53 protein-coding genes, 1 tRNA gene and 1 riboswitch (1 of these 55 only partly in view) are annotated in these 56256 nt (G+C 67.9%); of the genes, 27 read left to right on the top strand and 27 right to left on the bottom strand.

Annotation, left to right across the window (positions count from 1 at the left end; translation table 11 throughout):
- Together H536_RS0112255 and H536_RS0112250 are read right to left on the bottom strand one after the other, a co-directional pair.
- On the bottom strand, positions 1-93 hold the 5' end (the start) of the coding sequence (locus tag H536_RS0112255; RefSeq protein ID WP_029703179.1) for a sulfite exporter TauE/SafE family protein. It extends 657 nt beyond the left edge of the window; the window shows 93 of its 750 coding nt (coding positions 1-93); it begins with the start codon at positions 91-93; its stop codon lies beyond the left edge, outside the window.
- Positions 94-149: 56 nt separating this feature from the next.
- Positions 150-1154 carry a complex I NDUFA9 subunit family protein gene (locus H536_RS0112250; RefSeq protein ID WP_035694954.1) on the bottom strand — a complete coding sequence of 335 codons (1005 nt, stop codon included), beginning with the start codon at positions 1152-1154 and terminating at the stop codon, positions 150-152.
- Between the two features lie 526 nt (positions 1155-1680).
- Here H536_RS0112250 and H536_RS0112245 point away from each other — a divergent pair.
- The 6 genes from H536_RS0112245 to H536_RS0112215 all read left to right on the top strand — a co-directional run bounded on the left by H536_RS0112245 (position 1681) and on the right by H536_RS0112215 (position 5288).
- A tRNA-Leu gene (locus H536_RS0112245) sits at positions 1681-1765 on the top strand.
- A 331-nt stretch (positions 1766-2096) separates the two neighbouring features.
- Complete coding sequence (locus H536_RS0112240) at positions 2097-2375, top strand: hypothetical protein (protein WP_155898472.1); 279 nt, start codon at positions 2097-2099, stop codon at positions 2373-2375.
- A gap of 118 nt (positions 2376-2493) precedes the next feature.
- Positions 2494-2784, top strand: coding sequence for a YARHG domain-containing protein (locus H536_RS0112235; protein ID WP_050767741.1), 291 nt, complete (start codon positions 2494-2496; stop codon positions 2782-2784).
- 87 nt (positions 2785-2871) lie between these two features.
- On the top strand, positions 2872-3909 hold the full coding sequence (locus tag H536_RS0112230; RefSeq protein ID WP_024350739.1) for an MBL fold metallo-hydrolase: 1038 nt from the start codon (positions 2872-2874) through the stop codon (positions 3907-3909).
- Positions 3906-4802 carry a YiiX/YebB-like N1pC/P60 family cysteine hydrolase gene (locus H536_RS0112225; RefSeq protein WP_081651910.1) on the top strand — a complete coding sequence of 299 codons (897 nt, stop codon included), beginning with the start codon at positions 3906-3908 and terminating at the stop codon, positions 4800-4802. Before H536_RS0112230 ends, H536_RS0112225 begins: the two co-directional genes overlap by 4 nt.
- A gap of 129 nt (positions 4803-4931) precedes the next feature.
- Positions 4932-5288 (top strand): SH3 domain-containing protein, encoded by a 357-nt coding sequence (locus tag H536_RS0112215; protein WP_024350737.1) that lies wholly within the window; start codon positions 4932-4934, stop codon positions 5286-5288.
- Positions 5289-5336: 48 nt separating this feature from the next.
- On the opposite strand, the gene H536_RS0112210 is transcribed toward H536_RS0112215, so the two are convergent.
- Positions 5337-6530: a mandelate racemase/muconate lactonizing enzyme family protein gene (locus tag H536_RS0112210; protein WP_024350736.1), complete on the bottom strand. Its 1194-nt coding sequence runs from the start codon at positions 6528-6530 to the stop codon at positions 5337-5339.
- Positions 6531-6801: 271 nt separating this feature from the next.
- On the opposite strand from H536_RS0112210, the gene H536_RS0112205 reads away from it, so the two are divergent.
- The 4 genes from H536_RS0112205 (at position 6802) to H536_RS0112190 (ending at position 13054) form a co-directional block, all read left to right on the top strand.
- The gene (locus H536_RS0112205; protein WP_024350735.1) at positions 6802-8481 is read left to right on the top strand and encodes an NADH-ubiquinone oxidoreductase-F iron-sulfur binding region domain-containing protein; all 1680 of its coding nucleotides are present in this window, start codon (positions 6802-6804) and stop codon (positions 8479-8481) included.
- The gene (gene fdhF, locus H536_RS0112200; protein ID WP_024350734.1) at positions 8478-11273 is read left to right on the top strand and encodes a formate dehydrogenase subunit alpha; all 2796 of its coding nucleotides are present in this window, start codon (positions 8478-8480) and stop codon (positions 11271-11273) included. The genes H536_RS0112205 and fdhF overlap by 4 nt, the downstream gene beginning before the upstream one ends.
- Before the next feature lie 366 nt (positions 11274-11639).
- A complete protein-coding gene (locus H536_RS0112195) occupies positions 11640-12728 on the top strand; it encodes an isocitrate/isopropylmalate dehydrogenase family protein (RefSeq protein ID WP_024350733.1) in 1089 nt (362 codons plus the stop codon).
- Positions 12725-13054 carry a putative quinol monooxygenase gene (locus tag H536_RS0112190; RefSeq protein ID WP_024350732.1) on the top strand — a complete coding sequence of 110 codons (330 nt, stop codon included), beginning with the start codon at positions 12725-12727 and terminating at the stop codon, positions 13052-13054. Before H536_RS0112195 ends, H536_RS0112190 begins: the two co-directional genes overlap by 4 nt.
- A gap of 96 nt (positions 13055-13150) precedes the next feature.
- Here H536_RS0112190 and H536_RS0112185 read toward each other — a convergent pair whose 3' ends face one another.
- From H536_RS0112185 to H536_RS0112175, 3 genes are read right to left on the bottom strand one after another with little or no spacing between them, the layout of a single operon-like run.
- Positions 13151-13849: a GntR family transcriptional regulator gene (locus H536_RS0112185; protein ID WP_029703173.1), complete on the bottom strand. Its 699-nt coding sequence runs from the start codon at positions 13847-13849 to the stop codon at positions 13151-13153.
- A 2-nt stretch (positions 13850-13851) separates the two neighbouring features.
- Complete coding sequence (locus H536_RS0112180; protein WP_024350730.1) at positions 13852-14907, bottom strand: Gfo/Idh/MocA family protein; 1056 nt, start codon at positions 14905-14907, stop codon at positions 13852-13854.
- Positions 14908-14934: 27 nt separating this feature from the next.
- Positions 14935-15954, bottom strand: a complete 1020-nt coding sequence (locus tag H536_RS0112175; RefSeq protein WP_024350729.1) for an SMP-30/gluconolactonase/LRE family protein — start codon at positions 15952-15954, stop codon at positions 14935-14937.
- Positions 15955-16092: 138 nt separating this feature from the next.
- Here H536_RS0112175 and H536_RS0112170 point away from each other — a divergent pair, with 138 nt between their 5' ends.
- The 7 genes from H536_RS0112170 (at position 16093) to H536_RS23290 (ending at position 23068) form a co-directional block, all read left to right on the top strand.
- Positions 16093-17100, top strand: a complete 1008-nt coding sequence (locus H536_RS0112170) for a Bug family tripartite tricarboxylate transporter substrate binding protein (RefSeq protein WP_024350728.1) — start codon at positions 16093-16095, stop codon at positions 17098-17100.
- Between the two features lie 91 nt (positions 17101-17191).
- A complete protein-coding gene (locus H536_RS0112165) occupies positions 17192-17956 on the top strand; it encodes a hypothetical protein (RefSeq protein WP_024350727.1) in 765 nt (254 codons plus the stop codon).
- Positions 17957-17965: 9 nt separating this feature from the next.
- Complete coding sequence (locus H536_RS0112160; protein WP_024350726.1) at positions 17966-19510, top strand: tripartite tricarboxylate transporter permease; 1545 nt, start codon at positions 17966-17968, stop codon at positions 19508-19510.
- A 358-nt stretch (positions 19511-19868) separates the two neighbouring features.
- Positions 19869-20834, top strand: coding sequence for a TRAP transporter substrate-binding protein (locus H536_RS0112155; RefSeq protein ID WP_162142663.1), 966 nt, complete (start codon positions 19869-19871; stop codon positions 20832-20834).
- A gap of 90 nt (positions 20835-20924) precedes the next feature.
- Entirely contained in the window at positions 20925-21476 is a 552-nt protein-coding gene (locus H536_RS0112150; RefSeq protein ID WP_024350724.1) for a TRAP transporter small permease, read from the top strand.
- A complete protein-coding gene (locus H536_RS0112145) occupies positions 21476-22753 on the top strand; it encodes a TRAP transporter large permease (protein ID WP_024350723.1) in 1278 nt (425 codons plus the stop codon). The genes H536_RS0112150 and H536_RS0112145 overlap by 1 nt, the downstream gene beginning before the upstream one ends.
- Before the next feature lie 63 nt (positions 22754-22816).
- Complete coding sequence (locus tag H536_RS23290) at positions 22817-23068, top strand: hypothetical protein (RefSeq protein ID WP_060576925.1); 252 nt, start codon at positions 22817-22819, stop codon at positions 23066-23068.
- A gap of 24 nt (positions 23069-23092) precedes the next feature.
- On the opposite strand, the gene glgX is transcribed toward H536_RS23290, so the two are convergent.
- Positions 23093-25327, bottom strand: coding sequence for a glycogen debranching protein GlgX (gene glgX / locus H536_RS0112135; protein WP_024350721.1), 2235 nt, complete (start codon positions 25325-25327; stop codon positions 23093-23095).
- Positions 25328-25616: 289 nt separating this feature from the next.
- Here glgX and H536_RS23285 point away from each other — a divergent pair, with 289 nt between their 5' ends.
- Entirely contained in the window at positions 25617-26027 is a 411-nt protein-coding gene (locus H536_RS23285) for a hypothetical protein (RefSeq protein ID WP_024350720.1), read from the top strand.
- A gap of 33 nt (positions 26028-26060) precedes the next feature.
- Here the strand turns inward: H536_RS23285 and H536_RS0112125 are convergent, their stop codons facing one another.
- Positions 26061-26864: a polyphosphate kinase 2 family protein gene (locus H536_RS0112125; RefSeq protein WP_024350719.1), complete on the bottom strand. Its 804-nt coding sequence runs from the start codon at positions 26862-26864 to the stop codon at positions 26061-26063.
- A gap of 218 nt (positions 26865-27082) precedes the next feature.
- Between H536_RS0112125 and H536_RS0112120 the strand changes: the two genes are divergently transcribed.
- Entirely contained in the window at positions 27083-28216 is a 1134-nt protein-coding gene (locus tag H536_RS0112120) for a YbfB/YjiJ family MFS transporter (protein WP_051141588.1), read from the top strand.
- Positions 28217-28243: 27 nt separating this feature from the next.
- Here the strand turns inward: H536_RS0112120 and H536_RS0112115 are convergent, their stop codons facing one another.
- The 8 genes from H536_RS0112115 to ugpB all read right to left on the bottom strand — a co-directional run bounded on the left by H536_RS0112115 (position 28244) and on the right by ugpB (position 37468).
- Positions 28244-29659 (bottom strand): alpha,alpha-trehalose-phosphate synthase (UDP-forming), encoded by a 1416-nt coding sequence (locus H536_RS0112115; RefSeq protein WP_024350717.1) that lies wholly within the window; start codon positions 29657-29659, stop codon positions 28244-28246.
- Positions 29660-29737: 78 nt separating this feature from the next.
- Positions 29738-30481, bottom strand: a complete 744-nt coding sequence (gene otsB, locus H536_RS0112110; protein WP_024350716.1) for a trehalose-phosphatase — start codon at positions 30479-30481, stop codon at positions 29738-29740.
- 125 nt (positions 30482-30606) lie between these two features.
- Positions 30607-31440, bottom strand: coding sequence for an N-acetylmuramidase domain-containing protein (locus H536_RS0112105; RefSeq protein WP_024350715.1), 834 nt, complete (start codon positions 31438-31440; stop codon positions 30607-30609).
- Between the two features lie 127 nt (positions 31441-31567).
- Positions 31568-32863, bottom strand: coding sequence for a D-amino acid dehydrogenase (locus tag H536_RS0112100; RefSeq protein ID WP_024350714.1), 1296 nt, complete (start codon positions 32861-32863; stop codon positions 31568-31570).
- Between the two features lie 150 nt (positions 32864-33013).
- Positions 33014-33103: riboswitch (glycine riboswitch) on the bottom strand.
- 124 nt (positions 33104-33227) lie between these two features.
- The gene (locus H536_RS0112095; protein WP_024350713.1) at positions 33228-34301 is read right to left on the bottom strand and encodes a sn-glycerol-3-phosphate import ATP-binding protein UgpC; all 1074 of its coding nucleotides are present in this window, start codon (positions 34299-34301) and stop codon (positions 33228-33230) included.
- Positions 34302-34303: 2 nt separating this feature from the next.
- Entirely contained in the window at positions 34304-35152 is an 849-nt protein-coding gene (gene ugpE, locus H536_RS0112090) for a sn-glycerol-3-phosphate ABC transporter permease UgpE (protein ID WP_009211221.1), read from the bottom strand.
- 18 nt (positions 35153-35170) lie between these two features.
- Entirely contained in the window at positions 35171-36052 is an 882-nt protein-coding gene (gene ugpA, locus H536_RS0112085; RefSeq protein ID WP_009211220.1) for a sn-glycerol-3-phosphate ABC transporter permease UgpA, read from the bottom strand.
- A gap of 108 nt (positions 36053-36160) precedes the next feature.
- Positions 36161-37468 (bottom strand): sn-glycerol-3-phosphate ABC transporter substrate-binding protein UgpB, encoded by a 1308-nt coding sequence (gene ugpB, locus H536_RS0112080; protein ID WP_024350712.1) that lies wholly within the window; start codon positions 37466-37468, stop codon positions 36161-36163.
- A 342-nt stretch (positions 37469-37810) separates the two neighbouring features.
- On the opposite strand from ugpB, the gene H536_RS0112075 reads away from it, so the two are divergent.
- A complete protein-coding gene (locus H536_RS0112075) occupies positions 37811-38941 on the top strand; it encodes an iron-containing alcohol dehydrogenase (protein ID WP_024350711.1) in 1131 nt (376 codons plus the stop codon).
- 82 nt (positions 38942-39023) lie between these two features.
- On the opposite strand, the gene H536_RS0112070 is transcribed toward H536_RS0112075, so the two are convergent.
- Positions 39024-40763 (bottom strand): DEAD/DEAH box helicase, encoded by a 1740-nt coding sequence (locus H536_RS0112070; RefSeq protein ID WP_024350710.1) that lies wholly within the window; start codon positions 40761-40763, stop codon positions 39024-39026.
- A gap of 320 nt (positions 40764-41083) precedes the next feature.
- Here H536_RS0112070 and H536_RS0112065 point away from each other — a divergent pair, with 320 nt between their 5' ends.
- Both H536_RS0112065 and H536_RS0112060 read left to right on the top strand, forming a co-directional pair.
- Entirely contained in the window at positions 41084-41296 is a 213-nt protein-coding gene (locus H536_RS0112065) for a cold-shock protein (RefSeq protein WP_009211216.1), read from the top strand.
- Between the two features lie 213 nt (positions 41297-41509).
- Complete coding sequence (locus H536_RS0112060) at positions 41510-42067, top strand: metallophosphoesterase family protein (RefSeq protein ID WP_024350709.1); 558 nt, start codon at positions 41510-41512, stop codon at positions 42065-42067.
- A 3-nt stretch (positions 42068-42070) separates the two neighbouring features.
- Here the strand turns inward: H536_RS0112060 and H536_RS0112055 are convergent, their stop codons facing one another.
- Positions 42071-43324, bottom strand: coding sequence for an ATP-binding protein (locus H536_RS0112055; protein ID WP_024350708.1), 1254 nt, complete (start codon positions 43322-43324; stop codon positions 42071-42073).
- Positions 43321-44070, bottom strand: coding sequence for a response regulator transcription factor (locus tag H536_RS0112050; protein ID WP_024350707.1), 750 nt, complete (start codon positions 44068-44070; stop codon positions 43321-43323). The genes H536_RS0112055 and H536_RS0112050 overlap by 4 nt, the downstream gene beginning before the upstream one ends.
- 215 nt (positions 44071-44285) lie before the next feature.
- On the opposite strand from H536_RS0112050, the gene H536_RS0112045 reads away from it, so the two are divergent.
- Positions 44286-45227, top strand: a complete 942-nt coding sequence (locus H536_RS0112045) for a hypothetical protein (RefSeq protein WP_024350706.1) — start codon at positions 44286-44288, stop codon at positions 45225-45227.
- Positions 45228-45293: 66 nt separating this feature from the next.
- On the opposite strand, the gene H536_RS0112040 is transcribed toward H536_RS0112045, so the two are convergent.
- The 6 genes from H536_RS0112040 to H536_RS0112015 all read right to left on the bottom strand — a co-directional run bounded on the left by H536_RS0112040 (position 45294) and on the right by H536_RS0112015 (position 50534).
- On the bottom strand, positions 45294-46367 hold the full coding sequence (locus H536_RS0112040) for a tartrate dehydrogenase (protein WP_009211212.1): 1074 nt from the start codon (positions 46365-46367) through the stop codon (positions 45294-45296).
- Between the two features lie 99 nt (positions 46368-46466).
- Entirely contained in the window at positions 46467-47078 is a 612-nt protein-coding gene (locus H536_RS0112035; RefSeq protein WP_024350705.1) for a glutathione S-transferase family protein, read from the bottom strand.
- A 33-nt stretch (positions 47079-47111) separates the two neighbouring features.
- Complete coding sequence (locus tag H536_RS0112030) at positions 47112-47996, bottom strand: SMP-30/gluconolactonase/LRE family protein (RefSeq protein WP_024350704.1); 885 nt, start codon at positions 47994-47996, stop codon at positions 47112-47114.
- 127 nt (positions 47997-48123) lie between these two features.
- A complete protein-coding gene (gene phnN, locus H536_RS0112025; RefSeq protein ID WP_024350703.1) occupies positions 48124-48723 on the bottom strand; it encodes a phosphonate metabolism protein/1,5-bisphosphokinase (PRPP-forming) PhnN in 600 nt (199 codons plus the stop codon).
- Positions 48713-49849, bottom strand: a complete 1137-nt coding sequence (locus H536_RS0112020; RefSeq protein WP_024350702.1) for an alpha-D-ribose 1-methylphosphonate 5-triphosphate diphosphatase — start codon at positions 49847-49849, stop codon at positions 48713-48715. Before H536_RS0112020 ends, phnN begins: the two co-directional genes overlap by 11 nt.
- A gap of 1 nt (position 49850) precedes the next feature.
- The gene (locus tag H536_RS0112015) at positions 49851-50534 is read right to left on the bottom strand and encodes a DUF1045 domain-containing protein (protein ID WP_024350701.1); all 684 of its coding nucleotides are present in this window, start codon (positions 50532-50534) and stop codon (positions 49851-49853) included.
- A 390-nt stretch (positions 50535-50924) separates the two neighbouring features.
- Here H536_RS0112015 and H536_RS0112010 point away from each other — a divergent pair, with 390 nt between their 5' ends.
- The 4 genes from H536_RS0112010 to H536_RS0111995 all read left to right on the top strand — a co-directional run bounded on the left by H536_RS0112010 (position 50925) and on the right by H536_RS0111995 (position 54918).
- Positions 50925-52022, top strand: coding sequence for an ABC transporter substrate-binding protein (locus tag H536_RS0112010; RefSeq protein WP_029703153.1), 1098 nt, complete (start codon positions 50925-50927; stop codon positions 52020-52022).
- A 72-nt stretch (positions 52023-52094) separates the two neighbouring features.
- On the top strand, positions 52095-53012 hold the full coding sequence (locus H536_RS0112005) for an ABC transporter permease (RefSeq protein WP_024350699.1): 918 nt from the start codon (positions 52095-52097) through the stop codon (positions 53010-53012).
- On the top strand, positions 53009-53833 hold the full coding sequence (locus tag H536_RS0112000) for an ABC transporter permease (protein WP_024350698.1): 825 nt from the start codon (positions 53009-53011) through the stop codon (positions 53831-53833). Before H536_RS0112005 ends, H536_RS0112000 begins: the two co-directional genes overlap by 4 nt.
- Entirely contained in the window at positions 53830-54918 is a 1089-nt protein-coding gene (locus H536_RS0111995) for an ABC transporter ATP-binding protein (RefSeq protein WP_024350697.1), read from the top strand. The genes H536_RS0112000 and H536_RS0111995 overlap by 4 nt, the downstream gene beginning before the upstream one ends.
- Positions 54919-54937: 19 nt before the next feature.
- Here H536_RS0111995 and purU read toward each other — a convergent pair whose 3' ends face one another.
- Positions 54938-55792: a formyltetrahydrofolate deformylase gene (gene purU, locus H536_RS0111990; RefSeq protein WP_024350696.1), complete on the bottom strand. Its 855-nt coding sequence runs from the start codon at positions 55790-55792 to the stop codon at positions 54938-54940.
- A 124-nt stretch (positions 55793-55916) separates the two neighbouring features.
- A partial coding sequence (locus H536_RS0111985; RefSeq protein WP_024350695.1) for a transposase occupies positions 55917-56256 on the bottom strand: 340 nt, incomplete at its 5' end.

Genomic DNA, 56256 nt, shown 5'->3' with positions numbered 1-56256 from the left:
GATCCCGAAGGCGGCGGTGGCGGCCGAGGTGAAGAAGCTCGCCACGACCAGCAGCAGCGCGGTGCCGGCCGCAAGGCCCGGCGGAAGCAGCATCGCGTCCAAGCCGGTCAGCCGGTCACGGCCATGTGGCGCTCACCGATCGCCGTGGCTCAGACCGCCTCGTCGTCGGGCATCCGCACGCCGCCGGCCTGGGGCTGCGGGTGGGTGAACTGCCCGTGCTTGCGGAAGCGGACGAGATAGGTCGGCAGGATCGCGTCGACGGTGCGCGGCCGGATGCCGAAGGCCTCCAGCGTGCGGCCGTCCTCGATGGCGTCCTGCGACACGACATTGTCGGTCTGCAACTGGGTGACCTGGTCGGGCGTCAGCGGCGCGCCCGGCAGGAAGCGCATCAGCTTCGCCATCGAGGCGGCGGCGCCGAACGGGATGGTGACGAAGTTGCGTTTGCGCTCGATGATGCGCAGCATCTCCTCCATCATCTGGCGGAAGGTCAGCACTTCCGGCCCGCCGAGCTCGTAGACCCGTCCGCCGGGAACCTTGCCGTCCACCGTGTCGGCGATCGCCTCGGCGACATCGCCCACATAGACCGGCTGGAACCGGGTCTTGCCGCCGCCGATCAACGGCAGGAACGGCGAGAACCGCGCCATGTCGGCGAAGCGGTTGAAGAACTGGTCCTCGGCGCCGAAGACGATCGACGGACGCATGATGTAGGCGCCGGGGATGGCGTCGAGCACCGCCTTCTCGCCCTCGGCCTTGGTGCGGGCATATTCGGATTCGGAGGTCTCGTCGGCGCCGATGGCCGAGATCTGCGTCATGCCGGCGCCGATCTTCGCGGTCGCCTCCGCCACCGTGCGAGCGCCGAAGGACTGCAGCGCGTCGAAGCTCTGCTGGCCGCTTTGTGCCAGAATGCCGACGAGGTTGACGACATGGTCGGCCCCCTCGACCGCCCGCTCGACGGACCACGGATAGCGCAGATTGGCCTGGATCGGCATGATCTGGCCCATATTGCCGTTGGGCTGCAGGTGATAGGCCAGATCCGGGCGCCGGCAGGCGACGCGAATGCGATGGCCGCGGCGGGCGAGCGCCTGCACCAGGTAGCGGCCGACAAAGCCCGAACCGCCGAACACCACCACCGTCTTGTTCGTGTCGACACTCATCGTACTCAAGCTCCTGCCTTGCCTGTGGCCCGTCGGCCCGGTTCGCGTCCGGGCGGGGCCGGATGATTCGCGCCGCCCGGCGCGGGCCCCGTTCCGCCGCGTCATAGCCCGTCTGCGGCGTCAGGTGAAGGCGGCGCCGCGCCGCGAGCCGGCTGTTTCACGCCGCGTCCGCCGGACCGGGGACGCCGGTCCCGCACAATCGCGCAGATGGCGCACCGCACCCGATCCGCAAGCCCGCGGCACAAACCGTCGCAGGGCGCTGCCGCGGCCACGGGAACGCCCGCCGCCCGGCGCCATTGCCCCGCTCCCGCCGCGCGCCCTGGCATGGCCCGCGACAGCCGGCGGGCGCGTCCGGCATCCGCGTCCCGGTCTCCCTGCACTTGGCGGAACGGCGCGCCATCGCCTGCGAAAAACCGCGCCGTCCACGCCGGTCCGCTGCACTGCGACAGAAAATTCGTGTGCCGGCGCCAATCGTCGCAAAACTGCGTTGACAGCGACCCGGCCTCCCTCTAATGCTCCGCGCCGTGCCCAGGTGGCGGAATTGGTAGACGCGCACGGTTCAGGTCCGTGTGCCGCGAGGCGTGGAGGTTCGAGTCCTCTCCTGGGCACCAATTGACTGTTCGAGATGATCCGCAGCGATCCGGACAGTAGCCACACCCCCCCGAACACTTCGCGATATGATGGCTCCGGCATCGGCCGGGCATGGCGTGCGCACCATTTTGCTTCGGCGCGCGGATGCCGGGTGGTGCCTGCGCGCTGCCGTCACGGCTGGACAAAGTGCTGGTCTGCGATCCGGGCGCAATCGCCTGATGTTCCTCACGATATCCGGACCTGCTTGCAGCCTGCCGAAAGACTGACGTTAATCCTGCGCGTGCCGCAGGGCCTGTCGTCATGCTGCTTTTCCGGACGCCGGGGAGCGTGCCACGGAATCGGGGAAAAAGCGTGGCGAATCTCGAGTGTATTGTCTGCGGAGAGTTCCAGGCGAGGAACGCGAAAGCCGTCGGGATGTGTGGTTTGGGATGGATGACGACGGCAATTGATCGTCGCCTGCGCGGCGCGAGCGTCGAGGTCTCGATGAGCGACACTGCTGCCAACGGCGCGCCGCGCTTCAGGATCGGCGAAGATATCGTCACCGAGACCGTCTGTGCCTCGGTCGACCATCGGCCGGACGCCCATGTGGAAACGTTGATCCTGACCGCCGACGACGACTCCTGGGCTTAGCGCGTCCAGCCTGTCTTCCGCTGGGGAAGAAACGCGGGTAGTTTTGATGCACGTCAAGTCGGAGCGCGCGAATGGCCGTCACGCTCGGGCATCGACAACCCGGCGGGAGGCGCCCAACATGAAGATGCAGACAACTGGAACCCTGCGAGGCACGCTGATCGTCGCTGCGCTCGTCTCGTTTGCCGGCGCATCGCAGGCGGTGGCCCAGAGCTACCGGAGCATGAGCTGCGACGAGCTCTGGTATGCCCGCAACGCCATCTATGCCGACAATGGCTATTGCTTCGAAACCCGCCGGGCGCGCCGCGCCTTCGGCCGCAGCTGCTTTCCGCCCTATGGCGAGCTGTCGGGCCCCGACAGGCGGGAGGTCGCCGCGATCCAGCGATGGGAGCGCCGCAAGGGCTGTCGCTAGGCGGCGAACGCCACCGCTGATCCGTCGCCGGCCCACTCCTGGGTCGGCTCGCGTCGCAGCCTGTTTCCGCGTTCCGGGAAATTCCTCATGTTGCGTCTTCGGGGCATCCGGGCTGCGCTGTGCCTGACGGTCTTGCTCTGCGGCTGTGCCGCGTCTTTGCCGGGCAGACCGCCGCGCACCGACGCGGCACCGGTTGTGCTCGCGCCGCAGCCGCTGCGCGGTGTCGGCCTCGCCATCCATCATGTCTCGATGGCTTCCGGCGTCTATGCGCTCGCCGAACGCCTGCGGGGACCGGGCGAGCCCCCCGGACCGGAGGAGGCGCGCGAAGCACCGACATCCGCCAGGCCGACGCAACGGGGCGGGATGACGGTGGCCTGGTACGGTCATTCGACCGTTCTCCTGCAGATGGGGAAGACCGTGATCCTGACCGATCCGGTGCTGGCGGGTGCCGTCTCGCTCGCAAGCCCGCTGCCGGTTCGCTATGGCTGGCCGCAATTGCACCTCGACCAGCTTCGAGGAATCGATGCGGTGGTGCTCTCCCATGGCGACTTCGACCATCTCCACGCCCCCTCCCTGCGGATGCTCGCCGGACGGTTTCCGGAGGCGGCCGTCGTCGTGCCGGACGGTCTCGCACATCTGGCGGCCGATGCCGGATTCCGGCGCATCCATGCGCTCCCGCTGAACGGATCCGCCAGGATCGGCGCGGTCACGATCACCGGCCTGCCGGCGATCCACGCCACCCGGCGCAACCTTCTCGGCATCCCGGACGGGACGGCGTTCTCCTGGAAGCTCAGGGACCCGTCCCACCGCGTCCTGTTCATCGGCGACAGCGGCTACGCGCCGGTGTTTGCAGAGATCGGTCGCCGGCGCGGGCCCTATGACCTCGTGCTGGTGCCGATCGGCGCTTCCGAGCCCCGGCACCTGGTCGGCGACATGCACATGACCCCGGAAGAGGCGGTCCGGCTGGCGGGCGATGTAGGGGCGAAGGCGGCGATCGGCATTCACTGGGGCACCTTCGCCCAGTCGCCGGAGCCCCGCGCCGAACCATCGCGGCGGTTTCTGCGGGCCGGCGCCACGAGGAATGCCCGCACCCTGTCGATCGGCGAAACGGCGCGCTTTCCATGACAGGCCCCAGGCACCTGACGGCGCGTTGGCCGATACGCCTGCTGCTCCTGCCCTGCGCCCTGATGCTATCGGCGCTCGCCGGCTGCGTCACCGGTTCGGCAGGCGGCGATCTCGGCCCGGAGCCACCGCCGCCGGCGATCCGCAAATGCTGCGCGAATGTCGAACGCTATCCCGACTGGCTGGTGGCGGTGCTCGACCCGGTCGCGCCGGTGATCGGCCGCGTCGTGGCGGCGGTCGAATGGCGCAATGGCCATCTGTATGGCCGGGACGGGGCCGTCCGGCTCCTGCGGCGACATCTGCGGCCGCTCGACATCGTTCTCGTAACCTCGGGCGGGCGGCTGACCAACGCCACCCTGCCGGGCCTGTTCAAGCATGTGGCGATCCATCTGGGGTCGGACGCCGACATGCGCCGGCTGGGCATCTGGAGCGATGCGGTCGCGCAGGGGCAGGCACCGGACATCCTCGCGGGCCGGACCTTCATCGAAGCGGATCAGGACGGGGTGCATCTGAGTTCGGCCGAGACCGTCCTCAACGCGGATTATCTGGTCGTGCTGCGCCCGACGCTCGCCGCGCGCGCCGAACGCCGCCGGGCGATGCGGTTCCTGCTCGGCGCCATCGGCCAGCCCTTCGATTTCCGCTTCGACGCGGATACGGCGGATTGCTTCTTCTGCAGCGAACTCGTGCGCCGGGCCCTTCCGAGCCTGCCGGTGGAGGCCCGCCACATCTACGGCCGGCACGTCTTCGTACCCGACCAGTTTGCCGATCTCGCGGCCGCCCGTCCGTCGCGGCTACGGCCGGTCCTCTATCTGGTGGGCCATCGCGACGAATGGGGAACGCGATCGCCGGCCCGGCTGCGCAGCGATCTTGCGCGCTACTGGGCGGCACAGCCCTGACGCCGACCTGTCGGCGCGGAAAGGCCCGAGCCCGCCGCGCCGCTTGATGCGGATCAAGGGGCTTGCCGCCGTCTTCGGCAGGATGGGCGCGGCACCTGCCCACGACGGGCGCTTCGAAAGGACGATCGGATGACGCGACTGACATCTGGGATCGCAGCGGCGGTTCTCGTCGCTGCGGGGCTTGGCACCGCGCCCCAGGCGCTCGCCGGCGACTGCACCGGACGGGTGAGCGGCGTGCGCCCGATCTCCTCCTACGACCACCGGACCGGCGCGGGATTTCTGGCGGTGCGGCGCGGGCCGTCCTCCAGTACGCGGCAGATCGGCGAGGTCTATGCCGGCGATCTCCTGTCGGTCTACGACCGGCGCGGCAACTGGTACCACGTGACCTGCATGGAAGGGGACTGCGAGGACCCGTTGTGGGGCCCGGCCTCTCCGTCCGGCTGGGTCTCCGCCCGCTATGTCCGCGCCCGGGGCGTCTGCCCCTGAGGCATCGCTGGATGCCGGTCCTGGCGACGGTCGCCAAAGGCCGGCCTGTCAGGAGCCGGCGTCGATCGTCTCGTGCCGCACGCAGTGCCGGCGCACGGCGCCCTCGTCGACCGTGACACCGAGGCCGGGGCCGGTGGGGATCGCCAGGCACTCGTCCTCGAGCACGAATGCCTCCGTCAGGATGTCGTCGCGCAGCGGATTGTAGGTGCGGTCGAACTCGATCATCGTCTCGTTCTGCAGCGGCACCGGACGCGCCGTGTAGGGCGCATGGGGCACGATCGCCAGCGCCTGCAGGGCCGCGGCGACGGCCACGCCCGATCCCCAGACATGCGGCACCACCATGATGTTATGGCTCGTCGCCAGCGCCAGGATGTTCTTCCATTCGGTGAAGCCGCCGGCCGCGCAGATGTCCGGCTGGGCGATGTCGATGCAGCCGCCGCCGATGAGGTCGCGGAAGCCGAAGCGGGTGAATTCGGCCTCGCCGCCGGCGATCGGCACGTCCAGCGTCTCGCGCAGGCGGCGATAGCCCTCGCGGTCCTCCGGCACCACCGGCTCCTCGAACCAGCGGAAATCCAGCTCTTCCATGACCCGGCCGATCCGCACGGCGGAGGCGTAGTTATAGGCGTGGTTGGCATCGGCCATGATCTCGACGTCGTCGCCGAGGGTCTCGCGCACGAGGCGCATGCGCTCGATGTCGTCGCGGATCGGCAGGAGGCCGATCTTCATCTTGACCGCGGCGACGCCGGTGGCGCGGATGCGCAGCACCTCTTCGCGCAATTTGTCCAGCATCACCGGGCGGTCGGCATAGTCCGGCGGATAGTAGCAGCCGGTCCCGTAGGCCCGCACGCGCTGGCGGATCGCGCCGCCGAGAAGCGCGTGGACAGGCTGGCCGACCATCGTGCCGAAGATGTCCCACAGGGCGATGTCGATGGCGCTGAGCGCCTCGACATAGGCGCCCTTCTGGCCGAAATCCCGCGTGCGGGCGTAGAACTCCTCGAAGATCGCCGTCGGTGCGGCCGGATAGCGTCCGATCAGCCGCGGGCCGATGACGTCCCGGATGCAGCTGGCCGGCGGCTCGGGCGGGCCGTACTGGCCGCCTTCGCCCCAGCCGGTCGTCCCGTCGTCGCAGGTGATCCGGACCAGAAGGCTGGTGCGTTCGGCGAAATAATCCTGCGACGAATAGAACGCGTTCTCCCGGCTGGAGACCTTGAGAACATAGGTGTCGATGCGCTCGATCTTCATCGGCGTCCCCTCCCTTGCAACCGGTGCGGCCGCGAAACGGCCGCTGGAGCCCGCGCGGGTGCGGACCGATGGCGCTCACGCGAAACCGGCCTGCCCGCGTCTCCCTCTCCCCTCGTCAGGCTGACGCATCGTTCCGTAAGCTACAAGTACGAAAATCGCCGGTTCGGGGCGCCGTTGCGGTCGCCATGTCGGGATATTTTTTGGTACGGTCTTTTGCCTCAAGGCGTTATGCGGCATTGAGGTTCATGGTGGGCACCGTGAAGGAGGAAGAATGGCGGTGCGGGAGCTTCGGCCACGGGATCGTGGGCCCAAGGGACGGGAACTCGACGAGACGGCGTGGTCGGACATACGGGAGCTCCTCGGCGAAGGGGAGCGGCGACGGGACCTACTCATTGAATATCTGCATCTGATCCAGGATCGCTTCGGCTGCCTGAGCGCGGCCCATCTGCGCGCCCTGGCCGAGGAGATGCGGCTGTCCCAGGCGGAAGTCTACGAGGTGGCGTCCTTCTACGACCATTTCGACGTGGTGCGCGAAGGCGAGGAGAAGCCGGCGCCGCTGACCATCCGGATCTGCGATTCGATCAGCTGTGCGCTGGCCGGCGCCGAAGCGCTGATCGGTGAAGTGTCGGCAGGCGTCGATCCGGCCGCCATCCGCGTCGTGCGCGCACCCTGCATGGGCCGCTGCGCCACCGCGCCGGCCGCCCGCATCGGCGACCGCGAGGTCGACAACGCCAGCGCCGAGGGGTTGGCTGCCCTGGCCGCTGCCGGCGAGACCACCGTCCGCGTGCCCGACTACACCAATCTGGCCGATTATCTCGCCGCCGGCGGCTACAAGCTGCTCGCGAAGATCCGCGACGGGTCGCTCGCCGTCGACACGCTGATCGAGACCATGCAGTCCGCCGGCCTGCGCGGGCTCGGCGGTGCCGGCTTCCCGGCCGGCAAGAAATGGGGCTTCGTGCGCTCCTATCCGGGGCCGCGCCTGATGACCATCAATGGCGACGAGGGCGAGCCCGGCACCTTCAAGGACCGCTACCACCTGGAGCGCGACCCGCACCGCACACTGGAAGGCGCGCTCGTCGCCGCCCATGCGGTCGAGGCCGAGCGCATCTACTTCTACATGCGTGACGAATACCCGGCCGTGCTGCACATCCTGCGCACCGAGATCGCCGCGCTGGAAGCCGGCGGCCTGATCACGCCGGGCTTCATCGAGCTGCGCCGCGGCGCCGGCGCCTATATCTGCGGCGAGGAAAGCGCGATGCTGGAGAGCATCGAGGGCAAGCGCGGCCTGCCGCGGCACCGGCCGCCCTACATCGCCGAAGTCGGCCTGTTCGGGCGTCCGACGCTGAACCACAATGTCGAGACCCTGTGGTGGATCCGCGACATCGTCGACAACGGGCCCGAATGGTTCACCGGCCTCGGCAAGCCGGGCTTTCCGGGACTGCGCTCCTGGTCGGTCTCGGGCCGCGTGCGCGAGCCGGGCGTCAAGCTCGCCCCGGCCGGCATCACCGTGCGCGAACTGATCGAGGAGCATTGCGGCGGCATGGCCGAGGGCCATGCGTTCAAGGCCTATCTGCCCGGCGGCGCCTCGGGCGGCGTCCTGCCCGCCTCCCTCGGCGACATTCCGCTGGATTTCGGCGGCGAGCTCGCCCGCCACGGCGCCTTCGTCGGCTCCCATGCCGTCGTGGTGTTCTCCGACCAGGACGATATCAGGGAGGCCACGCTCAACCTTCTGCGCTTCTTCGAGCATGAGAGCTGCGGCCAGTGCACGCCCTGCCGCGAGGGCACCGGCAAGCTGGTGTCGCTGCTGGAGTCCCGGGGGCCGATCGACGAAACGGCGATCCGCGATCTGGAGACCGTCCTGCGCGACGCCTCGATCTGCGGTCTCGGCCAGGCGGCGCCCAATCCCGTGAATCATCTTCTGACGCATTTCCGCGAGGAGCTGTCGCGATGACGAGCAAGATCACCTTCGAACTCGACGGCAAGTCCGTCGCCGCGGATGCCGGCGAGACCATCTGGGAAGTGGCCAAGCGCGAGGGCACGCGCATCCCGCATCTGTGCCATGTCGACATGCCGGGCTACCGGCCGGACGGCAATTGCCGCGCCTGCATGGTGGAGATCGACGGCGAACGGGTGCTGGCCGCCTCCTGCATCCGCAAGCCCGCCGAGGGCATGGTGGTGCGCACCGCCACCGAGCGCGCGGTGAAGTCGCGCCAGATGGTGGTTGAGCTTCTGGCCAGCAACATGCGGCCGCCCGAGGAAAGCCCGGACAACCAGTCGATGTTCTGGGACTGGGCGTCCTCCATGGGGGTGGCCGGCAGCGACCGCTATCCGTCGAAATTCGCCGACGGGCACGCCACGGCCGAGTTCGACGTGACCAATCCGGCCATCGCGGTCAACATGGACGCCTGCATCACCTGCGGCGCCTGCGTGCGCGCCTGCCGCGAGGTGCAGGTCAACGACGTCATCGGCATGGCCGAGCGCGGCAACCGCTCCGTGCCGGTCTTCGACATCCACGACCCGATGGGCCTGTCGACCTGCGTGACCTGCGGCGAATGCGTCCAGGCCTGCCCGACCGGTGCATTGTACGAGAAGTCGCTGATGGACGAGACACGCACCGTCCGCGCGATCCAGGACTTCGACAAGGTCGTCGACAGCGTCTGCCCGTTCTGCGGCGTCGGCTGCCAGACCAAGGTCGCGGTCAAGGACAACCGCATCGTCCAGGTCGACGGCCGCGACGGCTATGCCAACGAGAACCGGCTGTGCGTGAAGGGCCGCTTCGGCTTCGACTACGCCATGTCGCCGGAGCGCCTGACCAAGCCGCTGATCCGCCGCGACGATGCGCCGAAGGCCGGCGACATCGACATGCGCAACGTCGATCCGCTGACCGTTTTTCGCGAGGCGACCTGGGAAGAGGCGATGGAGCGCGCCGCCGGCGGGCTGACATCGATCATGGCGGCCCATGGCGGCCAGGCGCTGGCCGGCTTCGGCTCGGCCAAGGGATCGAACGAGGAGGCCTATCTCTTCCAGAAGCTGATCCGGCAGGGTTTCGGCACCAACAATATCGACCATTGCACGCGGCTCTGCCACGCCTCCTCGGTGGCCGCGCTGATGGAGGGCGTCGGCTCCGGCGCGGTCTCGGCGCCGTTCAACGACGCCATGAAGGCCGAGTGCATCATCGTCATCGGCGCTCGCCCGACGACCAACCACCCAGTCGCCGCGACCTATTTCAAGCAGGCCGCCAAGCTGGGCAAGCAGCTCATCGTCATGGACCCGCGCGGCCAGGACCTGATGCGTCACGCGACCCACTCGCTGAAGTTCAAGCCCGGCACCGACGTCGCCATGCTGAACGCGCTGATCCACGTGATCATCGAGGAACAGCTTTATGACGAGCAGTATATCCAGGCCAATGTCGCCGGCTTCGAGGCGCTGAAGGAGAAGGTCAAGGACTTCTCGCCCGAGGCCATGGCCAACATCTGCCGGGTGCCGGCCGAGACGCTGCGGGACGTCGCCCGCACCTATGCCAAGGCCGAACGCTCGATCATCTTCTGGGGCATGGGCATCTCCCAGCACACCCACGGCACGGACAATTCCCGCTGCCTGATCGCGCTGGCGCTGATCACCGGCCAGATCGGCCGCCCGGGCACCGGTCTGCATCCGCTGCGCGGCCAGAACAACGTCCAGGGCGCGTCGGATGCCGGGCTGATCCCGATGTATTATCCCGACTACAAATCCGTCGAGAATCCCGATATTCGCGGGACCTACGAGAATTTCTGGGGCCAGACGCTCGACCCCAAGACCGGGCTGACCGTCGTCGAGATCATCGACGCGATCCATGACGACGTCATCAAGGGCATGTATGTGATGGGCGAGAATCCGGCCATGTCGGATCCCGACCAGGCCCATGCCCGTGGTGCGCTGGCCAAGCTCGAGCATCTGGTGGTGCAGGACATCTTCCTCACCGAGACCGCCTGGCACGCCGACGTCGTCCTGCCGGCCTCGGTCCATGCCGAAAAGCTCGGCACCTTCACCAACACCAACCGGCAGGTGCAGATCGGCCGGCCGGCGCTCGACCTGCCCGGCGAGGCCCGGCAGGACCTCGACATCATCATCGACCTTGCCCGCCGCATCGGCCTCGACTGGAATTACGGCCATGTCTCGGAGGTCTATACGGAGATGGCGGCGGTGATGCCGTCGCTGAAGCATATCTCCTGGGAGCGCGTGGAACGGGAGGAATCGGTGATCTACCCGGCCGACGGCCCCGACCAGCCGGGCAACGAGATCATCTTCTCGACCAGCTTCCCGACCGCCGACGGCCGTGGCCGCATCGTGCCGGCCGATCTGCTGCCGCCGGACGAGGTGCCCGACGCGGACTATCCGCTCGTGCTGACCACGGGGCGGCTGCTCGAACACTGGCACACCGGCGCCATGACCCGAAGGGCCGGCGTGCTGGACGCCATCGAGCCCCAGGGCATCGCCTCGATGAACCCGCGCGAGATCGGTCGCAGGGGCCTGCAACAGGGCGAGATGATCGCGATCGAGACCCGGCGCGGCACGGTCGAGGCGATCCTGCGGGCCGACCGGGAGGTCGCCGACGGCATGGTCTTCATGCCGTTCTGCTTCAACGAGAGCCCGGCCAACATGTTGACCAACCCGATGCTCGATCCTTTCGGCAAGATCCCGGAGTTCAAATACTGCGCCGCCCGCATCGTCGCGCCCGCGACGACCCGAGAAGCCGCGGAGTAGCCCGATCACGGACCGTCGGCGCTCCTCGTAGCGCCGGCGGTCCACCCGGGCAGCCCCCGTGCGGCACGCCCTCGGCAGCTGCCTTCCTTCACTTGCGACCCGCCTCGTGGGCGCTCAAGCGCTGCCGTGGAGTGACCCTGGCGGCTTGCCGTTCACGTGCCACCCCACCCATTGCCCGCAGGCATGCGTTCAGAGGCGACAGCTCCGGGAGCGCGGCTGAATCCGGCTAACCAAACGCAATCAGGCGCGATCGACAGGCGCGCCAAGCTCGAGATTCGCGACCGCTGCAACAATGCATGCATTGACGCATTCATTGAATGGGGCTAGGCCTGATCGCGAGGATTGAGTGGCGACAGGAGTGTCCGAATGAGTGATCTGGAGATCGTGGTCCTTCCCGGTGACGGGATCGGAGTCGAGGTGATGGACAGCGGTCTGGCGGTTCTGGACGCTCTGGAGGCGCGTTGCGGCTTCCGTCTCGTGCGCCACCAGCATCCAGGCGGTGCGGCCTATTACAAGGAAACCGGCATCGCCCTGACCGACGAGGCCGCCGACGCGACGAGGTCCTGCGACGCGATCCTTTTTGGCGCCATGGGCCTTCCCGACATCCGCTATCCGGACGGCACCGAGATTGCCCCGCATCTGGAGATGCGCCGGGAATTCGGCCTCTATGCCGGCGTCCGCCCGGTCCGCCATCTGCCCAATACGCCGAGCCCGCTGGCCGATCCGCGCGCCAAGGACATAGACCTCGTCATCATTCGCGAATCCACCGAGGGGCTGTTCTATTCCCGCGGCAAGGGCACGATTGAGGACGACAAGGTCGCGCGCGAGACCATGGTCATCACGCGCTCGACCTCCGAGAAGCTGTTCGATTTCTCCTTCCGCCTCGCCGAGCGGCGCCAGCGGCTGCGCGGCAAGACCGGCCGCGTCACCTGCGTCGACAAGTCGAACGTCTTCGTGGCCATGGCCTTCTTCCGCAAGATCTTCAACGAGCGGGCCAAGAACTTCCCCGGCGTGGACGCCGATTCCGCCTATGTCGACGCGACGGCGCTGGATCTGATCCGCAAGCCGTGGGACTTCGACGTCATGGTCATGGAGAACATGTTCGGCGACATCATCTCCGACCTCGGCGGTGGTCTCGTCGGCGGCATGGGGCTGGCACCCTGCGCCGAGATCGGCGACGAGCATGCGCTGTTCCAGCCGAGCCATGGCAGCGCGCCGGACATCGTGGGCACCGGCAAGGCCAATCCGACCGCTATGCTCCTGTCGACCGCGATGATGCTGGACTGGCTGGGCGCCCGTCACAAGCTGGACGCGCTGACCGATGCCTCGCTGATCCTGGAAGCTGCGATCGACAAGGCCTATGCCGAGCGCATCCGGCCCTTCGAGTTCGGCGGCAGCAACGGCACCGCCGACATCACTCGCGCCGTCATCGCGGAAATCGAGGCTGCCAAATGAGCGAAGCCAAAGCGGTCGCCGCCGCACCCTACGTCATTCTCGTCGAATTCGCGGTCGCCGAGGGCTCCGGCCCGGCCTTCGAGAAGCTGATCGTCGAGAACGCCCGCCGGTCTTTGGCGGACGAGCCCGGCTGCCGCGTCTTCGACGTGTGCGCCCGGCCCGGCGACGCCTACGGGATCATCCTCTACGAAGTCTATGACGACCGCGCGGCGTTCGAGGCCCATCTGGCCTCGCCGCATTTCCAGACCTTCGACGCGGCGTCGCGGGACATGGTGACGGGCAAGCGCGTGACCGAGCTCACGCTTCTGGCTGGCGCGTCGGGCTGATCGCCCGGCTGCGACGGGGCGTGGCGGGCGAGGGGGCAAGCCACGCCCATTCTTCTGAGACGGGCGACCGCGGGTCCGTGCGCCGTCCGCCGGCGGCTAAAGCTGGGTCAGGCCGTAATCGCGCAGCAGGCCGACCAGCATGCGGCCATTGCGGAAGCGATGTTCGCGGTGGATCTGCCGGGCGGCATCGGCGTCCCGGCGCTCGATCGCATCGAGCAGCGCTTCGTGGTCCTCGTTCGACCCCACCGGCTTGGGGCGCAGGCGCAAGGTGAGCATGCGGACCCGGTGCGACTGGGCAAGGAACTGCGAGACCAGCGCGCGCAGACGCCGGTTCGGACAGTTCTCCATCAGCAGGCGATGGAAATGATCGTCGGACTGCGCCCAGGCCAGGAGGTCGTCGCTCTTGAGCGCGGCGTCCATGTCGTCCACCGCCTGGCGCATGGCCTTCATCGCTTCGTCGGCGACGCCCTCGCGGGCGATCTCCTCGGCCGCCTCCGATTCCAGCGCCGTCAGGATCTGGTAGATTTCCTGCATGTCGTCGGCCGAGACCGGCAGGACGCGCATGCCGTGCCGCGGCTTGATCTCGACCATGCCTTCCTCGGCGAGGCGGATCATGGCTTCGTGGATCGGCGTGCGGCTCATCTCCAGAAGAACCGACAGTTCCTTTTCCAGGACATGCGTGCCGGCAGGCATCTCGTTGTTCAGGATCAGCCTGCGGATCTCACGATACGCACGCTCGGCATAGGAGATCCGCTCCTCCGCGACGGAAGCGGGCGTTCCAGTCTCTGTCGCCACTGTCACAAGGCACCTTCCGCATGAGAATCATCTTGGACCGTCTTTAGCATTCCGTCGCGGGCGGAGGCATAGATGGCCGCCTCGATCCGCAGATTGGCCAGATAGTCCGCCGCCGCGTTGACGACAGGTATCTGGCGCAGGAGATGGTCCACCACATGGCGTTGCAGGGCGAGGACGCTGTCCCCGCCGAACCCCTCCATGTTGCGCTCATAGGCGATCTCGCTCTCGTCATTGCTGCCGAAGGCGCGGAAGAACAGCCGTCCGTAGCCGTCGAGCCGGATCGTGCCGTCCGAGCCCTCGACCAGCATCTCGCCCATGGTCAGGCGCCGGTCGTCGGCCTGATGGTCGCCCAGCCGGTTGCCGTCCAGCATGGCCCGCGCGCCGTTCGCGAACTCGAACAGGATGATGCCGGCATCCTCGCCGACGATCGCCGGATTGAGCCGCACCAGCCGGGCCATCACCGCCTCGACAGGGCCGAAGAGGTAGCGGAACGTGTCGATGAAATGGATCGCCGTCTCGTGGACGAGGAAGCGCTCCATCTTCTGGAAATAGGGCTGGCGATCGAGATAGGCCCGCGGGCCCTGCCCGTCGCCGGGCCGCAGGCGGAAGCTGGCCTGGTAGACGCTGCCGATCCGTCCGGCCTCGATCTGGCGGCGGATCTCACGGTGCCAGGGCTGGAAGCGGAAATTCTCGTGCACCACCAGCATGGTGTCCGCCTCGGCTGCGATCCGCGTCGCCTCTTCGGCTTCCGCGACGCTGGTGCAGAAGGCCTTCTGGCAGATCGTCGGAATGCGCCGCGCCGTGGTCTTGCGGATCAGGTCCAGATGGGTGTGCGGCGGGGTGATGATGTCGACGAGATCGGGGCGCTCGGCCTCGAGCATGGCGTCGACATCGGTATAGACCGCGGGCACGGCGAAGCGCTCGGCATAGTCCTGCGCCTTTGCCGCATCCTGGTCGCAGACCGCGACCAGCGAAGCGTCCTCGATGCGCGACCAGGCATCATGGTGGAAGCGGCTGAAATAGCCGGCGCCGATGGTCGCAACGCGCAGTGTGCTCATGGGTCTCGGGCTCCTCGGCGTTCAAGATCAGGACGGGTTCGGGGCGACGGTCGGCAGGTCGGCGATCCGCCGTTCCAGCGCATCGATCGGCAGCGACCAGTGCAGCGGCGCGAAACCGGCCACCGGGCTCTCGAAACTGGCGATCGCCTCGCCCTGCAGGCAGCCGAGATAGGCGGTTCGAAGGTCGGGCCCGCCGAAGGCGAGGCTGGAGATCGCCCGCAGCTTCTCGCTCTTCATCGTGTCGAGATGCGAGCGCTCGATGGTCTTCGACGCATAGGCCGCCTCGACATAGGCGACGTGACCGGCATCGCAGTCTTCCAGCATCAGGGTCTGGTCGCCGCCGGGGCTGACCCGGATGACCCGGTTGCTGACGATGCTGGTGATCCACAGATGACCTTCTGCATCGAAGGTCATGCCGTCGGGATAGGTGCCGGGGCCGAACTCGGCCACCACCTGCCGCGCCTCCAGTTTCCCCTCCGCGATGGTGAAGCGGGTGAGGCGCCGGGTGAAGGTCTCGTTGATATAGAGATGGCGGCCGTCGGGGGAGACGAGGCATTCGTTGCTGAAGCCGATCCCGTCGGCGACGATCCGCGCATGTCCGTCCTCGACGAGGACGATGAAGCCGTCGGCAACGTCGCCGCGCGCCGCCAGATGGCGCGGATTCATGCGCGTGCTGACCGTCACCCACATGCGGCCGGCCGCATCCAGATGCACGAAATTGGACGGCGGCAGCGGCGTGCCGTCCACCTCCAGCAGCACCGGGTCCACCGTGCCGTCCGGGTGAAGCCGCCACACGCCGCCGGTGTCGACGCCGAGCTCGGTCAACAACAGGCTGCCGCCGCGCTCCAGCGCGATGCCGTTCGGTCGCAGCGGCCGGGGCGGGTTCTGCGCCAGATGCCGGCTGACCCGCCCCGACGGCTCGATGATCGAGACGCCGCCGCCACCGGTCCAGTCGGCGGTGATCAAAAGCCCTGACGCATGGGCAAGGACGCATTCCGGACGGTTCAGCCCGTGGCCGTGAAAAGCGATCCCGGAAAGACTGAGCATCAGGCGACCTCGACAAGGATATAAAAGAGCAGTACCCTATCAGTAGACTAATACATAAGCGCATACAATGTGCCGAGATTGCTCCGACTGGGAGGTCGGAGGAATACCGAGTGGAACGTCTCATGGGAGGAAAATCAGATGCTTGACTGGAAAACTGCAGGCGCGGCAGCGCTGCTGGCCGGGGCCCTCGCAATGCCCGCAATGGCGCAGGACTACCCGGATCGCGACATCTCCAACGTCGTCGTCTGGGCCGCCGGCGGCGGAACCGACACGCTGAACCGGCTGATTTCGGCGGAGATGCAGGACGGGCTGGGCGTCAATATCAACGTCTCCAACCGCACCGGCGGCGTCGGCGGGTCGGTCGGCATGAGCTACGTCCATTCGCAGCCCGCCGACGGCTACACGCTGGCCGGCATTTCGGAATCCGTCGTCACCGCCGGCATCCAGGGCGGCTGGGACCAGCGCATGGACGTCTGGGACTTCTTCCTCGTCGGCGGCTCGCCGGAAATCATCTCGGTCTCGGCGAACGCCCCGTACCAGACCCTCGACGAGCTCATCGCCGCCGCCAAGGAGGCTCCCGGCACCATTCGCGCCGGCGCCAGTGCGGCCGGCTCGATCCACCATCTCAACCTTCTGGCCCTGCAGAAGGGAACGGGGACGGAGTTCAACTTCATTCCCTATACCGGCTCGGCCCCGGCCCAGAATGCGGCAATTTCCGGCGAGGTCACGTTGGTCGTCACCTCGCTCGCCGAGCAGCAGCAGCTCATCCAGGCCAAGCGTCTGCGGCCGCTCGCCATGCTGGTGGCGGACGCCACGGAGCTTCCCGACATCGGTACCGTGCCGTCGGCCTTCGACGCCTATCCGGGCCTGACCGAGACGCTGCCGGTCAAGCAGGCCATCGGCCTCGCCGTGCGGGCCGACACGCCCGACGACGTCAAGGCCAAGCTGGTCAGCGCCTTCGATGCGGCCATGGCCACCGACGCGGTCGTCGAATGGGCGGCGGACAATCACTACACCCTGTCCGGCCTCACCGGCGAAGAGGCGAGTGCCGAGATGAACCGGCTGGAATCGCTGTTCGCCTGGACGCTCGAGGATCTCGGCGCGGCGACGGTCAGCCCGGAGAAACTGGGGATTCCGCGCCCGTAACCGGCAGACCCGACAGGACCATCACCGGGGGCGATGCGGCCAGGCCGCCTTGCCCCCGGCCTTTCCGGGAATGTGAGGAGTGCCGCAGGGCATGGATCGAGATCGCTCGCTCAAGGACGCCCGCGCCGATTTCTGGGCCGGGCTCGCCATTCTGGCCGCCGCCACGGCGATGCTGGTTCGGTCGCTGACCTACCCCCTGCAGGGCAGCTATGCCGGCGTGCGCAACGCTTGGTACGTGTCGCCGGCGCTGTTTCCGCTCATCGTCGCCACCGGCCTGGTCGTCTTGAGCCTGATGCTGCTGGCCCGCGCCCGGCGCGCCGGCGGGGCCGCAGCGGCGCTGGCGTCGATCCGCCAGATGGCGCCCGGCCGCCTGTCCGAGCGCAGCGCCACCTTCTGGCTGATCGCCGCGCTCATCGTCTTCTATGTCTACGCCCTCGTGCCACGGGTCGACTTCATCGCCGCGACGGCGCTGTTCCTGCTGGCCTTCGCGACGCTCTTCCACCTCACCGCTGCGCCAGCGACCCGGCTGATCCTGGCGCTGTTCTTCGGCGTGTCCCTCGCGGTCGGCGGGGCGGCGCTCCTCGGAGTGGAGACCGGCGTGCGGACGCCTGCCGCGCTGATCGTCGACGCGCTGATCTGGCTGGCCGTCCTGGCCGCCTGCGCCGCGCTTCTGCGCGCCACCCGCATGCCGAAGGATGCCGCGCGCCATGCAAGGCAATGCGTCGGCCTCAGCCTCCTCGCGCCACTGATCCTCGGCATCGTCTTCAAATACGGGCTCCTGGTGCCGCTTCCCCACGAGGGGCTGACGATCGTGGCGAGCGACCATGTCCGGGCGCTGCTCCGCTCCAGTTTCTAGGCGATCTCCATGTGGCTCCTCGACACCTTCGGTTCGTTCTTCGCGGCCCTCGGCACGCTCTTGGCGAGCCCGTCCAACTGGGCGCTCCTCATCGGATCGAGCCTTCTGGGGATCGTCTTCGGGGCGCTGCCCGGCTTGACGGCGACCCTCGGCGTCGGGCTCCTGGCGACGCTGACCTACGGCTTCGACCTCGACGTCGCCCTGATCGCGCTCCTGTCCATGTATGTCGGCGCGGTCTATGGCGGCTCCTATTCCGCCATCCTCATGAACATTCCCGGCACGGCCGCCTCTGCCGCTTCTGCCCTCGACGGCTACCCGATGGCGCGGCGCGGCGATGGTGGCCGCGCGCTGGGACTGACCACCACCGCCTCCTTCATCGGTACCGTCATCGGCATGCTGGCCCTGGTCGTCTCGGCGCCGCTGATCGTCGAACTGGCGCTGCAGTTCACCTCCTACGAATTCTTCGTCCTGGCCCTGTTCGGCATCCTGATCTCCGGCACCCTGACCAGCCCGGACCTGGTCCTGAAGGGCTGGATCGCCGGCTTCATCGGTCTCGCTTTGTCGACAGTCGGGCGCGATCTCCTGATGTTCTTTCCGCGCTTCACCTTCGGCCTGCCGGAACTCGATTCCGGTCTCGAGGTGGTGCCGGTGCTGATCGGCGCCTTCGCCGTGCCGCAGATCATCCGGTCGCTGCAGGAGCGGCACGTCGCCGGTCCGATCCAGAAGGTCGGCCGGGTGCTGCCCGATTTCCGCACCATCTTCGGCAATCTGCGCCATATCGTGCGGTCCGGCCTGATCGGCGTCGGCATTGGCGCGGTGCCCGGCATCGGCGAGGACATCGCCGGCTGGGTCTCCTACGGCACCGCCAAGAGCATGTCGAAGACCCCGGAGGAGTTCGGCAAGGGCGAACCGGCCGGCCTGATCTCCGCTGAAACCGCCAACAATGCCTGCATCGGCGGTGCGCTGATCCCGCTGGTCACGCTCGGCATCCCCGGCAGCCCGCCGGCGGTCATGCTGCTGGGCGCGCTGATGCTGCACGGCCTGACGCCGGGCCCCATGGTCTCCATTGAGCGCCCGACCTTCCTGACCGAACTGGCCGCCATCATGGTGCTGGCGTCGCTCGCCATGTGGCTGAACGGCATCTTCCTCGCCCGCCAGGTGGTGCGGGTGCTGAGCATTCCGGTGACCCTGTTCATGCCGGTCGTCGCCGTGATCAGCGTTCTCGGCTCCTATGCGCTCGGCCTCAGCGTCTTCAATCTCTACCTGATGGTGCTGGTGGGGCTTGCCGCCTACCTTCTGACCGAGATGGACTATCCCATCGCGCCGCTGGTCATCGGGGTGATCCTCGGGCCGATGGCCGATACCAATCTGCGCCGCGCGCTGATGGTGGGGCAGGGCGATGTCACCGGCTTCTTCACCCGTCCGGTCAGCCTGATCCTGATCCTTGCCATTATCCTGATGGTGCTGGTCCAGCTGCCGGCCTATCGCCGTCTGCGCCAACGGCAGAACGCTTGGCTGGGGCGGGCCTTTTCGCGGATCCGGAACCGCGACTGAGCGACCGGTTGATGCCGCTCGGGCGTCGATGACGGAGACCGCTGCCTTCGCCTGAGGGGCGGTCCGTCACCATATGTTCGCTGTAAGCGACGGACACATCACGCGATGATCGCCGATCAGTCATGGCGCTCGCCCAATCGCCTCCCGGAACCTCAAGTGAAGGTGCCTCAGCGCCAGATCTCCCAGCCTGCCACCGCGCATTCTTTCCGTACAATCTAACGTATGCATTGACGAATGCGCTGGCATGCGACCATAGTGCGGCCGGATCGCGGGGAGCGCGAAGGCGGCCAGCGGCACCCATCGTGCCGGTCCGCTCTTCGCATGTGCGGTCCACTGGCTCTAGGGAGGAGAGATGACCATGAAGATGATGACGGCCGCGATGGCCTTGCTTCTGGGCGGTGCGCTGACGGCGCAGGCCGATGCGCGCGAGATCAATCTGGCGCATCTCGCACCGATCAACGATCCGCGCCACGAGACGCTGGTCGAGTTCGCCGAGCAGGTGAAGGAAGAGACCGGTGGCGAGATCACCGTCAAGATCTTCCCGAACTCCACCCTCGGCAAGGACCGCGAGGTGTTCGAGCAGCTGCAGGGCGGACTGACCCAGCTTGCCCTCAACGGCGAGATCGTCTCGAACTTCTATCCGAAATGGTCGATCATCAACCTGCCCTTCTTCTGGCGCGACCAGGACCACCTCAACGCGTTCCTCGCCAGCGACACCGCCAAGGGCTGGACCGAGGACATGGCCGAACAGGCCGGCGTGCGCACGCTCGCCTTCCTCAACCGAAACCCGCGCATCCTGTCCACCAAGGAGACCGAGGTGAATTCGGTCGACGACATCCAGGGCCTGAAGATCCGGGTGCCGCGCATCGACATCTACATGGACACTTGGCGGGCCTTCGGCGTGCAGCCGACGCCGCTGTCCTCGTCGGAATTCTTCCTGGCGCTGAAGACCGGCACGGTCGACGGCATGGAGAACCCGATCGAGGTCATGCACGACTGGAAGATCTACGAGGTCGCCGGCAATCTGTCCCTGACCAACCACATGCAGACGCGGCTCTTCCTGAACGCCAGCGTGAGCTTCCTCGACAGCCTCAGCGAGGAGCACCGCAAGGTCATCGTCGACGCTGCGGCCGATGCTGAAACCCGGCATGCCGAGAAGATGAGCAGGATCAGCGGCGAGTATGTCGCGCTGCTGCGCGAAAAGGGCATGACCATCGTCGAGGACCCGGACGTCTTCGGCTTCAAGGAACGCGCCGAAGAGGTCCACGAGGCCTATCGCGAGGTGATCGGCAACGACGTCTTCGAAGCCGCCAAATCCATGTGATCCCCGTCGGCGGCGCGCGGCGGCCCCGGCCTGCCGCGCGCCGCCGAATGCTTGTCTGAGACATATCCGCGACCGCTTGAGAGGCGAAACATGTCCCTGTCCACTGCCGACCGGCCGGGCCCGGCGCGCGCGCTCGCCCTGCTCAACCGGCTGGTCGCGTTCGTCATCATCCTCGCCTTTCTCGCCATGGTCTCGTCGGCCTGGCTGCAGGTCATCTCGCGCTATTTCTTCGGCTATTCCCTCGGCTGGACTGAGGAGGTCGCCCAGATCTCGCTGTTCTGGGTCACCTTCATGACGGCGGCACATCTGGCCGCCGGGCGCCGCCTGATGAAGGTCGACGCCTTTCTCGTCCTCGCCCCGCCGCGCCTGCGCCTTGCGCTCTCGGCGCTGATGCAGCTGATCGCGGCGCTCGGCTTCGCCTATCTCGCCTGGCTCGGCATCCGGCTGATGGGGCTGGCGGCCAACCAGACCTCGACGGCGCTGAAGATCCCCTATTCGGCGATCTATCTCAGCCTGCCGGCCGGCGTCGGCATTCTCGTCCTGCACCTTGTGATCCACGCGGTCCACGATGCCCGCTACGCCCTGCGTGGCGAGGTCCGTCCCGACGATCCGACCGCGTCCCGCGATCTGAGGGATCAGTAATGACCTATCTTCTCGTCTTCTTCCTGCTGCTGGCAGCCGGCATGCCGATCGCCGCCGTCATGGTGGTGGTCGGCCTCGGCTACGTGGTGCTGGTCATGGGCATGGACCCGCTGATCGCGGCCCAGCGCGTGGCGACCGGCATCGATTCCTTCCCGCTGCTGGCGATCCCGTTCTTCATGCTGGCGGCCGAGCTGATGAACCATGCCGGCATTACCGACCGCATCTTTCGCCTGGCCAAGGCGATCGTCGGCGCTGTGCCCGGCGGCCTCGGCCACGTGAACGTCGTCGCCAGCATGCTGTTCGCCGGCATGTCCGGTTCGGCCGTGGCGGATGCCGGCGGGCTCGGCAAGATCGAGATCAAGGCGATGAAGGAGGACGGCTACGACGTCGAATTCGCCGCTGCCCTGACCGCCGCCTCCTCGACCATCGGGCCGATCATCCCGCCCAGCATCTCCTTCGTCATCTACGGCCTGACCGCCGGCGTCTCGATCGGCGGGCTCTTCGCCGCCGGGCTGGTGCCCGGCCTGATGATGGGCGGCGCGCTGATGGTGATGGTCGCCGTCTATTCGATGAAGCGGGGCTATGGCCGTTCGCAGCCCTTCGGCTTCGGCGAGCTCGGCGCGTCCTTCGTCCACGCCTTTCTCGCTTTGATGACACCGGTGATCATCATCGGCGGCATTCTGGGCGGCGTCTTCACCCCGACCGAAGCGGGGGCCTTCGCGGTTCTCTACGCCTTCATCCTCGGCAAGTTCGTCTATCGCACAGTGCGCTGGGCCGACGTGCCGGAACTGGTGATGGAAACCGCCCGCAGCTCGGCCAACGTCCTGTTCATCATCGCCGCCAGCGCGCTGCTCGGCTGGATCCTGACCGCCGAGCAGGTGCCGATCCATCTGGCCGAATCGATCATCGGCTTTTCCGCCGAACCCTGGGTCTTCCTGCTGCTGGTGAACCTCATCCTGTTCGGCCTCGGCTGCTTCATGGCCTCCGCGCCGGTGATCATCATGCTCGCCCCGGTGCTGCTGCCCTCGGCGACGCTGCTTGGCGTCGACCCGCTGCATCTGGGCGTCGTCATGGTGCTGAACCTGATGATCGGCCTGATCACGCCTCCGGTGGGGCTGTGCCTCTTCGTGGTGGCGGATGTCGCCAAGCTGCCGGTCACGCAGCTCGCCCGCGCGCTGGTGCCGTTCTTCATTCCGCTGGTCGTGGTGCTGCTGCTGGTGACCTACGTTCCCCAGCTCACCCTCGCCCTGCCGGCGGCGCTCGGCTATGGTGGATGACGTTGGCGGCCGGTCTGGTTGGCCGGCCTGTCACGATGCAGCGACGATGAGGACTTTGCGCAGATGATGAGCAGCAACGAGGCCGCGCACCCGTTCTACCGCCCGCTCTGGGTGCGGGTCTGCCTGGTCGCGTCGCTGATCGGCTGGTCGGCGCTGGAGTGGTTCCACGCCGCGTCCTTCTGGGGCATCGTCACGGCGGCCGCGGCGGTCTGGGCGATCTGGACCTTCTTCGTCACCTACGATCCGAACGCGGCGAAGGGCACTCAAAACGACACCGGCCCGCACGCGCCGGAAGGCGCGAACGAGCCGGATTGATGCGACGGGCCGTGGCCCGCGCCCTCAGGGCCGCGAGATGTCCAGCGGCCGCTCTTTGATGTCGAGGATGGCGCCGATCGCCTCGCGCAGGTTCTTCGGCTGCCGGTCTTCCTGGCTGAGAACGAAGACGAGCAACGAGCGCCCGGTCACCTCGAAGACCTCACCGAATTTGAAGGACGGCACGTCGGTGCGATCCGGCGTGTTGGTGTCGATCAGGCAGACCCAGCGCTTGCCTTCCGGCACCTCGGGCAGGGTGAACTCCACCACGTCGTGGTAGGAATTGGTGATGATCAGCAGCGTGGCGTCGTCGCCGCGCTTCTTGATGCCGGTCGGCTGGGCGCGGCCGTCGAGCAGCATGCCGAAGCACTTCGCACCCTCCTCGTCCCACTGCTCCTGCGCCATCTCGTCGCCGGTCGGCGACAGCCAGGTCACGTCCTTGACGTCCAGTTCCTCGTTGTACTCGCCGACGAGGAAGCGGCCGCGATGCAGGATCGGATAGGCGCGGCGCACGGCGATCAGCTTGCGCGTGAACTCCTGCAGCGCCCGGCCGTCCTTGCTGATGTTGTTCCAGTCCAGCCAGTTGATCTCGTTGTCCTGGGCGTAGGAATTGTTGTTGCCGTCCTGGGTGTGGCCGAACTCGTCGCCCGCCAGGATCATCGGCGTGCCCTGGGACAGGAGCAGCGTCGCCAGCATGTTGCGCTTCTGGCGCTCGCGCAGCTCCTGGATCTCCGGATCGTCGGTCGGACCTTCGACGCCGTGGTTCCAGGAATGGTTGTTGGAATGACCGTCGTTGTTGTCCTCGCCATTCGCCTCGTTGTGCTTGTCGTTATAGGAGACGAGGTCGTTCAGGTTGAAGCCGTCATGGGCGGTGATGAAGTTGACGCTCGCCCAAGGCTTGCGGCCGCGGCTGTTGAACAGGTCGCCCGATCCGGAGATGCGGCGGGCGAACTCCGGCAGCACGCCGTCGTCGCCTTTCCAGTAGGAACGGACCGTGTCGCGGAACTTGTCGTTCCACTCGGCCCAGCCCGGCGGGAACTGGCCGACCTGATAGCCGCCCGGACCGATGTCCCACGGCTCGGCGATCAGCTTGACGCGGCTCAGCACCGGGTCCTGGCGGCACACGTCGAGGAAGCCGCCGCCCTCGTCGAAGCCGTGGGGCTCGCGGGCGAGGATCGTGGCGAGGTCGAAGCGGAAGCCGTCGACGCGCATTTCGTTGACCCAGTAGCGCAGGGAATCCGCCACCATCTGCAGCACCCGCGGATGCGACAGGTTCACCGTGTTCCCGGTGCCGGTGTCGTTGATGTAGTAGCGCTTCTGGTCGGGCAGCAGCCGGTAGTAATTGGCGTTGTCGATGCCCTTCTGGGAGAGCGTGGGGCCCAGCTCGTTGCCTTCGGCGGTGTGGTTGTAGACCACGTCGAGGATCACCTCGATGCCGGCATTGTGGAACTGGTTGATCATCTCCTTGAACTCGTTGACGAACGGCGTCTGGAGATAGCGCGGCGCTGGGGCGAAGAAGGCGAGGCTGTTATAGCCCCAGTAGTTCTTCAGCCCCTTCTCGATCAGGTAGCTGTCGTCGACGAAGGCATGGATCGGCAGGAGCTCGGCCGAGGTGACGCCGAGCGCCCGCAGATATTCGGCGACGCGCGCATGGGCGAGACCGGCGAAGGTGCCGCGCTCGGCCTCGGGAATGCGGGTGTTGAGCTTGGTGAAGCCCTTCACATGCATCTCGTAGGTGATCGTGCGCTCCCACGGCACCATGGGATGGGTCGCCGAGCCCCAGGTGAAGGCCGGATCGATGACCCGGCACTTGGGCATCAGATGCGCGCTGTCCTGGTCGTTGAAGGACAGATCCTTGTCGGCATGGTCGAGCTGGTAGCCGAACAGCTCGGGGCCCCATTCCAGATTGCCCACCAGCTGCTTGGCATAGGGGTCGATCAGCAGCTTGTTGGCATTGAAGCGGTGGCCGGCCTCGGGCTCGTAGGGTCCATGGACCCGGAAGCCGTAGACGGTGCCCGGACGCGCTTCCGGCAGATAGCCGTGCCAGACCTCGTCGGTATATTCGGGCAGTTCGATCCGCTCGCGCTCGGTGACGCCGTCGTCGTCGAACAGGCAGAGCTCGACCTTGGTCGCATTGGCCGAGAAGATGGCGAAATTGACGCCGAGGCCATCCCATGTGGCGCCGAGGGGGAAGGGCCGCCCTTCGCGGACCACGGCGCGCTGCTGCACTTGCGGGGCTGACTGCCTGGGCGAGTCGATCATGAATCAGGTTTCCTGGGTAAGAAGGCAGGCAGCAACGCCGGACCCCGCGGTCCGGTTCCGCGCGCATGGGCGCTCATGTGCGAATCCGTGAACCCGGCGGTAACCATGTCGCCGGCTATTGCCACGGCATTGAGGGAACCTCGCAACTTCCGTCGCCGCCGCGTGTTTCGTCTGTGACGATCGGCGGAACAGGTCCCGATAACCATTACGGGACACGGGTATCGCCCACTTAACGGGCGCTTCATCGGTTCCGGCGACGATCGGCACGCAATGAACCGAGTGACCGACGATGCCCGCCCCAAGTTTTGAACAGATCCTCGACGAGGTCGCCACCGCCGAAGCGGCCTTGGCGCAGAACGGCGCGGGTCCTCGCAGTTCGCCGGGATTCTGGTCGGCCTTCGCCCGCATCGTTCCGCCCCGTTCGGCCACGGCCGGCAGCGCCCGCAAGAAGCCGGTGACGCCGGAGCCGATGGATCTGCCCGATGCGGCGCAGCCGCCGAGCGTCGATCCGGCGGTGATCCTCCACGAACTCGGCCTGCGGCCGGGCATGACGGCCGCCGAACTGCAGGGCGTGCGCCGCAGCTTTGCCCGGCGCAATCATCCCGACGGCTACGGCCACGATTTTCCCGTCCAGGCGACGACCCGGATGCAGATCGCCAACGCGCTGATCGATCAGGCGCTGAAGAAGATCCTGCCCTAGACGCCGCTCGCGTTGCCGTCACGGCACGCCCGGTCAGCCGGGCTTCGCCGCCGCGATCTCGGCGGTGAAGCGCTTCTCGAGCTCCGGGTCCAGCTCGGCCGGTGCGAGGTTCACCCCGGCCGACAGCCGGTCCGCAATGGTCTCCAGAGCCGTGACCCGCGCATATTTCTTGCTGTTGGCGGCGATCACCGTCCAGGGCGCGGCGGCCGTATCGGTGCGATCCAGCATGTCGTCGGCCACCGTCAGATACTCGTCCCATTTGTCGCGATTGCGGAAATCCTCGTAGGACAGCTTCCAGCGCTTCAACGGGTCGTGCAGGCGCCGCTCGAAGCGGTCGAGCTGCTCGTCGCGGTCGATATAGAGGAAGATCTTGGCGATCTTCACGCCGTCGTCGACCAGCAGCTTCTCGAAGCCGTTGATCTCGTCATAGGCCCGGCGCCATTCCGGCTCGCTGGCAAAGCCCTCCACCCGCTCGACCAGCACGCGACCGTACCAGGAGCGGTCGAAGACGGCGATCTCGCCCTTGGCCGGCAGGCGCGACCAGAACCGTGCCAGGTAATGATGCGACAATTCGGTCGGCGTCGGAGCGGCGATCGGCCAGACCTTGAAGCCGCGCGGATCCATGACGGCGGCCATGCGGCGGATCGCGCCGCCCTTGCCGGCCGCGTCCCAGCCCTCGAAGACGACAACGGCCTTTTCCTTGCTGTTCAGATAGGCCTGCTGGATCTGTCGGAAGCGAAGCTGCACGGCCTCGAGCCGGGCGTCGTATTCCTTGCCGCCCAGCTTGGCGCTCATGTCGAGCGCTTCGAGGCGCCGCTTGCCGCTCTGATCGTCCATGCCGTCCTCACATCCCGTTGGTGTATGGCGTCCGCAACTAGGGCGGACGCCACCGATTCCGAAGAGCGCTGTCCAACGCAGGGGCGGCCATGCGCTGGCGGGCAGGGCCGCATGCGCGGCTGGGCATATCGTCTCGTGGACATCTGGCCTACAAGCGGCCAACCGAGCGCCGTGCTCGCTCCACATGACCAGTGCGTGCCATGCACCCGACCAATCGAATGCTCCTCGGCGGTTTCCTGACGCTGGCCATCGTCATGGGCGTCGGCCGCTTCTACTACACGCCCCTGCTGCCGCTGATGCAGCGCGATTACGGCTTCGGGCCGGACATCGCCGGCATCGTCGCCGCGGCGAACTTTGCCGGCTATCTCGCCGGCTCGCTGATGGCGACCTTCATCAGCCGGGGCGCCCCGCGGCTCGCCGCCTTCCGGATCGGCATCGTCGCCAGCATCGTCACCACCTTCGCCATGGGGCTAACCGACGATCTGGCGCTCTGGCTGGTCCTGCGCACTGTCTCGGGCCTTGCCAGCGCCTTCGCCATGATCGCCGCCGCGGGCATGGTCGCCGAAGCCCTCGCCGCAATCGGCGCCGAAGCCCGGCTGAGCTGGATGTTCGGCGGCGTCGGCATCGGCATTGCCGGATCGGGGCTGCTGGTGCATTTCGCCGCGCCCTTCATCGATTCGGCCGGGCTATGGATGGCGGCCGGCCTTCTGACGGCGATCCTGGCGCCGATCGTCTTCATCGAGATCGGCGAGCGCGACCTGCCCGCCACGCTGCGGGTACCCGATCCGCGCCGCCGCGTGCCACGCCCGCTGCCGTTCTGGCCGCTGATGCTGAACTATAGCTGCGAAGGCCTCGGCTATTCGGTCTTCGCGACCTTCATTGTTGCCATCGTCAAGTCGCGGCCGGGGCTGGAGGGCATGGGCGACTGGGTCTGGATCATCGCCGGGCTGGCCGGCCTGCCGAGCTGCCTGTTCTGGTCGCGCATGGCGGAACGCTTCGGCTTCTCCGCCGCGCTGATGGCGGCCTATGCGGCGCAGATCGTCGGCGTCTTGCTGCCGGTCGTGTCGGACTCCGGCGCGGCGGCGCTCGTCGCCGCGGTGCTCTTCGGCGGCACCTTCATGGCCATCACGCTGCTGACCATTCCGCTGGGACGGCACGGTCTCGGCGGTCGCGGCTTTGCCGTTCTAACGGCCGGCTTCGGCCTCGGCCAGATGCTCGGCCCGCTGATCGCCGGCTTCCTCGTCGCGGGCGACGGCAATTACGACATGGCGCTGGCCGGATCGGCCGCCGTGCTCGGGATCGGCCTTGTGGCTCTGGCGGTGGCGATCCGAATGCGGCCCGCCACCGTCTGACCTGTCATCATTCGCGGCGCTCGCCGATCACGGCTGCGGCGCGTCCTCCGGCAGGCTGGCGTCGGCGTTTTCCAGCGCCTCGATGAAGGTGTCGCACCAGATCTCGGACGTGCCGGCAAAGACCGCCTCGCGCATGCCCTCCCAGCGCCGCTTGCGCTCGTCGAAGGGCATGGTCAGGGCCCGCTGCAGGGCGCGCGCGACATCGTCGGTGGAGTAGGGATTGACGATCAGCGCATCGGGCAGCTCGGCCCGCGCCCCGGCAAAGCGCGACAGCACCAGGACGCCCGGATCGTCGGGGTCCTGCGCGGCGACGAATTCCTTGGCGACGAGGTTCATGCCGTCGCGCAGCGGCGTGACCAGGCAGACCCTTGCCGCGCGGTAGATTCCGGCGAGCGCCCGGCGGGTGAAGCCGCGGGTCATGATCTGGATCGGCGTCCAGTCGAGGGTGGCGAAGCGGCCGTTGATATGGCCGGCCAGTTCCTCCAGCTCGCGCCGCAGCTCGACATAGGCGCCGAGCTCGGACCGCGACAGCGGCGCCACCTGCAGGAACTGCACGTTGCCGCGGTTCTCCGGATAATCCTCCAGCAGGCGCTCGAAGCCGCGGAAGCGCTCCACCAGCCCCTTGGAATAGTCCATCCGGTCGACGCCGACGATCTGCAGCCGCTCGCCGGCCATGTCGCGCAGCATCTCCTCGTGCTCGCCGGCCTCCGGCGAGACGGCAAAGCGCTCGTAGCCCGGCGCGTCGATGCCGATCGGGAAGACCCGCGCCGTCACCACCCGGTCGCCGACCCGGATGCGGTTGTCCGACAGCTTCTGGCCGCCCAGCTCGCGGATGCAGAAGGCGAGGAAGTTGCGCCGGTCGGTGTCGGTCTGGAAGCCGACGAGATCGTAGGCAAGCATCGCCCGGACGATGTCGTGGCTGGCCGGCAGCGCCGTGAAGATTTCCGGCGGGCAGAAGGGGATGTGCAGGAAGAAGCCGATGCGGCCTTCGAAGCCGCACTGGCGCAGTTCGGAGCCGAGGAAGAAGAAATGATAATCGTGGACCCAGACAATGTCGTCGTCGTCCAGCATGGGCGCCAGCCGGGCGGCGAAGCGCTGGTTCACCGAGCGGTAGACGCGCTCCGACTGCCGGTCGAACTGGGCGAGGTCGAGCCGGTAGTGCAGCAGCGGCCAGAGCGAGCGGTTGGCATAGCCGAAATAGAAGCCCTCGAGCTCTTCCTGGTTCATGTCGATGGTGGTCATCGACACGCTGTCCTGGACCTCGGTATGGGCTTCGCTGAAGGTTCCCTGTTCCGACGTGTCGCCACTCCAGCCGAACCACAGGCCACCGCGCCGCTTCAGCGCGTCCGACAGCCCGACCGCCAGACCGCCGGCCTTGCCCTCGTCATTGAGGGGGCCGACCCTGTTCGACACCGCCACCAGTCGCCGCTGCCCGTCCGCCATCGTCTCCCGTCTCCTGTTGCAAAGCCGCCTTCGGCTTCGTCGTCGTGATTGCCGTTTGGTCCAGCCTCCGGCGCTCCCTCAGGAGGCCGCGGCGATCCAGGCGTGAACGGCGGCGATGTCCGGCAGCCGGAACTCCGCCACGCTGGTCTTCTCGGCGCCGCCCACCTTGATGGAGACGCCGCCCTGGTTGCGCACGTGGCGCAACGCGAATTCGTCCGTCGTGTCGTCGCCGACATAGACGGGAATGCGGCCGGCAAAGGGCGCATCCTCCATCATCGCGGCGACGGCCTTGCCCTTGTCCATGCCGGCGGGATGCACCTCGACGATGCAGTCGCCATGCATGACGACGAGGTCGTCGCGGCCTTCGGTCGCCTGCGCCATGATGCGCTCGGCCAGATCCTGCAGGTCCGGAGCCGTGCGGTAATGCAGGACGAGGGCGGTGTCCTTGTCCTCCAGATGCAGGCGCCGGGCGGACTCTACCGCGCTGGCGATGCGGTCACGCACCGGGTCGAGGGTCTCCGGACCGGCCAGCATCTCCACCGCGCCGTCGGGGCTGCGCCGACGCTCAAGCCCGTGGACGCCGGCCGCGGCAAAGCGGTCGGGCGACAGGAAGCGGTCGAGATCGGCGATGCGGCGGCCGCTGACGACGGCGAGCGCGCCGTCCAGCTTCCGGGCAAGGCCGGCCAGCTCCCGTTGGGCAGCGGGCTGCATCACCACGGCCTGCGGATCGTCGACGAGCTCGACCAGCGTCCCGTCGAAGTCCAGAAAGACGGCGTGACGGGTCGTGTCGAGGGCGGGGGGGAATGCGGATTCTTGTACCATCTCGGTTGCAGTACATAGCATCCGGAACGCCCGCGGCCACAGGATCGATACGAAAGTCGACCGGTTTCTCGCCGACCGCGTGAGCCGGAGGAAGTGCCGCCGGGCGCGGATCGCCGCTCCGCCGGCTAGCGGACCTTGGTGCAGGGCTTTGCCGAAACACCCAGCCGCGCCATGGTCGCGGCATCCGCTGCCGCCGAGACCGGCAGGCCGTGCGCTGCCTGGAAACTCGTCAGCGCGGCCTCGGTCCCGGCGCCGAAGATGCCGTCCACGATGAGGCGGTGACCATGGGCGACGAGGGCGCCCTGCAGCCGGCGGACACGGTCGCCGCGCGCCCCGCGGCGCAACTCGCCGGTCGCCGGGTCCGTACCCAGCAGGCTTCTCGCCTTGCGCAGGGCTGCCGCGATCTTTTCGTCATAGCGATTGCGGCGATAGGCCGGGCCGTTGTAGCGCCGGGCAAAGCCGGCGACGTCGCCGTTGACGAGGCGATCGGCGAGCCGTCCGGCGGCGAGAAACCGCGCCGCGATCTCGAACTGCCCTTCGGCCGAGGCGCGCGCCGAGGCCGCGAGATCGGCGGCATCGCCATAGCCGAGCGCCTTCCAGTGCGAGCCCATCACCTGGCAAAGGCCCCAGGAGACCGACGCGGCGGCCGCCGCCGCATCGATCGCGGCCGCCGAGTCGAAGAGCTTCCAGCGCGCGCTCTGGGAGGCGGGATTGCGGATACGCCCGGCCCGCGGATCGGCTAGCCCCGCCGCCCGGGCGCGCTGCCGCGCCGCCCCCGACAGCAGCCGGTCGAAATAATGGCCCTCGAAGCGGATCAGCGGTTCGCGGCGATCGCCGATACGCGCGAACGCCACCGCGTTGGTTTCCACCAGCGCGACGGCGACCAGCACCGCCGCGTCGATGCCGCTCGTCTTCGATACATGGCGCGCTGCGCCGAGAACCGCCTGATCCACCCTCATCGCTCCCTCCCGTCCCGTCACCGCGACCAGTGTCGCCGGATCGAAGCAGGCGGGGAGAAAACAACGGCCGCCCCTCAGGCGAGGGACGGCCGAAATGGTCGGGGTGGATGTATGCGAAGCCGCAACGTCAGGCGGCGGCCGGCAGGTCCGTCTCGGCGGGCATCTGCCTGAAACCGGCGGCACGCGGGCGGGCATAGCGGGCCTCGACCTCGCCGGCGATCATGTCCGCCGTCACCGCCGACAGGGTCCAGCCGAGATGGCCGTGGCCGGTGTTGTAGAACACCCCGGCCGCCCGGCCGGCGCCGACCCGCGGCATCATGTTCGGCATCATCGGGCGCAGGCCCGCCCAGGGCACGACCGAAACCGTCGCGATCTCCGGGAAGCGCGTGCGGCACCACTCGACCAGCGGCCGGATGCGGGCCGCCTTGATGTCGCGGTTCTCGCCGGCGAATTCCGCGGTGCCGGCGATGCGCAGCCGGTCGGCGCCGAGGCGGCTGGTGACGACCTTGGCGTGGTCGTCGAGGAGGCTGACCCAGGGCGCGCCGGCCCGGCTCGCCTCATCGGTGAGGTTCACCGTCACCGAATAGCCCTTCACCGGGTAGATGTTGACCCGGTCGCCGAGCTGGCGGGCGAAGGCGCGGCTGGCGACGCCGGCGCAGACGACGATGCCGTCGAAGCGCTGCTGGCGCGGCGCGTCCTGTGGCCGGCGGCCATCCTTCCAGGTCACGTCGACGCCGTCGGCGCCGCGCGAGGCGAGCTTGCGCACGTCGGCATCGAAGGCGAAGGTCGCGCCCTTCCGCCGGCAGGCCTCGGCCAGGTGGCGGGTGTATTTGTGGATGTCGCCAGTGAAGTCGGATTCGGTGAAGAAGCCGCCGACGAAATCCCCGCGGATGGTCGGCTCGATGGCGGCGATCTCGGCGGGCGTCACCGCGTCGCGGCGCAGGCCACCCTCGGCCAGGAGCCGGTTCACGCCGGCGGCATGGGCCATCTCCGCCCGGCTTTCATAGACATGCAGGATGCCGCGCTTCTCGGCGTCGAAGTCGAAGCCCTCGCGCTCGGCCGCGTCCAGCAGATGCCGGCGCGCCGCGATCGCCAGCCGGGTGGTGGCGATGGTGTTGGCCTCGTAGCTGCGCGCGGCGAGGACGAATTCCATCATCCAGGACAGCTTGTGCCAGGAGGGCGAGGGATGGACGAGCAGCGGCGCATCCTTGCGCAGCATCCACTTCAGGCCCTTGAGGAAGGTGCTCGGCTGGTTCCAGACCTCGGCGTTGGAGGCCGAAAGCTGGCCGCCATTGGCGAAGGAGGTTTCCATGGCGGCATGGGCATGACGGTCGAAGACGGTCACGTCGAAGCCACGCTGGACGAGCTGATAGGCAGTGGTGACACCGGTGATGCCGGCGCCGATGACGGCGATGGAGGTCATGACGATCCTTTCGCCCCGCCGCAGCGGGGGCGTCGTTCATGCCCCTCCCGTCATGAGCCTGAGAGCTTCGCAGTCGCGGAGGAATTTCCGGCGGCCACTTTCTCCTTCGGCGGACGCCCGATGAATGGCCGTCGCTCTTCGGAATTTGCAGAGACGCAGGCGGTCCTTTTGCCTGAGAGTTTCCGGGGCGGTTGCTCCTTCGGCGCCGGCCTTGCGGCCGGTCTCTCCCGCTAGCGTCTGTGCATTTATCCTATGCCTTTCGCGGGGCGCCGGCAAGCGGCCGCGTATCGGCGTCGGCGCAGGGCCAGCCATGTCGGCAGCGCGGGTATGAGCCTCGCGGTTGGCGGCTCGCTGACGGCGCGCCTCAGTCGATGCGCAGGCCGCTCGACGTGTCGAAGCGGTGCAGGGCCGAGACCGGCGCGGCGGCGCGGACCTTCGTGCCCGGCTCCAGATGGCTGTAGCCGGCCACCCGCACGGCGATCTCCGGACCCTTGTCCGGCAGCGCGCCATAGACGTAGCTCTCGGCGCCGACCACCTCGACGCCGCTGACGGTGAGGTCGCAGACGAATTCGCCCGGAGCGGCCGGCGCATCGGCGAGAAGCCGCATGTGCTCGGGGCGGATGCCGAGGGTCACGCCGGACGCCGTCGCCGCGCCGGCGTCGTCGAGGCCGCTGATGCCGGAAACGCCCGCGGCCCCGCCGCCGAGCGGCACGAGGTTCATCGCCGGCGAGCCGATGAAGGTGGCGACGAACAGGCTTGCCGGACGCTCGTAGATCTCCATCGGCGAGCCGGCCTGCTCGATGCGGCCGGCGTTCAGCACGACCAGCCGGTCGGCCAGCGTCATCGCCTCGAGCTGGTCGTGGGTCACGTAGAGGCTGGTGGTGGCGAACTGGCGCTGCAGCCGCCGGATCTCGGCGCGCATCTGGACCCGCAGCTTGGCGTCGAGATTGGACAGCGGCTCGTCGAACAGGAAGGCCGCCGGCTCGCGCACGATGGCGCGGCCCATGGCCACGCGCTGGCGCTGGCCGCCGGAGAGCTGGCCGGGCTTGCGCGACAGGAGCGGGGCGATCTCCAGCACCTTCGAGGCCTCCTCGACGCGCCGGGCGATCTCGTCCTTCGCCATCTTGCGGTTCTTCAGGCCGTATTCGAGGTTCTGGCGCACGCTCATATGCGGATAGAGCGCGTAGTTCTGGAACACCATGGCGATGTCGCGCTGGGCCGGCTCCAGGTCGTTGACCACCCGATCACCGATGGTGATCGTGCCGGAGGAGATCGCCTCCAGCCCGGCCACCATGCGCAAGAGCGTCGACTTTCCGCAGCCGGACGGGCCGACGAGGACGACGAATTCGCCATCGGGAATATCCAGCGAGACGCCCTTCACGGCCTCCACATTGCCGGCATAGACCTTGCGCACGTCCCTCAGTTCGATGCCTGCCAAGTTTACTTCTCCGCTTCGACGAGGCCGCGCACGAACCAGCGCTGCATCAGGACGACGACCAGGACGGGGGGCGCGATCGCCAGGATCGCCGTCACCATGACCAGATGCCACGGCGTATCGGCGTCGGCGAAGGACACCATCTTCTTCAGGGCGATGACGATCGTGTTCATCTGGTTGTCGTTGGTGACGAGCAGCGGCCACAGATACTGCGTCCAGCCATAGATGAAGAGGATCACGAACAGGGCCGCGATGTTGGTCTTGGAGAGCGGCAGCAGGATGTCGCGGAAGAAGCGCATCGGCCCGGCCGCGTCAACCCGCGCCGCCTCCACCAGTTCGGACGGAATGGTCATGAAGAACTGCCGGAACAGGAGCGTCGCGGTGGCCGAGGCGATCAGCGGCAGGATCAGCCCGGCATAGGTGTCGATCATGCCAAGATCGACCATCACCTTGTAGGTCGGCAGGATGCGCACCTCGACCGGCAGCATCAGCGTAATGAAGATCAGCCAGAAGAAGGTCATGCGCAGCGGGAAGCGGAAGAACACGATCGCGAAGGCCGACAGGATCGAGATGACGATCTTGCCCACCGCGATGCCCAGCGCCATCACCGAGGTGTTGAACAGCAGGGTCCAGACGCTGACGCCGCCGATCCGGTCGACGCCGCCGAACAGCGCCTCGCCGTAATTGTCGAGGAACTGGTCGCCCGGCACCAGCGGCAGCGGTGGCCGCAGGATGGTCTGCAGCGTCTGCGTCGAGGCGACGAAGGTGTAGTAGATCGGGAAGGCGACGATCGCCAGGCCCAGCACGAGAAGCACGTGGGCGACCGGCCGGCCGATGGGGCTGCGCTCGATCATGGGCGGTGGTTCCGGGGATCAGCCATAGTGCACCCGCCGTTCCACGTAGCGGAACTGTACCGCCGTCAGGGCGATGACGATCGCCATCAGGATCACCGACTGGGCCGCCGAACTGCCGAGGTCGAGATTCACGAAGCCGTCGATATAGACCTTGTAGACCAGCGTCTCGGTGGCCCGCGCCGGACCGCCGGCGGTGACCGCGTCGATGATGCCGAAAGTGTCGAAGAAGGCGTAGACCGTATTGACGACGAGCAGGAAGAAGGTCGTCGGCGCGATCAGCGGGAAGACGATGGTCCAGAACCGCTTGGTCGAGCCGGCGCCGTCGATGGCGGCAGCCTCGGTCAGGGATTTCGGGATCGACTGCAGCGCCGCGACGAAGAACAGGAAATTGTAGCTGATCTGCTTCCAGGCGGCCGCCACCACCACCAGCAGCATCGCCTGGTCACCGTTCAAGAGCGGGTCCCAGTTGTAGCCGGACCGGCGCAGCATGTAGGCGAAGGTGCCCATGGCGGGGTTGAACATGAACAGCCACAGCATGCCGGCGACCGCGGGCGCCACCGCATAGGGCCAGATCAGCAGGGTGCGGTAGAAGCCCTTGCCGCGCACCACCTTCTCGGCCGCCGACGCCAGCAGCAGCGCCAGCGCCATGGCGAGGATCGCGGTGGAGAAGGAGAAGATCGCCGTGACCTTCACCGCGTTGAGATAGCCGGGGTCGCTCAGCACCGAGCGGAAATTGGCGAGGCCGACGAATGTCGTCTTCAGCCCGAACGGGTCCTGGCGCAGCACCGATTGATAGAGCGCCTGGCTGGCCGGCCAGTAGAAGAACACCAGCGTGATCGCCACCTGCGGCGCGAGCAGCAGATAGGGCAGCCACTTGTTGGGAAAGACGGCTTTCGACACGGCGTCTCTGGGACTGGGCCGCCGCGCATGGCGCGTGGCGACGGGAAAAGGGCGACAGGCAGAACAACGCCGGGCGGTCGAACCGCCCGGCGTCGGTGACGATGGCGCTTACTGCGCTTCGGCGATCGCCTCGTTGCCGAGTTCGACGATCTTGTCGAGCGCGGCCTGGGCGTCCTGCTGGCCCGACAGCATCAGCTCGAACTGCTCGTTCTCAATGTCGCGCAGCTGCGGCAGGTTGGGCAGGCGCACGCCCTTGGAGTTCTCGGTCGGCTCCTTGCCCATCATCTGCAGGATCGGGGTCTCGCGGCCCGGGTTCTTCTCGTAGAAGCCCGAATCCTTGGTCGCCTCGTAGGCGTCCATGGTCACCGGCAGGTAACCCGACACCTGGTGCAGGCGCGACTGGATCTCGGTCTGGGACAGGAAGTTGAAGAACTCCGCGATGCCCTTGTACTCCTCGTCGGACTTGCCGCCGAAGACCCAGAGGCTGGCGCCGCCCGGAATGGTGTTCTGCGGCGCGCCCTCGGCATTGGCGTCATAGGGAAGCTGGCCGATGCCGTAGTTCATGCCCGACTTGACGATGTCGCCGAGACCGCCGGAGGATTCCGTCAGGATCCCGCACTCGCCCGACAGGAAGAGCTGCTTGGCTTCCGAGGTGCGGCCGCCGTAGCGGAAGACGCCGTCCTTGGCGAGATCGGCGATGTCCTGGAAATGCTGGACATAGAGCGGCTCGTTGAGCTTCAGCTCGACATCGGTGCCGGCCAGGCCGTTCTCGTTGGTGCCATAGGCCACGTTGTTCCACGCCGCGAAGTTCTCGAGGTGGATCCAGGTCAGCCAGGTCGAGGTGTAGCCGCACTCGGCCGCGCCCGATTCCTTGATGGTGCGGGCGGCCGCGAACACGTCCTGCCAGGTCTCCGGCGGGCTGTCGACGTCGAGGCCGGCCTTCTCGAAGATGTCCTTGTTGTAGTACAGGATAGGTGACGAGGAATTGTACGGGAAGGACAGCATCGTGCCGTCCGGCTTGGAGTAATAGGCGACGATGCCGGGCAGGTAGTTCGACTTGTCGAAATTATAGCCGCCGGCTTCCAGGACGTCGGCGACCGGCATGACCGCACCCTCGGCGCCCATCATCACGCCGGTGCCCACGTCGAACACCTGAATGATCGCCGGCGGCTGCTTGGCGCGGAAGGCAGCGATGCCGGCGTTCAGCGTCTCGGGGTAGGTGCCCTTGAAGACCGGGGTGATCTTGTAGGCGTCCTGGCTCTCGTTGAATTCCTTGGCGAGCGTGTCGACGACTTCGTTGTTGGCGCCCGACATCGCGTGCCACCACTGCAGCTCGGTCACAGCGACGGCCTGACCTGCGCCAGCGACCAGCGCGCCCAGCGCGACGGCGGCGCCCAGAATTTTGCGGTTCATCATGTTTCCTCACCCTTGATGCGACTCTCGGGCCCTGTTGCCGAGCTCGTTGCAAGCCGCTTCTCTAGGAGTGCTTCAAAACCGATCGGTGACACAAGCATGAAGGTTCGATGACAGTGGAAAAACTCGGTCTGGCGGCTGTAACGACCGCGTTCTGACGCACGTCGTGCGCCTGCTGGCTGCCATCAGCCGGTTTCAGGCTGCTACGCGCGAACCGCGTAGCGTTGGCCGCGCAAGCCGCGGCGGCATTCCCAAAATCGTTCGCAAGGATTAGGACATGTCCCCGTGCGCGTCCGCCGGAGGGGCAAGGGGCCCGCGCGCCAAAATGCCATTGGGGAGATTCGCATGGCCTTGATCACCTATCTGACGAAGATCCAGTTCGAGGTCGGGGCCGCCAGCCTGCTCGGCGCGGAATTGCGCGAACTGGGCGTTCGCACGCCGATGGTCGTCGCCGACAAGGGGATCGTCGCGGCGGGGCTGGTGGAGCGCGTGCTGTCGGCCGGCGGCCTGCCTGCCGACACGGTGGTCTTCGACGGCACCCCCGAGAACCCGACCGAAGCGGCGGTCAACGCGGCTCTGGCGCTCTATCGCGAGCATGGCTGCGACAGCCTCGTGGCGATCGGCGGCGGCTCGCCCATCGACCTGGCCAAGGCGGTGTCGCTGCTGGCCACCCATGCCGGACCGCTGGAACAATACGCCGCGATCCTCGGTGGCATTCCGAAGATCACCGCGAACAAGCCGCCGCTGATCGCCATTCCGACGACCGCCGGCACCGGCAGCGAGGTCGGGCGCGCCGCGCTCGTCACGCTCGACGACGGCCGCAAGCTCGGCTTCATCTCGCCGCACATGATCCCGAGCGTGGCGATCTGCGATCCGGAGCTGACCGTCGGCCTGCCCTCGGGACTGACCGCGGCGACCGGCATGGACGCCGTCACCCACTGCATCGAGACCTATCTGTCGCCGCGCTACAATCCGCCGGCCGAGGCGATCGCGCTGGACGGGCTGGCCCGCGCCATGCGCTGGATCCGCCGGGCGACGGAGGCCGGCGACGACATCACCGCGCGCAGCGAGATGATGATGGCGGCGCTGCAGGGCGGCATGACCTTCCAGAAGGGGCTCGGCGCGGTCCACTCGCTGTCGCATCCGCTCGGCGGACTGAAGAGCGTGCGCCTGCATCACGGCACGATCAACGCCATCCTGCTGCCGGCGGTGCTGCGCTACAACGCGCCGTCGGCCGAGGAAAAGTACCGGGCGCTGGCCGCTGCGATGGGGCTGGAGGCGGGCGCCGATCTGGCCGCGGCGATCACCGCGCTGAACCGCGATCTCGCCATGCCGACGACCCTGTCGGAAATGAACGTGCCGCGCGACTGTTTCGGCCTCGTCGCCGAGGGCGCCGAGCGCGACCATTCGACGGCCACCAATCCGCGGCCGGCCGTCGCGGCCGATTTCCTGAAACTGCTCGAAGAGGCCTATTGAGCCGAAAGGCGCAACGCCTGGCTCGGGAGGTTATCGAGGATTGACGAACCGGGCGCCGGGCGCCCGGTCGTCATTAGCTGGATCAGCCCTTCGGCTTGGGCCGCGGGCGGCGCGGCTTGGCGCTGCCGGGACCGGTGCCGCCCTTGCGGTTGAACGGCTTCTTGCTGAAGCCGCCCTTGCGGTCGGCATCGCCCCCGCCCGGTGCGCCCGTCGGGGAGATGGTGATGTCGTCGCCGTCGCTGACTTCGGCGGCGTCGGCAAAGCGCTTGGCGACGCTCTCGGAGATCTCGAACTTCGTCTCGCGATCGAAGATCTTGATCATGCCGATCTCCTGCCGGGTGATCTTGCCGCGGCGGCACAGCAGCGGCAGGATCCACTTCGGATCGGCATTGTTGCGCCGGCCGACATCCATGTGGAACCACACCATCGGGCCGCTGGCCTGATCGCGCTCCTTGCGCGGCGTGCGTTCCTTGCCGGCGAAATCCTTGCCGGCCTTCGGGTCGGGGCCGAAGCCGGGATCGAAGACGTCCTCGGGCGCCGGCAGGCGCGAGCGATAGAGCCTTGCCAGTGCCGCGGCGATGGTTTCCGGCGAATGCTTCTCCAGGAGGCTGCGGGCGGCGGCGAGATCGTCCTCGCCGGGCTCCTGCGCCAGTACCGGATCGGTCAGGAGCCGGTCCTCGTCGAGCTTGCGGATGGCGTCGGCCGAGGGCGTACCGCCCCATTCGGCCCGGATCCGCGCTTCGGCCAGAAGCCGCTCGGCCTTGCGACGGCGCGAGATCGGCACCAGCAGCACCGAGATGCCCTTGCGCCCGGCGCGGCCGGTGCGGCCGCTGCGGTGCTGCAGCGTCTCGGCGTCGCTCGGCAGATCGGCGTGAATGACCAGCGCGAGGCCCGGCAGGTCGATGCCGCGGGCGGCGACGTCGGTGGCCACACACACCCGTGCACGGCCGTCGCGCAGCGCCTGCATGGCCTGGTTGCGCTCGGCCTGGCCGAGTTCGCCCGACAGCGTCACCGCCGAGAAGCCGCGCTCCAGAAGGCCGGACGACAGATGCCGCACCGCCTCGCGGGTGTTGCAGAATACGATCGCGCTTGGCGCATCATTGAAGCGCAGGACGTTGACGACGGCGTGTTCCAGCTCGTTCGGCGCGATGCGGATCGCCTTGTATTCGATGTCGGCATGGGCGGCGCTGCTGCGCGTCGCCTCGATGCGCAGGGCATCGCGCTGGTAGCGCTTGGCCATGGACGAGATCAGCTTCGGCAGCGTCGCCGAGAACAGCAGCGTGCGCCGCTCGCGCGGGGTGGCCTCCAGCAGGAACTCCAGATCCTCGCGGAAGCCGAGATTGAGCATCTCGTCGGCTTCGTCGAGCACCAGCGCCTTCAGGCCGCCGATCTGCAGGGCGCCGCGTTCGAGATGATCGCGTAGGCGGCCGGGCGTGCCGACGACGATGTGGGCGCCCTGGGCCAGCTTGCGCTTTTCGGCGCGCGGATCCATGCCGCCGACGCAGGTCACCATTTCGGCGCCGGTCTGGGCGTAGAGCCAGGCGAGTTCGGTCGTCACCTGCATGGCGAGTTCGCGCGTCGGCGCGACGATCAGCGCCATCGGCGCGCCGGCCGGGCCGAAGCGCTCGGCCTCGCCGAGCAGGGTGGGGGCGAGGGCGAGCCCGTAGGCAATGGTCTTGCCCGAACCGGTCTGGGCGGAGACGAGGAGGTCGCGGTCGGCCGCCTGCGGCTCCAGGACGGCGTCCTGGACGGGGGTCGGGTCGACATAACCGCGCTCTGCGAGCGCGTGAGCGAGTGGCGTGCTCGTCGTGCGAAACGGCATCTGGTAATCCTTGGGTATCGGCAGTGGCGGCGGCAACGAGCACGCGCGCGAGTGGCGGCATTTCCGCCCAGCCGCGCCCCCTATTGCACAGGCAGGGCCGCGGCTCAACCGAAACGGCGCCTGACGGTGCTGTCCGGACCGCCCGCGCCGGCAGTTTTCGCGCACCGATCGCCGTCCCGATGGTGCATGCACTGTGCACTGCCGCAGCGGAATATCGTCATTCCGGGACAGCCCCCGCTTGCATCGCGCGTCATTGCCCACCATTCTGTGCCGGCGCGCGGGCGGTACGTCCGGCGCCGACTGGAAAAACAGGTAGTAAAATGGCTCAGACTGGTACGGTGAAGTTCTTCAACATGGACAAGGGCTTCGGCTTCATTAGTCCGGATGCGGGCGGAAGCGATGTGTTCGTGCACATCTCGTCCGTCGAGCGCTCCGGCATGACTTCCCTCACGGAGAATCAGAAGGTTTCCTTCGACACGGAACCCGATCCGCGCGGCAAGGGCCCCAAGGCGGTCAACATTCAGCCCGCATAATTCGGCCAGCAGGACCGTTTCGTCCGCTCCCCGTCGGGCCCGTCGCGAGACGGTTTCCGGCAGGCGCCGAAACGCCCTCTGATCGACCTGCCCGCAGACGGGCTCGATCGCTGCACCGGCCTGGCCGAAGCGATCGCCCGGATGCCCGCCGCGGGTGGCAGACACGACCGTGCCGGACCTTCCTGAGGCCCGGCACGGCAACGAGACCGATCGATGTTCTTCACGGCCGACACGCATTTCAACGATCCACGCGTCCTGCGGATCGACCGGCGCCCCTTTGCCGATCTTGCCGACCATGATGCCGCGCTGATCGATCGCTGGAATGCCGTCGTGGGACCGGACGACATCGTCTGGCATCTCGGCGATTTCGCGCGCGGCGATGCCGCCGCCAAGGCCGCGCTCCTGTCCCGCCTCAACGGCCGCAAGCAGTTCGTCACCGGCAACAACGACGATGCCGACACGATTGCCGCGCCCGGCTGGGAAACCGTCCAGGCCTATCGCGAACTCACCGTCGACGACCGCCGCGTCGTCTTGTGCCACTACGCCTTCCGGACCTGGAACGGCATGGGCAAGGGCGCCATCGACCTGCATGGCCATTCCCACGGGCGGCTGAAGAAGATGACCCGCCAGTTCGATGTCGGCGTCGACGCCTGGGATTTCCGGCCGGTCACGCTGGACGAGATGCTGGCCTCGAGGCCGCAGCGCGGCAAGGCGGCCGGTCCTGCCGACGTGACGTCTTCCAGGACCCAGGCGAGCCCCGCAAAGCCGTAGGCGTCAGCCCGCCAGCGGCAGCCGGATGGTCTGGTCGAGCCCGCCGCCGGCGCGGTTGGCGACCACGATCGAGCCGCCGGTCTGGTCGATGATCTCCTTGGCGATGGCCATGCCGAGACCGGCGCCGGGCTTGAACTGGCGGCGGCCGAGATCGACCCGGAAGAACGGCTCGAAGGCGCGTCCGAGCAGCTCTTCGGGAATGCCCGGCCCGTCGTCGGCGAGGCTGACCACGGCGTCCTGCCCGTCGCGGGTCAGCGCAACCCGGGCGCCGCCGCCATGCACGGCGGCGTTGTCGACGAGGTTGCGCAGCGCCCGCTTGACCGCCAGCGGCCGGGCCCGGATCGACAGGGGCGGCCCATCGAGGCGGGGCGGCTCCACCGGCCTTCCGATCTCGCGCAGCTCGGCGATGATCTCGGTCAGCAGCCGGTCGAGCCGCACTTCTTCGAGCGAACCTGCATCCACCTCCTCGCGCACCAGCCGGATGGCGCTGTCGGCGATGCGGTCGAGCTCGGCCAGATCCTTGAGCCAGACCTCCCGGTCCTCGTCGGGCAGGAACTCGGCGCGCAGCCGCATCCGCGTCATCGGGGTGCGCAGATCGTGGCCGGCGGCCGCGACGAGGCGCATGCGGCTTTCTACCGCCTCGCGCACCCGCGTGGTCAGCCGGTTGAGCGCGGCGGCGGTGGCCCGCACCTCGGCAGGCCCGTCCTCGGGAATATGGGCGGGCAGGCCGTCGCGGCCGACGGTGGAGACCGCCTGGTCGAGGATGCGCAAGGGGCGGGTCATCTTGGTGGCGACGAAGATCGAGACCGCGGCGGCGCCGACGACGACCAGCGTCATGTAGAAGACGAAGATCGGCCAGTTGCGGGGCGGAAACCCGGTATAGGGCAGATAGGCCCAGCGGCCCGGCGCAAATTCCAGCGCCAGTTGCCGGGTGCGCGCGGCCGGGTCGCCGACGACCCGTACCGGGATCGACAAGCCCTTGGCCGCGACGGCGCTGGCGATGCCGCGAGCGTCACGCACCCGCATGTCGTCTTCGCGCACCGGCTCCGGACCGACCTCGATGCCGAGCCTGTCGGCGGCCGCCGGGTCCTCGACCAGCAGCGCGGCGACGATACGTACCTCTTCGGCGAAGACCTCGCGAAAACTGTCGCGGTCCGGCCGTTCCAGGACGACGATGGAGACCAGTGAGGCGACCGCCACGACCCCGACAATGGCGAGGATCAGGAGCAGCGCCAGGCGCGAGCGCAGCGATCTCATGGCTGGCCATCCCCGGTGCCCGTGGCGGCTTCGCTCCGCTCCACCCGGGCGGCGAACTGGTAGCCGCCATTGCGCACCGTCTTGAACAGCCGGAACACGCCGCCATCGTTGAACTTGCGCCGCAGCCGGCTCATCGTCACGTCGACCGAGCGGTCGAAGGGGTCGGCGGTGCGCCCATGCAGGAGATCCATCAGGATGTCGCGGGACAGAACACGGCCCGGTCGCTCCAGAAAGATCATCAGGAGATCGAACTCGGCCCCGGTCAGCACCACTTCGGCCCCGTCCGGATCGGTGGCGAGGCGCCGCTCGGGATCGACGGTGAAGCCTTCGAAGGTGAAGCGCGTCGGTGCCGCCTCGCCCGGAGCGGCGTCCCCGCCGCCGCCGCGCCGCAGCACGGCGCGGATGCGCGCGGCCAGTTCGCGGGGATTGAACGGCTTGCCCAGATAGTCGTCGGCGCCGATCTCCAGCCCGATGATCCGGTCGACGTCTTCCTTCAGCGCGGTCAACAGGATGATGGCGATCTCCGGCCGCCGGTCCTTCAGGTCGCGGCAGATGTCGAGACCCGAGCCGTCGGGCAGCATCACGTCGAGCACGACGAGATCGATGCGGGCGTCGGCGATCTTCTGTTCGCAGGCCCGCCGGCTGGCCGCGATGGTGCAACGGAAGCCCTGGCTCTCCAGATACTTCCCGAGCAGGCGTCCGATCTCGGGGTCGTCGTCGACGACGAGGATGTGGGGCTGGCTCATGCGGGGCTCTCGAATGATGGCTCTCGCCCTTCTGTGACCGGGCTGCGCGCGGGACGCGAGACCATTCTTGTAACGGCGCGTTGCAGGAACCGCGTCCCGCAACATTGCGTAACAAGTTTCCGTGTCGGCGACACGCTTCGCAACATTCTGCCGCATCCTCGCAACATCGGCGCACTAGCTTCGGTTTCGGTAGTCACCAAGGGAAGGAAATCTCCATGACCTCCAATCACAGCCAGACGAACACCCGCCGTTCGCACCGCCTCATCGGCCTCGCCGGCGCCGCGCTCCTCGCCAGCGCCGCCGCCACCTCGGCCTTCGCCCAGGCGACGCCGGCACCGGCCGCACCGGCTGCGACCACCACCTCCTCCGAAAATGCCGGCCAGCGCGGCGACAACAAGCAGGTCGCCGAGCACCGGCGCGAGCGCGGCGGCAAGCATCATCGGGCCGGCCGTGGGGGCCGTGGCGGACATCACGCCATGCACCGCATGTTCACCCCGGCCAAGGTGGCCGGCGCGCTCGCCGCGATCGAGACCGGCATCGGCGTGCGGCCCGACCAGATGGAAAGCTGGCGCGCCTTCACCGCGGCGCTGGTTGACTTCGCCGACGCCTCGCAGCCGCCGCGCATGGGCCGGGGCAATGACCGCGGCGGCATGCGGATGATGCCGAATGACGACGCCGGCCCGGCCGATGGCGCCGATGACGAGGCCGCCGACGATCAGACCACGATCGATGCGGACGAGACGGACGACGCGGACACCATGGCCGAGGCCGATGCGCCCGAGGCCGGTGACGACGCAGCTGCACGGGGCGACCGCGCCTTCCGGATGCTCGACCGCATGGCCGACCACGCCATCGCGCGCGGCGACAAGGCCGAGACGCTGAAGAGCGCGCTGGCCGATCTGCAGACGACGCTGACGCCGGAGCAGGTCACCACGGCCCGCAAGATCGTGCGCTCGATGATGCGCGATGCCCGCATGGAAATGCGCGGTGGTCGCGGCGGCGAGCGCGGCGGTCATCACGGCCGGATGGAGCGCGGCGGTGGCCGTGACCATGGCGAGATGCATGGCCGGCATCACGGCGGCGACAAGCGCGATGGCGGCGAGCGCCGTCACGAGCGTCACCACGGCGGCGGCGAGCAGCGCCCCGACCGCGGCTGATCCTGCCATCTCCTGACGAACGCCATGCGGCCGGCCCTTCGGGGCCGGCCGTTTTCATGCGTGGTCTCAGCCGAGCGCGTCGGCGATGGCCTTGCCACAATCGACCGTGCCGAGCGGGCCGCCGAGATCGCCGGTGCGCAGCTTGTCTTCGGCCAGCACGGTCTCGATCGCCCGAACGATCGCCGCACCGGCGTCCTTATGGCCGAGATGGTCGAGCATCATCGCGCCGGCCCAGATCTGGCCGACCGGATTGGCGACGCCCTTGCCGGCAATGTCCGGCGCCGAGCCATGGACCGGCTCGAACAGCGAGGGGAAGTCGCGCTCGGGATTGATATTGCCCGACGGCGCGATGCCGATGGTGCCGGTGCAGGCCGGGCCGAGATCGGAGAGAATGTCACCGAACAGGTTCGAGGCGACGACGACATCGAACCGGTCCGGATTCAGCACGAAATGGGCGGTCAGGATGTCGATATGGTACTTGTCCCAGGCGATGTCGGGATAGGATTTCGCCATCTCCTCCACCCGCTCGTCCCAATAGGGCATGCTGATCGAGATGCCGTTGGACTTGGTCGCCGAGGTCAGGTGCTTCTTCTCGCGGGTCTGGGCGAGATCGAAGGCGTAGCGCAGGATGCGGTCGACGCCGGTCCGCGTCATCACCGTCTCCTGCAGCACGAATTCGCGGTCGGTGCCCTCGAACATCCGGCCGCCGACCGAGGAGTACTCGCCCTCGGTGTTCTCGCGCACCACGAAGAAGTCGATGTCGCCCGGCTCGCGGCCGGCCAGCGGGCTCTTGACGCCGGGCATCAGCTTGACCGGGCGCAGATTGACGTACTGGTCGAACTCGCGGCGGAATTTCAGCAGCGAGCCCCAGAGCGAGATGTGGTCGGGCACGGTCTCGGGCCAGCCGACGGCACCGAAATAGATCGCGTCATGGCCGCCGATCTGCGCCTTCCAGTCGCCCGGCATCATCTCGCCATGCTTGGCGAAATAGTCGCAGGAGGCGAAGTCGAATTCGTCGAATTCCAGCGCCAGGTCGAATTTCGCGGCAGCCGCTTCGAGGACCCGAAGGCCTTCCGGCACGACTTCCTTGCCGATGCCGTCGCCGGCGATGACCGCGATCCTGAGCGCGTTGGATGACATGAAAGACCTCGTTCTGGCTGCGATGGCCGGCGATGCCGGCGAAGGGGAATGGGAGGGCCGCGCACGGCCCGCGAACGAGCTATAGCGGAAGTAAGTCCGTCATAGAAATGGCCGCGTGTCGCGAAACACCGGTCGTTCGGCCGTTGCCGCGCGCAAGGCTTCCAGCCGCGGCGTGTCGGGAATCCAGTCGGCATCGGGAAACCGCAGCGCCACATAGTCGAGCGCCGTGACCGCGGCGATGGTCGCGAGATCGAGCCGTTCGCCGGGCGCCGCGTCGATCCGGGCGCCGAGTTCGGCCAGCCCGTCCACCATCGTGCGGCGGCGCTTGCGGCCAATCGGGCTGGCGTCGAAGGTCGTGACGGCAAAATCGCCGCTGACGATCTTGCGACCGACCAGCGTCTGCACCGCGGCGTCGCAGACGCCCAGTGCCAGGCCAGCGATCGACAGGACCCGCGGAGCGTCGTTTCCGGGCGAGGGCGCCTCTCCCACGTCGTCGGCGTAGCGTGCGATCAGCAGGCATTCGGCGATCGCCGTGCCGTCGTCGAGGACGAGGCAGGGCACGCGGCCGGCGCTGTTGACGGCCAGCAGCGCCGGATCGTCGTTCCACTGGTCGGCGATCTGGACAGTCAGATCAGGCACCGCCGCGTCGATCAGCGCGGCATGGGCGATCCGGGCGAAGGGCGAGGTGTTGTTCTTCAGGAGCGTCGGCATGTCACGGCTCGCGGTCGGAACAGGCGGTTTCCATCACAGCACCAGCTTCGGTTCGAGCCGGCCGCGCACCGGCAGATCGACGAGGAAGGTCTTGCCGGCATCGAGATCGGCGCGCCGGCCGGCCTCGTCGAGGCCCGTCCAGGCCGAGGTGACGATCATCCGGTCGGCATTCGGGCCGACGAAGGACGGGCAGGTGACCTGCCGCGCCCCGAGCGTGATGCTTTTTACGCGCGCGCCGTCCGGCGAATAGGCGTCGAGCCTGCCACCGCCCCAGCGGGCATTCCAGAGCGTGCCGTCGGCGTCGCAGACCGAACCGTCGAGGCCGCCGTCGCCGCCGGAATGATCGTGGAAGAGCACCGGGTCGGCGACCGGCAGGCCGCTGGCCGGATCGACCGCGACGCGCATCAGGCGGTTTGCCTGCGTGTCGACGAAATAGGCGATGGCGCCGTCGGGCGAAAAGCAGATCGAGTTCGGAATGCCGATCCCGGCATAGAGACGTTTCAGCTCGCCGGCGCGATACCAGTAGATCGCCCCGGCCTGCGGCTCGGCGTGCTTGCCCATGGTGCCGATCCACAGCGCGCCGGAGGGATGGACGCGGCCGTCATTGGAGCGGGTGACCGGATTGTCGGCTTCGAGCTGTGTGTGCAGGGACAGGTGGCCGGTGGCGGTCTCCCGGATATACAGCCCGTCCTCGGCGGCGATCATCTGCCTGTCGCCGTCGATCACCGCCAGCGCGCTGGCCATCACCGGCAGCGGATGCGCCGTCGCCTCGGCCGCATCGCCGCGCTTTTCGAGCAGCATCCGGCCCTCGATGTCGAACCAGAAGGCAGTGTCCGTCGCCGGATCGTAGGTCGGCCCCTCGCCGAGCCGGCAGGCGATGTTCGAATAGAGGCTGACGGATATGTCGGCGTCGCGCATGGTGTCGGGCCCGGATTGTCCTCTTGGCGGCTCGGCAGCCGCAGCGCGGCGGACGCGCGCCGCCGCAAATCGGGGCCGAAGATGACTTGGCCGGCCGCCCCTGTCGAGCCTCGGCCTGCGAGGACGGTCAGCTTGCGGCGCGCAGGATCTCGAGGAGCTTGCGGCGGCCGTCCTGCGGGCTGCCGTCATTGACGATGCGATGATGCGCCTCGGCGCTGGGCGGCACGGTCAGCTGCACCTGCCGGGCGATGCGGGCGGAGATCTCCTCCGGCGTTTCGCGGCCGCGCGCGGCGATGCGGGCGACCAGCACGGCCGGCGGCGCGGTGATCTCGACGATGGCGAGCCGTGCGAAGCGCTCTGCGGCCTGGGCGAGGACCCGGCGCGAGACATTGGCGACGACGATGGTTCCGTCCGTCAGCGCGGTCGTCAGATACGCCGGCAAACCATAGGCGAGGCCGTGGGCCCGCCACGACAGGCAGAACGCCCCGGACGCCTCCGCCGCGGCGAAATCGGCGGGGCTCATCACGTCGTGATCCTCGATCGCCGCGATGGCGTCCCGGGTCACGATCCGCCGGGCAAAGACGATGCCGGGTGTCTTCGCCAGATCTTCCGCCGCCAGCGCCAGCAGCGTGTCCTTGCCGGCGCCGCTCGGGCCGACCACGGCGACGAACAGGCCGGGGCCGCTCGGGGCCGTTCCGCCTGCGCTGCGGCTGGGATCAGGCGACACGCCGGCCCTCCCGCCAGACCGCGCGCACCACCGGCGGATCGCCGGCGCTGGTGGAAACCCGCACCAGATCGCCGCGCAGCCCTTGGACGATGGCGCCGCGATCCGCGAGGCCGACGGCGGCGGCCGGATTGGCGGTGACCAGCCGGATCGCCGCCGGCAGGTCGCATTCGCCGCTCTCGGCCAAAGCGAACACCGCCTGCAACATGGAGAAGGGAACATAGTCCGAGGACAGGATGTCGAGGGTGCCCCGGCGCAGGAGCTCGATCGCCGAGACATTGCCGGAATGCGATCCGCCGCGCACGATATTGGGCGCGCCCATCAGGACGTGCAGCCCGGCCTCGCGCGAAGCGGCGGCCGCCTCGACCGTCGTCGGGAACTCGGCGATGCGGGTGCCCAGTTCGATGGCTTCGGCGACATGGGCCGCGGTGGCGTCGTCATGGGAGGCGACAGCGATGCCGCGCTCGCGGCAGACGCCCGCGATGGCACGCCGGGCAGGCGGCGCGTGGCGCTCGGATTCGGCAAGCCGGCGGGCGCTGAAGGCGTCGAAATCGGCATCCGACAGGTTCAGCTTCTTCTGGAAATAGGCGCGATAGGCGTCCATGTCGGCGAACTGGCGCTGGCCGGGCGCATGATCCATCAGCGACACGAGCTTCAGCCGCGGATTGGCGGCGATCTTGTCGAAGCCCTCGACCACGTCCGCCGCCGAGACCTCGCAGCGCAGATGGATGTAGTGGTCGGCCCGCACCCGCCCCTCGGCGACGGCGCGGTCGATGGTCCGGCCCATCTCCGCCATGTCGTCGGCGGTCAGCGTGCCGTTCTCCTCGGTGCCGACCCTGAGCGCGTCGAAGACGGTCGTGATGCCGGAGCCGGCGATCTGGTTGTCGTGCGCCTGGATGGCGGCCATCTTGTTCCACATCACCCGCGGCCGCGGATTGAAATGGCCCTCGATATGGTCGGTGTGCAGCTCGACGAGGCCCGGGATGAGGATGTCGCCGCCCATGTCCTCGCCGCTGGCGGGGCCTTCGTCGAAGCCGGCGATCACGCCGTCGCGCAGGACCACATGGCCGTCGATCACCGCCTCCGGCGTGACGATGCGGGCATTGGTGAGGATGGTCTCGTCGGGCATGTCAGGCTTCTTCCGAAGGGCGGCGGAACGGATGGACCGAATGGACGCGGAACGGTGCGCCCGGCTCCGGCTCCATGAAGAGAGCCAGATGGTCGATGGCAAGCGGGGCGCCATCGAATGGGGCGAATCTGTCGCGCAGCCGCGCTTCGACCGGCTTGCGCTCGGCGGCCGGAACCTTGCCGGTCAGGGTCATGTGGAAGCGGAATTCCTCGAAGACGTGAGGATAGCCCCATTTCTCCAGATAGTCGCGCTGGCGTTCGGTCAGCTTGTGCGGCTTGCGGCGCGCGATCTCCTCGGCCGTGGCGGGGGCGCGCAGCGGCTCGAAGCTGCGGACGACGGCCGATTCCAGTTCGCCGAGAGCCGGCGGCGCGGTCTCGGGCACCAGCGCGAAGAACGGCCCGAGCCTCGCCAGCACCAGCTCTGCGATCCGCACCGGGTCGCGCGAGGCGCAGAAGGCCGCCAGCCGGGCATCCACTTCGGACAGATCGACGCCCTCGGCAAGCCGGAACGGCGCGCGCATGGTCGCATGAAAGCCGTAGCGCGCCGGTGAGGCGACGAGCGGATCAACGGCCGGATCGGGGTCTCGGGTCGGCTCGCCGTCGAAGGCGCTGCGGCCCAGCCATTCGGCGGCGGTGCGGGTCAGCGGCGCGCCGGCGGGGGGCGTGAAATAGATCGCGGCGCGCATGGTCAGGGTCCTGGGACTGGAGGGCAGCGGAAGGGCATGTCGGTCGGCGACGCTCGCGCTCGGCTTGGTCGCGGGAGAGGGTGGGTCCGCGGGGGATATAAGCGGCATTTCGATCCGGCCACCCTGCGGAGGTGTCGCACGGCACCCGAAGGTTGCGGCGACAGCGGGGACCGGCGCGGATCGCGGCCGCTTCTAGCGCCTGCGCCTGTCCGCTTGATGACACCGGCAAGCCCTGTGCGCCAGTGGCCCTGGCGATGCATGCGACACGCAACTGTCATGGGCCGGTGCTACCGGACTGGCGCTTCCCCGCAACGGAGGCGCAATCCGGTTTTTCGCCCGCGCCGTCAATGGCCGCGGCTCCCCAGAGGGTGACCCATGAAGATTTCCCGCATGTCCACGACGGCACTGGCGACGGTCCTGTCGCTGTCCACCAGCCTCGCCTTCGCCCAGTCCGGCGAGATGTCGATGGACGATCTCGTGGCGGCCGCCAAGAAGGAAGGCCAGCTCACCACGATCGCGCTGCCGCACGACTGGTGCAATTACGGCGAGATGATCGAGGGCTTCAAGGCCAAATACGGCATCGAGATCAACGAGCTGAACCCGAATGCCGGGTCCGGCGACGAGATCGAGGCGATCAAGGCCAACAAGGGCAACGCCGGCCCGCAGGCGCCCGACGTCATCGATGTCGGCCTGTCATTCGGCCCGTCTGCCAAGGCCGAAGACCTGCTGATGCCCTACAAGGTCGCGACCTGGGACGAGATTCCGGACGACGCCAAGGATGCTGACGGTTACTGGTACGGCGATTATTACGGCGTGCTGGCCTTCGGCATCAACAAGGACGTCATCGACACCGCGCCGCAGAGCTTCGAGGATCTCCTCAAGTCCGACTACGCCAATTCGGTCGCCCTTGCCGGTGATCCGCGCAGCGCCAACAACGCCATCATGTCGCTCTATGCAGCCGGCATCGCCCGGGGCGGCAAGACCGGCATGGAGGCCGCGACAGCCGGTCTCGAGTTCTTCAAGGAACTCAACGAAGCCGGTAATTTCGTGACCGTCGACGCCGAGGCGGCCCCGATCGCCCAGGGCACCACGCCGGTCGCGATGAACTGGGACTACAACCTCCTGTCGATGCGCGACAATCTCAACGGCAACCCGCCGATCGAGGTCGTGGTGCCGTCCGACGGCGTCGTCGCCGGCGTCTATGTGCAGGCGATCAGCGCCTACGCGCCGCATCCGAACGCCGCCAAGCTGTGGATGGAGTATCTGTATTCCGACGAGGGCCAGCTGACCTGGCTGAAGGGCTACTGCCACCCGATCCGCTTCAACGCCATGTCGAAGGCCGGCAAGATCCCGCAGGACCTGCTCGACAAGCTGCCGCCGGCCGAAGCCTACGAGAAGGCCGTGTTCCCGACCCTCGACGATCAGAACGCCGCCAAGGCCGAGATCGCCGCCAAGTGGGACAGCGTCGTCGGCGCGACCGTCCAGTAACAATACAGCGAGTTCGGAAGGGGCGGCCCGTTTGCCGCCCCTTCCGTCCGGATTTGTCAGCAGCGGGGGATCATGGGCGCAGCCATCGACGCAGCCACGGCTGGGGCCGCCCACGGCAGAACGGGCGCGGCGCCGTCGCGCCGGCCTTCGCGTTCCTTCGCCTGGCTGGGCCTCGCGCCCTTCTTCGGCTTCGCCATCCTGTTCCTGATCGGGCCGACGCTCTACCTCGTCGCCGGCGCCTTCCAGGATCGCAGCGGCGCCTTCACCTTCGGCAACATTCTCGGCCTGTTCACGCCCCAGATCATGGCGGCCTACGCCATCTCGATCCAGGTCAGCCTCGCCTCGGCGGCGCTGGGCGCGCTGATCGGCTTCTTCCTCGCCCACGCCATCGTCCACGGCCGGCTGCCGGCCTGGATTCGGCCCACCGTGGTCACCTTCTCGGGCGTCGCCTCGAACTTCGCCGGCATTCCGCTGGCGTTCGCCTTCCTGGCCACCCTCGGCAGGCTCGGACTGGTGACGCTGTTCCTGAAGGAGGCGGCGGGCGTCAACATCTACGCTCTCGGCTTCAACCTCCTGTCCTTCTGGGGGCTGACGATCACCTATCTCTACTTCCAGATTCCGCTGATGGTGCTCATCGTCACGCCGGCCCTCGACGGGCTGAAGGGCGAATGGCGCGAGGCTGCGTCGATCCTCGGGGCAACCCGCTGGCAATACTGGCGCATGGTGGCGCTGCCGGTGCTGGCCCCGTCGATCCTCGGCTGCTTCCTCCTGCTCTTCGCCAATTCCTTCGGCGCCATCGCCACCGCCTATGCGCTGACCGGATCGTCGCTGAACATCGTGCCGATCCTGCTCTATGCGCAGATCCGCGGCGACGTTCTCTACAATCCCAATCTCGGCTACGCGCTGGCCTTCGGCATGATCGTCATCACCGGCTGCTCCAACCTTCTCTATCTGTGGCTGCGCTCGCGCGCCGAACGGTGGCAGCGATGACGGCCTCGCGCATCGGACCGGCCGTGATCGTCCTCCTCGGCGCCCTCTATTTCGTCCTGCCGCTGGTCGCGACCTTCGAGTTCTCGCTGTCGATGCTGCGCGGCATCTGGAGCTTCGAGGCGTACCGGGTGGTCTTCGCCGACCCGCAGTTCCGCACGACCTTCAGCTTCTCCGTCATCGCGGCCCTGGCCACCATCGTGCTCGGCGCGCTGCTCGTCGTGCCGACGGCCTACTGGGTTCGCCTGCGCTTCGCGAAGCTGCGGCCGCTGGTGGAGTTCATCACCCTGCTGCCGCTGGTGATCCCGCCCATCGTCCTCGTCTTCGGCTATATCCGGCTCTACAATTCCTCGTCCTGGCTGCCCTTCACCAACAGTGCGAGCGGAACCAACCTCCTCCTGGTCTTCGGCTACGTGGTCCTGTCGCTGCCCTACATGTTCCGGGCCGTGGACACCGGCATGGCGGCGATCGACATCCGCACCCTGACCGAGGCAGCCGAAAGCCTCGGGGCGAAGCGCGCGACGATCCTGTTCCGGGTGATCCTGCCCAATGTGCGGGCCGCGGTCCTGTCCGGCGCCTTCCTGACCTTCGCCATCGTCATCGGGGAGTTCGTGCTGGCGAGCCTTCTCAACCGCCCGGCCTTCGGCCCCTATCTCGCCCTGATCGGCGCCAACCGGGCCTACGAGCCGGCGGCGCTGGCGATGATCGCCTTTGCCATCACCTGGGCCTGCATGGGTCTCCTGCAGCTCTTCGCCAACCGCGCGCCGGGTCGGCGGCGATCCGGGCGTCCCCTGTTCAAGCTTGCAAGGCGTGCCGCGCGATGAGCTTTCTGGAAATTCACGACGTGTCCAAGAGCTTCGGGCCGAGCACCGTCGTGCGCGACTTCTCCCTCGAGGTGGCGAAGGGCGAGTTCGTCTCCTTCCTCGGCCCGTCCGGCTGCGGCAAGACGACGATGCTGCGCATGATCGCCGGCTTCGAGACGCCCTCGGCGGGGCGCATCGTCATCGACGGCGAGGACGTCACCGCGTTGGCGCCCAACCGGCGACGGATCGGCATGGTGTTCCAGGCCTACGCGCTGTTTCCCAACCTGTCGGTGGCCGACAATGTCGCCTTCGGGCTGAAGGTCGCCGGTCGGTCGAAGCCGCAGATCTCGGCCCGCGTCGAGGAAATGCTCACGCTGATCGGCCTGCCGCATCTTGGCGACCGCTACCCCTATCAGCTCTCTGGCGGCCAGCAGCAGCGTGTGGCGCTGGCCCGCGCGCTCGCGCCAAGCCCACGGGTGCTGCTGCTCGACGAGCCCCTGTCTGCCCTCGACGCCAAGATCCGCCTGTCGCTGCGCGAGGAGATCCGGGCACTGCAACGCGAACTCGGCATCACCACGATCTTCGTCACCCACGACCAGGAGGAGGCGCTGTCCATGTCGGACCGGATCGTGGTGATGAGCGAAGGCCGGATCGAACAGTGCGACGCGCCTTTCGCCATCTACAACCGGCCGCAAAGCCGCTTCGTCGCGGGGTTCGTCGGCACGCTGAGCCGGGTCGAGGGGATCGTCGCGGCGGACGGATCGGTCATGGTCGAGGGCTGCCCGATCATCCTCGCCGAACCGCCTCCCGGCGCTGCGGGTACGCCGGTGACCCTGGCGCTCCGCCCGGAGGCGATGCGGCTGGAGGCGTCGCCGGACCGGATCAACCGGCTCGTCGGCGTGGTCGAGGACGCGCATTTCCTCGGCTCGGTGGTGCGGCTGAAGCTGAATGTCGCCGGCGGCACGGTGCTGGCCGACACCTTCAACCGCCCGACGACGCCGCCGCCGGCGCGCGGCGCGCGGGTCGATCTGCATTTCTCACCGGCCGACGTCTTCGCGCTCCAGCCGGACGACGCGACGTCGGCAAGGGCAGTCGAGTCCGCCTGAGGCGGGGCGGGCGCTCAGATCAGCGGAAGACCACCGTGCGGTGGTCGTTGATCATCACCCGGCGTTCCAGATGCATCTTCACTGCCCGGGCCAGCACCCGGCTTTCCACGTCCCGGCCGACGGCGACGAAATCGTCGGGCGACATGGCATGGCTGACCCGCTCGGTCTCCTGCTCGATGATCGGGCCCTCGTCGAGGTCGGCGGTGACGTAATGCGCAGTGGCGCCGATCAGCTTGACGCCCCGCTCATGGGCCTGGTGGTAGGGCTTGGCGCCCTTGAAGCTGGGCAGGAAGGAGTGATGGATGTTGATCACCTTCCCCGACAGGCGGCGCGAGAGATTGTCCGAAAGAACCTGCATGTAGCGGGCGAGGACGACCAGGTCGGCATCGCTGTCGCGCACCAGCTTCAGGACCCGTTCCTCCTGTTCGGCCTTGGTCTCGCGGGTCACCGGCCAATGGTGGAACGGCACGCCCTCGTGGTCGGCCGTGCGGCGCGAATCCTCGTGGTTGGAGACGATGGCGACCACTTCGGCTCGCAGCCAGCCGACCCGGATCTGGTAGAGCAGGTGCAGCAGCGCGTGGTCGAATTTCGATACCATCAGGATGATCTTCGGCACCCGCGCCTCGTCGGTGATGGCGAGCTTCATGTCGAACCGCGCGGCCACCGGTGCGAGCTGGCGCTCGAGGGCGTCGCGGCTGGCACTCGCCGGCGCCGTGAAGGCGATCCGCAGGAAGAACCGGCCCGTCTGGCGATCCCAGAACTGGGCGCTTTCCGCGATGTTGGCGCCGGCATCGGCCAGTTCGGTCGTCACCGCGGCGACGATGCCCGGCTGGTCGCTGCAGGACAGGGTGAGGATGAAGGCGTGTTCGGTCATGGCGGGTCCGGGATGGATGGGCGGCGGGGAGACGTTCGGGCGGGGCACGGCGGGAATGACGGGCGAGGCGACCGGGCGCCGCCGTCGGTCTGCGTCCTGTCGGCCCTTCTAGAGCGTCGGGCGATTAATCTGCAACGCAGCCTGCAGCTTTGAAGTAATTCCAGCATTCGTCGGGTGTGAAGAGGGCGCAGATATCGCCGACAGCGCGCCAGAGATCATCCAAGGTTCGGGCGGCCGCCTTTCGAAGCAGCGTCTTCAGCTTTGAGAATGCCATTTCTATCGGATTGAGGTCGGGGGAGTATTTCGGCAGGAACAAGAGCCAGGCGCCCCGCTCGGCGATGGCCTGCGCGGCTCTTGGGCTCTTGTGTACGTTCAGGTTGTCCAGAATGACGACATCGCCGGGTTCGAGACATGGCGCCAGTTGCGTGCGCACGTAGACGTCGAACGCCGCGCCGTCCATGGCG

The sequence above is a fragment of the Aurantimonas coralicida DSM 14790 genome, assembly GCF_000421645.1.
In the GTDB taxonomy this organism is placed as follows: domain Bacteria; phylum Pseudomonadota; class Alphaproteobacteria; order Rhizobiales; family Rhizobiaceae; genus Aurantimonas; species Aurantimonas coralicida.
This window is presented reverse-complemented; position numbering and strand designations above follow the sequence as displayed.

Coding starts and splice junctions, on each gene's coding strand:
- H536_RS0112005 (WP_024350699.1), top strand. CDS start 52,095: ATGGGCGCAGCCATCGACGCAGCCACGGCTGGGGCCGCCCACGGCAGA.
- fdhF (WP_024350734.1), top strand. CDS start 8,478: ATGACGAGCAAGATCACCTTCGAACTCGACGGCAAGTCCGTCGCCGCG.
- H536_RS0112100 (WP_024350714.1), bottom strand. CDS start 32,863: ATGACCTCCATCGCCGTCATCGGCGCCGGCATCACCGGTGTCACCACT.
- ugpB (WP_024350712.1), bottom strand. CDS start 37,468: ATGATGAACCGCAAAATTCTGGGCGCCGCCGTCGCGCTGGGCGCGCTG.
- H536_RS0112165 (WP_024350727.1), top strand. CDS start 17,192: ATGGATCGAGATCGCTCGCTCAAGGACGCCCGCGCCGATTTCTGGGCC.
- H536_RS0112035 (WP_024350705.1), bottom strand. CDS start 47,078: ATGCCGACGCTCCTGAAGAACAACACCTCGCCCTTCGCCCGGATCGCC.
- H536_RS0112060 (WP_024350709.1), top strand. CDS start 41,510: ATGTTCTTCACGGCCGACACGCATTTCAACGATCCACGCGTCCTGCGG.
- H536_RS0112120 (WP_051141588.1), top strand. CDS start 27,083: ATGCTCCTCGGCGGTTTCCTGACGCTGGCCATCGTCATGGGCGTCGGC.
- H536_RS0112205 (WP_024350735.1), top strand. CDS start 6,802: ATGGCGGTGCGGGAGCTTCGGCCACGGGATCGTGGGCCCAAGGGACGG.
- H536_RS0112040 (WP_009211212.1), bottom strand. CDS start 46,367: ATGTCATCCAACGCGCTCAGGATCGCGGTCATCGCCGGCGACGGCATC.
- H536_RS0112160 (WP_024350726.1), top strand. CDS start 17,966: ATGTGGCTCCTCGACACCTTCGGTTCGTTCTTCGCGGCCCTCGGCACG.
- H536_RS0112145 (WP_024350723.1), top strand. CDS start 21,476: ATGACCTATCTTCTCGTCTTCTTCCTGCTGCTGGCAGCCGGCATGCCG.
- otsB (WP_024350716.1), bottom strand. CDS start 30,481: ATGGTACAAGAATCCGCATTCCCCCCCGCCCTCGACACGACCCGTCAC.
- H536_RS0112195 (WP_024350733.1), top strand. CDS start 11,640: ATGAGTGATCTGGAGATCGTGGTCCTTCCCGGTGACGGGATCGGAGTC.
- H536_RS0112020 (WP_024350702.1), bottom strand. CDS start 49,849: ATGCCCGACGAGACCATCCTCACCAATGCCCGCATCGTCACGCCGGAG.
- H536_RS0112045 (WP_024350706.1), top strand. CDS start 44,286: ATGACCTCCAATCACAGCCAGACGAACACCCGCCGTTCGCACCGCCTC.
- H536_RS0112010 (WP_029703153.1), top strand. CDS start 50,925: ATGTCCACGACGGCACTGGCGACGGTCCTGTCGCTGTCCACCAGCCTC.
- H536_RS0112180 (WP_024350730.1), bottom strand. CDS start 14,907: ATGAGCACACTGCGCGTTGCGACCATCGGCGCCGGCTATTTCAGCCGC.
- glgX (WP_024350721.1), bottom strand. CDS start 25,327: ATGATCGACTCGCCCAGGCAGTCAGCCCCGCAAGTGCAGCAGCGCGCC.
- H536_RS0112075 (WP_024350711.1), top strand. CDS start 37,811: ATGGCCTTGATCACCTATCTGACGAAGATCCAGTTCGAGGTCGGGGCC.
- H536_RS0112115 (WP_024350717.1), bottom strand. CDS start 29,659: ATGGCGGACGGGCAGCGGCGACTGGTGGCGGTGTCGAACAGGGTCGGC.
- H536_RS0112190 (WP_024350732.1), top strand. CDS start 12,725: ATGAGCGAAGCCAAAGCGGTCGCCGCCGCACCCTACGTCATTCTCGTC.
- H536_RS0112125 (WP_024350719.1), bottom strand. CDS start 26,864: ATGGACGATCAGAGCGGCAAGCGGCGCCTCGAAGCGCTCGACATGAGC.
- H536_RS0112225 (WP_081651910.1), top strand. CDS start 3,906: ATGACAGGCCCCAGGCACCTGACGGCGCGTTGGCCGATACGCCTGCTG.
- H536_RS0112235 (WP_050767741.1), top strand. CDS start 2,494: ATGAAGATGCAGACAACTGGAACCCTGCGAGGCACGCTGATCGTCGCT.
- H536_RS23290 (WP_060576925.1), top strand. CDS start 22,817: ATGATGAGCAGCAACGAGGCCGCGCACCCGTTCTACCGCCCGCTCTGG.
- purU (WP_024350696.1), bottom strand. CDS start 55,792: ATGACCGAACACGCCTTCATCCTCACCCTGTCCTGCAGCGACCAGCCG.
- H536_RS0112015 (WP_024350701.1), bottom strand. CDS start 50,534: ATGCGCGCCGCGATCTATTTCACGCCCCCCGCCGGCGCGCCGCTGACC.
- H536_RS0112030 (WP_024350704.1), bottom strand. CDS start 47,996: ATGCGCGACGCCGACATATCCGTCAGCCTCTATTCGAACATCGCCTGC.
- H536_RS23285 (WP_024350720.1), top strand. CDS start 25,617: ATGCCCGCCCCAAGTTTTGAACAGATCCTCGACGAGGTCGCCACCGCC.
- H536_RS0112105 (WP_024350715.1), bottom strand. CDS start 31,440: ATGAGGGTGGATCAGGCGGTTCTCGGCGCAGCGCGCCATGTATCGAAG.
- H536_RS0112055 (WP_024350708.1), bottom strand. CDS start 43,324: ATGAGATCGCTGCGCTCGCGCCTGGCGCTGCTCCTGATCCTCGCCATT.
- ugpE (WP_009211221.1), bottom strand. CDS start 35,152: ATGATCGAGCGCAGCCCCATCGGCCGGCCGGTCGCCCACGTGCTTCTC.
- H536_RS0112215 (WP_024350737.1), top strand. CDS start 4,932: ATGACGCGACTGACATCTGGGATCGCAGCGGCGGTTCTCGTCGCTGCG.
- H536_RS0112210 (WP_024350736.1), bottom strand. CDS start 6,530: ATGAAGATCGAGCGCATCGACACCTATGTTCTCAAGGTCTCCAGCCGG.
- H536_RS0112230 (WP_024350739.1), top strand. CDS start 2,872: ATGTTGCGTCTTCGGGGCATCCGGGCTGCGCTGTGCCTGACGGTCTTG.
- H536_RS0112250 (WP_035694954.1), bottom strand. CDS start 1,154: ATGAGTGTCGACACGAACAAGACGGTGGTGGTGTTCGGCGGTTCGGGC.
- H536_RS0112175 (WP_024350729.1), bottom strand. CDS start 15,954: ATGCTCAGTCTTTCCGGGATCGCTTTTCACGGCCACGGGCTGAACCGT.
- H536_RS0112150 (WP_024350724.1), top strand. CDS start 20,925: ATGTCCCTGTCCACTGCCGACCGGCCGGGCCCGGCGCGCGCGCTCGCC.
- H536_RS0111995 (WP_024350697.1), top strand. CDS start 53,830: ATGAGCTTTCTGGAAATTCACGACGTGTCCAAGAGCTTCGGGCCGAGC.
- H536_RS0112065 (WP_009211216.1), top strand. CDS start 41,084: ATGGCTCAGACTGGTACGGTGAAGTTCTTCAACATGGACAAGGGCTTC.
- H536_RS0112155 (WP_162142663.1), top strand. CDS start 19,869: ATGAAGATGATGACGGCCGCGATGGCCTTGCTTCTGGGCGGTGCGCTG.
- H536_RS0112170 (WP_024350728.1), top strand. CDS start 16,093: ATGCTTGACTGGAAAACTGCAGGCGCGGCAGCGCTGCTGGCCGGGGCC.
- H536_RS0112000 (WP_024350698.1), top strand. CDS start 53,009: ATGACGGCCTCGCGCATCGGACCGGCCGTGATCGTCCTCCTCGGCGCC.
- H536_RS0112070 (WP_024350710.1), bottom strand. CDS start 40,763: ATGCCGTTTCGCACGACGAGCACGCCACTCGCTCACGCGCTCGCAGAG.
- H536_RS0112050 (WP_024350707.1), bottom strand. CDS start 44,070: ATGAGCCAGCCCCACATCCTCGTCGTCGACGACGACCCCGAGATCGGA.